Source organism: Alishewanella longhuensis (assembly GCF_014653435.1).
In the GTDB taxonomy this organism is placed as follows: Bacteria; Pseudomonadota; Gammaproteobacteria; order Enterobacterales; family Alteromonadaceae; genus Alishewanella; species Alishewanella longhuensis.
In genome coordinates this window covers 1-57152 of sequence record NZ_BNAO01000010.1, presented here as the reverse complement: position 1 = coordinate 57152, position 57152 = coordinate 1, and the positions used below count along the sequence as shown (strand labels likewise).

At 46.2% G+C, this 57152-nt stretch carries 57 protein-coding genes; 26 read left to right on the top strand and 31 right to left on the bottom strand.

Annotation, left to right across the window (positions count from 1 at the left end):
* Nucleotides 1-231: 231 nt before the first annotated feature.
* The 4 genes from IE163_RS17925 to IE163_RS15895 form a co-directional block, all read right to left on the bottom strand.
* Complete coding sequence (locus IE163_RS17925) at nt 232-363, bottom strand: hypothetical protein (RefSeq protein WP_268248635.1); 132 nt, start codon at nt 361-363, stop codon at nt 232-234.
* Nucleotides 364-413: 50 nt separating this feature from the next.
* Entirely contained in the window at nt 414-1664 is a 1251-nt protein-coding gene (locus IE163_RS15905) for an HlyD family secretion protein (RefSeq protein WP_189433984.1), read from the bottom strand.
* A 273-nt stretch (nt 1665-1937) separates the two neighbouring features.
* Nucleotides 1938-5435 carry a hybrid sensor histidine kinase/response regulator gene (locus IE163_RS15900; protein WP_229833608.1) on the bottom strand — a complete coding sequence of 1166 codons (3498 nt, stop codon included), beginning with the start codon at nt 5433-5435 and terminating at the stop codon, nt 1938-1940.
* 72 nt (nt 5436-5507) lie between these two features.
* Nucleotides 5508-6257, bottom strand: a complete 750-nt coding sequence (locus IE163_RS15895) for a 3-hydroxybutyrate dehydrogenase (RefSeq protein ID WP_189433983.1) — start codon at nt 6255-6257, stop codon at nt 5508-5510.
* Nucleotides 6258-6657: 400 nt separating this feature from the next.
* On the opposite strand from IE163_RS15895, the gene IE163_RS15890 reads away from it, so the two are divergent.
* The gene (locus IE163_RS15890) at nt 6658-8256 is read left to right on the top strand and encodes an AbgT family transporter (protein ID WP_189433982.1); all 1599 of its coding nucleotides are present in this window, start codon (nt 6658-6660) and stop codon (nt 8254-8256) included.
* A 158-nt stretch (nt 8257-8414) separates the two neighbouring features.
* Nucleotides 8415-9143: a SapC family protein gene (locus IE163_RS15885; RefSeq protein ID WP_189433981.1), complete on the top strand. Its 729-nt coding sequence runs from the start codon at nt 8415-8417 to the stop codon at nt 9141-9143.
* A gap of 65 nt (nt 9144-9208) precedes the next feature.
* Here IE163_RS15885 and coaD read toward each other — a convergent pair whose 3' ends face one another.
* Nucleotides 9209-9694 (bottom strand): pantetheine-phosphate adenylyltransferase, encoded by a 486-nt coding sequence (gene coaD, locus IE163_RS15880; RefSeq protein WP_189434087.1) that lies wholly within the window; start codon nt 9692-9694, stop codon nt 9209-9211.
* Between the two features lie 109 nt (nt 9695-9803).
* On the opposite strand from coaD, the gene IE163_RS15875 reads away from it, so the two are divergent.
* The 3 genes from IE163_RS15875 to tdh all read left to right on the top strand — a co-directional run bounded on the left by IE163_RS15875 (nt 9804) and on the right by tdh (nt 12849).
* Complete coding sequence (locus IE163_RS15875; protein ID WP_189433980.1) at nt 9804-10475, top strand: TetR/AcrR family transcriptional regulator; 672 nt, start codon at nt 9804-9806, stop codon at nt 10473-10475.
* Between the two features lie 136 nt (nt 10476-10611).
* Nucleotides 10612-11808, top strand: a complete 1197-nt coding sequence (locus IE163_RS15870; RefSeq protein ID WP_189433979.1) for a glycine C-acetyltransferase — start codon at nt 10612-10614, stop codon at nt 11806-11808.
* Between the two features lie 15 nt (nt 11809-11823).
* On the top strand, nt 11824-12849 hold the full coding sequence (gene tdh, locus IE163_RS15865) for an L-threonine 3-dehydrogenase (RefSeq protein ID WP_189433978.1): 1026 nt from the start codon (nt 11824-11826) through the stop codon (nt 12847-12849).
* Between the two features lie 39 nt (nt 12850-12888).
* Here tdh and IE163_RS17860 read toward each other — a convergent pair whose 3' ends face one another.
* The 10 genes from IE163_RS17860 to IE163_RS15815 form a co-directional block, all read right to left on the bottom strand.
* The gene (locus IE163_RS17860) at nt 12889-14541 is read right to left on the bottom strand and encodes a GGDEF domain-containing protein (RefSeq protein WP_229833607.1); all 1653 of its coding nucleotides are present in this window, start codon (nt 14539-14541) and stop codon (nt 12889-12891) included.
* A gap of 86 nt (nt 14542-14627) precedes the next feature.
* A complete protein-coding gene (locus IE163_RS15855; RefSeq protein WP_189433977.1) occupies nt 14628-14885 on the bottom strand; it encodes a hypothetical protein in 258 nt (85 codons plus the stop codon).
* Between the two features lie 155 nt (nt 14886-15040).
* A complete protein-coding gene (locus tag IE163_RS15850; protein WP_189433976.1) occupies nt 15041-15529 on the bottom strand; it encodes a GNAT family N-acetyltransferase in 489 nt (162 codons plus the stop codon).
* Entirely contained in the window at nt 15516-16313 is a 798-nt protein-coding gene (locus IE163_RS15845; RefSeq protein ID WP_189433975.1) for an SAM-dependent methyltransferase, read from the bottom strand. The genes IE163_RS15850 and IE163_RS15845 overlap by 14 nt, the downstream gene beginning before the upstream one ends.
* 27 nt (nt 16314-16340) lie before the next feature.
* Nucleotides 16341-17285 carry a tRNA-dihydrouridine synthase gene (locus tag IE163_RS15840; protein WP_189433974.1) on the bottom strand — a complete coding sequence of 315 codons (945 nt, stop codon included), beginning with the start codon at nt 17283-17285 and terminating at the stop codon, nt 16341-16343.
* Complete coding sequence (locus IE163_RS15835; protein ID WP_189433973.1) at nt 17286-17441, bottom strand: DUF2256 domain-containing protein; 156 nt, start codon at nt 17439-17441, stop codon at nt 17286-17288.
* Nucleotides 17442-17492: 51 nt separating this feature from the next.
* Complete coding sequence (locus IE163_RS15830) at nt 17493-18365, bottom strand: HDOD domain-containing protein (protein WP_189433972.1); 873 nt, start codon at nt 18363-18365, stop codon at nt 17493-17495.
* Between the two features lie 34 nt (nt 18366-18399).
* Nucleotides 18400-18864, bottom strand: coding sequence for a hypothetical protein (locus tag IE163_RS15825; RefSeq protein WP_189433971.1), 465 nt, complete (start codon nt 18862-18864; stop codon nt 18400-18402).
* Nucleotides 18865-19024: 160 nt separating this feature from the next.
* Nucleotides 19025-20857 (bottom strand): M48 family metallopeptidase, encoded by a 1833-nt coding sequence (locus tag IE163_RS15820; RefSeq protein WP_189433970.1) that lies wholly within the window; start codon nt 20855-20857, stop codon nt 19025-19027.
* Nucleotides 20858-20860: 3 nt separating this feature from the next.
* Nucleotides 20861-21451: a LemA family protein gene (locus tag IE163_RS15815; protein WP_189433969.1), complete on the bottom strand. Its 591-nt coding sequence runs from the start codon at nt 21449-21451 to the stop codon at nt 20861-20863.
* A gap of 211 nt (nt 21452-21662) precedes the next feature.
* On the opposite strand from IE163_RS15815, the gene glpE reads away from it, so the two are divergent.
* Entirely contained in the window at nt 21663-21998 is a 336-nt protein-coding gene (gene glpE, locus IE163_RS15810) for a thiosulfate sulfurtransferase GlpE (protein ID WP_189433968.1), read from the top strand.
* Nucleotides 21988-22794 (top strand): rhomboid family intramembrane serine protease GlpG, encoded by an 807-nt coding sequence (gene glpG, locus IE163_RS15805; protein WP_189433967.1) that lies wholly within the window; start codon nt 21988-21990, stop codon nt 22792-22794. Before glpE ends, glpG begins: the two co-directional genes overlap by 11 nt.
* A gap of 5 nt (nt 22795-22799) precedes the next feature.
* Here glpG and IE163_RS15800 read toward each other — a convergent pair whose 3' ends face one another.
* The gene (locus tag IE163_RS15800) at nt 22800-23210 is read right to left on the bottom strand and encodes a flagellar basal body-associated FliL family protein (RefSeq protein WP_229833606.1); all 411 of its coding nucleotides are present in this window, start codon (nt 23208-23210) and stop codon (nt 22800-22802) included.
* Nucleotides 23211-23361: 151 nt separating this feature from the next.
* Here IE163_RS15800 and IE163_RS15795 point away from each other — a divergent pair, with 151 nt between their 5' ends.
* From IE163_RS15795 to IE163_RS15785, 3 genes are read left to right on the top strand one after another with little or no spacing between them, the layout of a single operon-like run.
* Nucleotides 23362-23892 carry a chorismate--pyruvate lyase family protein gene (locus IE163_RS15795; RefSeq protein ID WP_189433966.1) on the top strand — a complete coding sequence of 177 codons (531 nt, stop codon included), beginning with the start codon at nt 23362-23364 and terminating at the stop codon, nt 23890-23892.
* On the top strand, nt 23877-24746 hold the full coding sequence (gene ubiA, locus IE163_RS15790) for a 4-hydroxybenzoate octaprenyltransferase (protein ID WP_189433965.1): 870 nt from the start codon (nt 23877-23879) through the stop codon (nt 24744-24746). Before IE163_RS15795 ends, ubiA begins: the two co-directional genes overlap by 16 nt.
* Entirely contained in the window at nt 24746-25165 is a 420-nt protein-coding gene (locus tag IE163_RS15785) for a DUF192 domain-containing protein (RefSeq protein WP_189433964.1), read from the top strand. Before ubiA ends, IE163_RS15785 begins: the two co-directional genes overlap by 1 nt.
* Nucleotides 25166-25186: 21 nt before the next feature.
* Here the strand turns inward: IE163_RS15785 and IE163_RS15780 are convergent, their stop codons facing one another.
* A complete protein-coding gene (locus IE163_RS15780; RefSeq protein ID WP_189433963.1) occupies nt 25187-25804 on the bottom strand; it encodes a 2OG-Fe(II) oxygenase in 618 nt (205 codons plus the stop codon).
* A 120-nt stretch (nt 25805-25924) separates the two neighbouring features.
* On the opposite strand from IE163_RS15780, the gene IE163_RS15775 reads away from it, so the two are divergent.
* Nucleotides 25925-26521 (top strand): DUF3833 domain-containing protein, encoded by a 597-nt coding sequence (locus IE163_RS15775; protein ID WP_189433962.1) that lies wholly within the window; start codon nt 25925-25927, stop codon nt 26519-26521.
* A 37-nt stretch (nt 26522-26558) separates the two neighbouring features.
* Here the strand turns inward: IE163_RS15775 and IE163_RS15770 are convergent, their stop codons facing one another.
* A complete protein-coding gene (locus IE163_RS15770; protein WP_189433961.1) occupies nt 26559-27149 on the bottom strand; it encodes a DUF4136 domain-containing protein in 591 nt (196 codons plus the stop codon).
* Nucleotides 27150-27421: 272 nt separating this feature from the next.
* Between IE163_RS15770 and IE163_RS15765 the strand changes: the two genes are divergently transcribed.
* On the top strand, nt 27422-28069 hold the full coding sequence (locus tag IE163_RS15765; protein ID WP_189433960.1) for a YjaG family protein: 648 nt from the start codon (nt 27422-27424) through the stop codon (nt 28067-28069).
* 37 nt (nt 28070-28106) lie between these two features.
* On the opposite strand, the gene rsmD is transcribed toward IE163_RS15765, so the two are convergent.
* Nucleotides 28107-28697 (bottom strand): 16S rRNA (guanine(966)-N(2))-methyltransferase RsmD, encoded by a 591-nt coding sequence (rsmD, locus tag IE163_RS15760; protein WP_189433959.1) that lies wholly within the window; start codon nt 28695-28697, stop codon nt 28107-28109.
* Nucleotides 28698-28778: 81 nt separating this feature from the next.
* Here rsmD and ftsY point away from each other — a divergent pair, with 81 nt between their 5' ends.
* The 5 genes from ftsY to IE163_RS15735 all read left to right on the top strand — a co-directional run bounded on the left by ftsY (nt 28779) and on the right by IE163_RS15735 (nt 34322).
* Nucleotides 28779-30188: a signal recognition particle-docking protein FtsY gene (gene ftsY / locus IE163_RS15755; RefSeq protein WP_189433958.1), complete on the top strand. Its 1410-nt coding sequence runs from the start codon at nt 28779-28781 to the stop codon at nt 30186-30188.
* Nucleotides 30189-30193: 5 nt separating this feature from the next.
* Entirely contained in the window at nt 30194-30877 is a 684-nt protein-coding gene (ftsE, locus tag IE163_RS15750; protein ID WP_189433957.1) for a cell division ATP-binding protein FtsE, read from the top strand.
* Nucleotides 30874-31854 (top strand): permease-like cell division protein FtsX, encoded by a 981-nt coding sequence (gene ftsX, locus IE163_RS15745; RefSeq protein WP_189433956.1) that lies wholly within the window; start codon nt 30874-30876, stop codon nt 31852-31854. Before ftsE ends, ftsX begins: the two co-directional genes overlap by 4 nt.
* Nucleotides 31855-31982: 128 nt before the next feature.
* A complete protein-coding gene (gene rpoH / locus IE163_RS15740) occupies nt 31983-32834 on the top strand; it encodes an RNA polymerase sigma factor RpoH (RefSeq protein WP_189433955.1) in 852 nt (283 codons plus the stop codon).
* Between the two features lie 261 nt (nt 32835-33095).
* The gene (locus IE163_RS15735) at nt 33096-34322 is read left to right on the top strand and encodes a threonine/serine exporter family protein (protein ID WP_189433954.1); all 1227 of its coding nucleotides are present in this window, start codon (nt 33096-33098) and stop codon (nt 34320-34322) included.
* Nucleotides 34323-34338: 16 nt separating this feature from the next.
* On the opposite strand, the gene IE163_RS15730 is transcribed toward IE163_RS15735, so the two are convergent.
* The 3 genes from IE163_RS15730 to gpmM form a co-directional block, all read right to left on the bottom strand.
* Nucleotides 34339-35112: a divergent polysaccharide deacetylase family protein gene (locus IE163_RS15730; protein ID WP_189433953.1), complete on the bottom strand. Its 774-nt coding sequence runs from the start codon at nt 35110-35112 to the stop codon at nt 34339-34341.
* A 72-nt stretch (nt 35113-35184) separates the two neighbouring features.
* A complete protein-coding gene (locus IE163_RS15725) occupies nt 35185-36342 on the bottom strand; it encodes a murein hydrolase activator EnvC family protein (protein ID WP_229833605.1) in 1158 nt (385 codons plus the stop codon).
* On the bottom strand, nt 36343-37887 hold the full coding sequence (gpmM, locus tag IE163_RS15720) for a 2,3-bisphosphoglycerate-independent phosphoglycerate mutase (protein WP_189433952.1): 1545 nt from the start codon (nt 37885-37887) through the stop codon (nt 36343-36345). It abuts the gene before it with no gap.
* A 204-nt stretch (nt 37888-38091) separates the two neighbouring features.
* Here gpmM and IE163_RS15715 point away from each other — a divergent pair, with 204 nt between their 5' ends.
* The 4 genes from IE163_RS15715 to gpsA are packed head-to-tail and all read left to right on the top strand — an operon-like array spanning nt 38092 to nt 40304.
* Nucleotides 38092-38526 (top strand): rhodanese-like domain-containing protein, encoded by a 435-nt coding sequence (locus tag IE163_RS15715; protein WP_189433951.1) that lies wholly within the window; start codon nt 38092-38094, stop codon nt 38524-38526.
* A gap of 2 nt (nt 38527-38528) precedes the next feature.
* A complete protein-coding gene (gene grxC, locus IE163_RS15710) occupies nt 38529-38786 on the top strand; it encodes a glutaredoxin 3 (protein WP_189433950.1) in 258 nt (85 codons plus the stop codon).
* A gap of 18 nt (nt 38787-38804) precedes the next feature.
* Nucleotides 38805-39293: a protein-export chaperone SecB gene (gene secB, locus IE163_RS15705; protein WP_189433949.1), complete on the top strand. Its 489-nt coding sequence runs from the start codon at nt 38805-38807 to the stop codon at nt 39291-39293.
* Nucleotides 39294-40304, top strand: a complete 1011-nt coding sequence (gene gpsA, locus IE163_RS15700; protein WP_189433948.1) for an NAD(P)H-dependent glycerol-3-phosphate dehydrogenase — start codon at nt 39294-39296, stop codon at nt 40302-40304.
* Between the two features lie 42 nt (nt 40305-40346).
* Here the strand turns inward: gpsA and IE163_RS15695 are convergent, their stop codons facing one another.
* Nucleotides 40347-42230: a putative bifunctional diguanylate cyclase/phosphodiesterase gene (locus tag IE163_RS15695; RefSeq protein ID WP_189433947.1), complete on the bottom strand. Its 1884-nt coding sequence runs from the start codon at nt 42228-42230 to the stop codon at nt 40347-40349.
* Nucleotides 42231-42396: 166 nt separating this feature from the next.
* Here IE163_RS15695 and IE163_RS15690 point away from each other — a divergent pair, with 166 nt between their 5' ends.
* The gene (locus IE163_RS15690; protein WP_189433946.1) at nt 42397-42861 is read left to right on the top strand and encodes a tRNA (cytidine(34)-2'-O)-methyltransferase; all 465 of its coding nucleotides are present in this window, start codon (nt 42397-42399) and stop codon (nt 42859-42861) included.
* Here IE163_RS15690 and IE163_RS15685 read toward each other — a convergent pair.
* The 3 genes from IE163_RS15685 to IE163_RS15675 are packed head-to-tail and all read right to left on the bottom strand — an operon-like array spanning nt 42858 to nt 45983.
* Nucleotides 42858-43874 (bottom strand): alpha/beta fold hydrolase, encoded by a 1017-nt coding sequence (locus tag IE163_RS15685; RefSeq protein ID WP_189433945.1) that lies wholly within the window; start codon nt 43872-43874, stop codon nt 42858-42860. The genes IE163_RS15690 and IE163_RS15685 overlap by 4 nt on opposite strands.
* Nucleotides 43875-43878: 4 nt before the next feature.
* Nucleotides 43879-45276, bottom strand: a complete 1398-nt coding sequence (locus tag IE163_RS15680) for an ATP-binding protein (protein ID WP_189433944.1) — start codon at nt 45274-45276, stop codon at nt 43879-43881.
* Nucleotides 45273-45983: a response regulator transcription factor gene (locus IE163_RS15675; RefSeq protein WP_189433943.1), complete on the bottom strand. Its 711-nt coding sequence runs from the start codon at nt 45981-45983 to the stop codon at nt 45273-45275. Before IE163_RS15675 ends, IE163_RS15680 begins: the two co-directional genes overlap by 4 nt.
* Before the next feature lie 144 nt (nt 45984-46127).
* On the opposite strand from IE163_RS15675, the gene IE163_RS15670 reads away from it, so the two are divergent.
* Nucleotides 46128-46610 carry a Spy/CpxP family protein refolding chaperone gene (locus IE163_RS15670; protein ID WP_189433942.1) on the top strand — a complete coding sequence of 161 codons (483 nt, stop codon included), beginning with the start codon at nt 46128-46130 and terminating at the stop codon, nt 46608-46610.
* 22 nt (nt 46611-46632) lie between these two features.
* On the opposite strand, the gene glnG is transcribed toward IE163_RS15670, so the two are convergent.
* The 4 genes from glnG to glnA form a co-directional block, all read right to left on the bottom strand.
* Entirely contained in the window at nt 46633-48045 is a 1413-nt protein-coding gene (glnG, locus tag IE163_RS15665; protein WP_189433941.1) for a nitrogen regulation protein NR(I), read from the bottom strand.
* On the bottom strand, nt 48042-49106 hold the full coding sequence (gene glnL, locus IE163_RS15660) for a nitrogen regulation protein NR(II) (protein WP_189433940.1): 1065 nt from the start codon (nt 49104-49106) through the stop codon (nt 48042-48044). The genes glnG and glnL overlap by 4 nt, the downstream gene beginning before the upstream one ends.
* Before the next feature lie 78 nt (nt 49107-49184).
* The gene (locus IE163_RS15655; RefSeq protein WP_189433939.1) at nt 49185-49709 is read right to left on the bottom strand and encodes a DUF4124 domain-containing protein; all 525 of its coding nucleotides are present in this window, start codon (nt 49707-49709) and stop codon (nt 49185-49187) included.
* Nucleotides 49710-49866: 157 nt separating this feature from the next.
* Complete coding sequence (glnA, locus tag IE163_RS15650) at nt 49867-51276, bottom strand: glutamate--ammonia ligase (RefSeq protein ID WP_189433938.1); 1410 nt, start codon at nt 51274-51276, stop codon at nt 49867-49869.
* A gap of 348 nt (nt 51277-51624) precedes the next feature.
* On the opposite strand from glnA, the gene typA reads away from it, so the two are divergent.
* Nucleotides 51625-53454: a translational GTPase TypA gene (gene typA / locus IE163_RS15645; protein WP_189433937.1), complete on the top strand. Its 1830-nt coding sequence runs from the start codon at nt 51625-51627 to the stop codon at nt 53452-53454.
* An 87-nt stretch (nt 53455-53541) separates the two neighbouring features.
* Here the strand turns inward: typA and IE163_RS15640 are convergent, their stop codons facing one another.
* Complete coding sequence (locus tag IE163_RS15640; protein ID WP_189433936.1) at nt 53542-54780, bottom strand: DUF819 family protein; 1239 nt, start codon at nt 54778-54780, stop codon at nt 53542-53544.
* A 302-nt stretch (nt 54781-55082) separates the two neighbouring features.
* Between IE163_RS15640 and IE163_RS15635 the strand changes: the two genes are divergently transcribed.
* Both IE163_RS15635 and IE163_RS17855 read left to right on the top strand, forming a co-directional pair.
* Nucleotides 55083-55373 carry a high-potential iron-sulfur protein gene (locus IE163_RS15635; RefSeq protein WP_189433935.1) on the top strand — a complete coding sequence of 97 codons (291 nt, stop codon included), beginning with the start codon at nt 55083-55085 and terminating at the stop codon, nt 55371-55373.
* 563 nt (nt 55374-55936) lie between these two features.
* A partial coding sequence (locus IE163_RS17855; protein WP_229833604.1) for an Ig-like domain-containing protein occupies nt 55937-57152 on the top strand: 1216 nt, incomplete at its 3' end.

Sequence of the window (57152 nt, the reverse complement as noted above, 5' to 3'; positions counted from 1 at the left end):
TTGTTCAAAGGTAAGTTCCTGAATAGTATTTTGTTTTTTCATATTATCTCTCCTTGAGACGTTTATTGCTTAAAGTTTTTGCTTGTTGAACGTTATAGTCGTATTCGGAAAATTAAAATCTGTTAAAAATTATAACTTTTAAAGCAGGATAAATCTTCCTGGCACGATATATGTTCTTAGCAGCTCTAACGATTGAAAAACGTGCTTTTTCCGCAAGTTTAAACTGCTCCATCAAGGCTTGTTTAGTATTTCCTTTAATTCATTTTCAATTGTCTTTCGGGGATCCTGAATTGTGGCACCTTTCGGAGCATTATTTACACCACCACTAACAACTTCAACTTGCTCAAATGTTAATTCTTGCATAATATCTCTCCTTGAGACGTTTTAAGTTAAAGGTTGGCTCTTACTGAGCCTTACAATCGCCCTTTTAGGCTTAAAATCGGCTCAAGCAACCAGCTGAGGAGGCTGCGTTGCTCCAGCACGATATCTGCGCTTAGCAGCATGCCCGATTGCAGCGGGAATGTTGTGCCGTAAGCGCGGATCTCTTGCGCATCCAGAGCTACTGCTACCCGATACACGGGTTCCTGAATGGCGATAGGCATGTCTACTTCATTTGGTAAGATAATGGCCTGACCGGTTTTTAATACTTCACCTTCATATAAACCAAAGCGTTGATAAGGAAAGGCGTCAAAACGCAGGCGGGTGCGCTGGCCTGGGCTAACAAAACCATAGGCACGGGTTGGCACCAATAAGATCGCTTGCAACTGAGCATTTGCTGGCAAGATGGTTAGCAATGGCTGGCTGCTATGAATATTCTGACCTGGCTCGGCGATTAAATTAGTGACACGGCCGCTAACTGGCGCGGTAATTAATAGCTGATTACGTGCTTGCAGTTCTAACTGTTGTTGCTCTAAGCGTGATGATTCGCTATCCAATAGCGCCAGCTGTTGCTGTTGCTCAGAAGGAAGGCGCTGCAATTGCCCGGCAAGCTGCGCCATCGCGGCTAATTGGTTCTGTTTATTGGCTTTTTGCTCCGCTACTTGCTGCTCTAGTTGCAGCAGGTTTTCTTGTTGTAGCTGCCAATCGACTTTACTAATCACCCCTTGCTCTTTTAGCTGGGTTAGCTTGGCAAAGCGCTGTTGTTGTAATTGCCAGCGCTGCTGTAACAGCGTGCTTTGTTGTTTAAGTTCACTTAATACACTTTGGTGATAGGCTAAACGCTCAGTTAACTCTTGTTGCTGTTGCTGGTACTGCATTAACAGCTGCTCGCGTCTTTGCGTAAGCAGCAGTTGCTGTTGTTGCAGGCTTAAGCGTAGGCTGTCAACTAAACTGCTGCCCTCTGCCAGGTACTCTGGTATGGTTAACCGAACTAATGGCTGGCCGGCATTTACACTGGCGCCATCTTCAATAAGAAGCTCACTAATAATGCCTGGCCGACTCGCATGTACTTTGGCTAAGCCAATATCGGGTTGTAAATAGCCGCTGACAGTAGCCTTGCGGTTAAAGTCTGACCCAGCCAGAAAGCTTAGCATGGCGATTACCATTAGCACTAAACTAACTGTTAGTACGCTGGTACTGAGCGGCTGCGCAATAATGACTTCACCCTCCAGGCGATTGGCTTGCTGTTTTACCGCGGCTAATCTGAAAAGAGGTTCACGGGTCATTTGTGATTTATATGTAAATTTAAAGTAATTTATATATAGAAAATGTTTGGTGGGCCGTAAAGTGGTTTTTTAGAATTTATGATTATAAAAACAGCATTTTTTAATTTGTAGAATAATAAAAATCAGCTAAGTTATTGAGTGCTATAGCTCACGGTGCTTTTCCTGTTGTGTGCAAAGTTTGCAGAAGGGCGCGCGGTAATGCACTTAGTTAGCTTTGTCAGCCGAGCAATCTTTGCCAGCTTGGCAGCTTAGGCCAGCCTAGCCAAGGCTAGGTTATTTCAACAAGCGTTGAAATAGTCGTTTTAATGCTACTGGCTTTAGCGGTTTCAGTAAAAAATAAAAACCGCTACTTAGTGCCAACTCGCGGATCTGCTGATCATGATCGGCTGAGTTAATCACTACGGGCACATTTAGTGCAAAATGTGCGCTAAGTTGGTTTGCCACCTCAATACCGGTGGCGCCATTATCCAGGTGATAATCAAATAAACAGATATCGGGCACAAAGCCTTGCTGCAAGGCGGCTAGTACTGCAGCGGGGTCCTGTACACTGGTGACTTGGCAGTGCCAGCTTTGTAACAGGGTGGTTACCGCATGCAGTAGCTGCGGTTCATTATCCAGTAACAGTACTTTTTTACCGGTAAAGCTGGCGCTAATATCTTTACTTATAGCTGGCTCGTTCGTTAACGGGGCAACCGTAATAGTGTCGTTGCTTACTCTGGGTAACAATAGACTAAAGCAGCTGCCGCGACCTTCTGTCGATTGCACGGTTAAAGGATGCTCAAGGATGGTGCTAATACGATGGGCTATGGCTAAACCCAGTCCTAAGCCTTTTTGGTCGGGCTGGCTACCTTGTTGAAATTCTTCAAAAATACGTTGTTGGTCGGCCTTGGCAATACCCACACCGGTGTCTAATACACAGAGTTGCAGCATAACACCACGGCGTTTTACTCCTAAAACAACTCGGCCCTTAGGGGTATAACGGATAGCATTGGCCAGTAAGTTTTGCAGGACTCTTTTCAGCAGCTTACGATCGGTATTCACCGTTAAATTACAGGGTACTATATGTAAGGCTAGGCCTTTTTTCTCTGCCAAAATAGCGGCATCTCGGCCAATATCGTCCAGTAGCTGCTGTACCGGTATGGCTTGATGGCGGGCTTTAACGACACCGGAATCAAGTTTGGTTAAATCTAAAATAGCGGTTAGCAGCTCTTCGGCAGAATTAAGCGACTGACTTAAATTTTCACTCAGTTGTTGCAGTTCTGGCTCCGTGGCTTTTTGCCGAAGCAGGCTGGCAAATAGCGCCGCAGCATTAAAAGGTTGCATCAGATCGTGGCCTGCAGCGGCAAAAAAGCGGGTTTTGGCGACGGTAGTGGCCTCTAGCTGTTGTTGGGTCAGTTGCAATTGGTTATTTAACTGCTGTAGTTCACTGGTACGCTCGGCCACACGCTGCTCTAATAATTGATTACTTTGTTCCAGCTGCTGCTGTACGGCAATAAAGGAGCTGATGTCGGTATAGGTGGTAACAAAGCCGCCTCCGGGCAGCGGATTGCCTTGGATCTCCAGTACCCTGCCATCTTGTTGCTGGCGTTGTACCCGGTATTGGCTACCCTGGCGCAAAAAGTCCAGGCGTTTTGCTACTTCCGTTTCAATATCCTGGCTGTCTATTAAGCCGCGCTGCATATTAAAGCGGATAAGATCGGCGACCGGTTTACCCACTTCTACCATGGCCGGTGGATAGGCAAACATGTCGATATAACGCTGATTCCAGGCAATAACCCGCTGATCGGCATCTACTACCGCTATGCCCTGACTAATATTATCGATGGTGGAAAGCAATAACCCCTGATTAAACCGAAACACCTGGCCGGCCTCATCAACAAAACGTTCTACTGTTTCCATGGGTAAGCCGGCATGGCGACCACAAGCATCCATCACCAAACGCATCGAGGCCCCCCCAAGTACAGCTGCTAGGCTGCGCTCGGTTGCCTGTAACAGATTGGCACTGGCTAAGCGTTGTAAATCAGGTGTTTGTTCTTTTAAATTACGTTGCAATAAACGCTGCGCTTCTCGCTCCCCAGCGAAACGGCGCACCAGCAAATAACATTCCTGGCTACTTAATTGTTGCAGCGGTTTTTGTAGTGGCTCTTTGCTGCTACGCAAAAAGCGGCCGCTTTGTAGCCATTCACTAATACCCGTATTGCTAAACTGGCTGACCAGTAAGGTGATTAAGCAATTGATACTTAAACTTAGTAACACACCGAGTGTAATACTGTCGCCTTGCCAACCGAATAAATGTTGTGGAGCTAACCAACTGATGGCAAAAGGTCCAACCTCGGGGATCACGCTGTAAATAATGCCTGCCCGCACTAACTCAGGGAACAGCAGCACGTAAGCCCAGATACAGGCACCACTACAAAGTCCTGCGATGGCACCCTGACGATTTATCCGCCGTGAAAATAACCCCATAATAAGCGCGGGTGCCAGCTGTGCCACTAACGCAAAAGCCATTAGCCCCAGTTGTGCTAAACCGGTGCCTGTGCCGATAAAGCGGTAGTAAATAAACCCCAGTGCCAGCACCACTAGCATGGCCAGGCGGCGCAAGGTTGCTACTTTGACACCTTGCGTTTGGCCATCGACCAGATTGGTGCGTCTGAACAAGAGTGGGACTAACAGTTCATTGGTAATTAAAATACCTAATACTACCGTGGCCACCACCACCATACTGGTCGCCGCAGAAAAACCGCCTAAATAAGCCAAAAGCGCCATATCGGTGCGGTTGGCGGCAAGCGGGAGTTGCAGTACTACCAGATCAATATTGGCATTTTCACCGAGTAACATAATGCCGGCCAGGCCAAGTGGCAGAGTAAAGGCACCCATTAGCAGTAAATACAGCGGGAAGATCCAGCGGGCACTGCGTAAATGGCTAAGGCGTTGATTTTCGACAAAGCTAACATGAAATAACCAGGGTAGGCAGAGGGTAGCAGCAAAGCCCAGTAACACATGGATCCAATAGCTATAAGTAGGAAGCGCCTGCTGCTGTACCTTTTGAACCGCGCTGCTGTCGGCCGCAAGTTGAAAGATATTGCCAAAGCCATCAAAGATGCCAAAGCCGACAAAGGCCGCAATGGCCAGCAGAGCGAGCAACTTAACCAGTGATTCAAACGCGATGGCCGTCATTAAACCCGGATTAGGCTGATGCGCTCGGGCACTTTTACCCACAAAGAGTAAGGCAAAGACCGCCATCCATAAGCATACATACAGCCCGGTATCGGTGTACCAATGCTCACCCGTTTCTGCGCCAACCAAGGTATTGATGCTGGTGGCTACCGCATGCAATTGCAGGGTGATGTAGGGGATCACCGTCATAATCAGAATTAAGGTGATAAGCACCGCTAAGCGGCGGGAATGGCCAAAGCGGGTAGCGATAAAGTCAGCAATAGAGGTAATACGATAGCGGCGACAGGCCACTGCCACCCGCGACATGAGTTTAAAACCGAACCAAAATAGAATAAAAGAACCAATATAGGTAGGCGGTAGCCACCAACCATTAACCACCGCCTGGGCGGTAACTCCATAAAAAGCCCAGGAGGTGCAATAGATAGACAGCGCTAAGCTAAATACCCAGGGCGCAAGCGGGTGCTGTGCGGTAATGCGCCGGCCAAAAATACCTACGCAGTACAGCACCAACAAATACAGCAGTGAAATGGCGGCAAGGGTGGCTAAGCCTATGCCGCTGCCATTTTGAATCATTTCAGTGGCAGCTATCGACAAGGAGGAATGACCTGATTGTGCCTGAGATTATAGCTTACTACCAGCCGCATAACCGCCGCTCCTGTTTCCTGCTTAACGTGCTGTCCAACCACCGTCTAAGACTAGTGTTTGGGCGGTAATATGCTTAGCCCCTTCTTGGCATAAAAATAGCGCTGTGGCTGCTATTTCACTGACATCAATAAAGGCTTTTTGTGGCATAGGCGCCAGCATAATTTGCTCTATGACTTGTTGCTCGGTGAGGTTGTGTTCTTTTGCCTGCGCAGCAATTTGCTTTTCAACCAGCGGTGTTTTTACATAAGCGGGGCAAATGGTATTAATGGTAAAGTTTTTATCGGCATTTTCTAAGGCGATCACTTTGCTAAAGCCGAGTAGACCATGCTTTGCTGCCACATAGGCTGATTTAAAAGGCGAGGCCACCAGCGCATGAATAGAGCCAATGTTAATGACCCGGCCAAAATTACGCTCGCGCATTGCTGGCAACATAGCACGGGTTAACATGGCTGGGCCGGTTAGCATGACCTCTAACAATAACCGCCATTGCTCAGGAGGGAAGTCTTCCAGCCTCGCAACATGCTGAATACCGGCATTGTTAATTAAAATATCGGCAGGAAAGCGCGCAGCACAGTCGCTAATCTGCTGCGCATTGGTTACATCCAGCACGCTATAATGTGCTTGCCAGCCGGCAGCTAAAAGCAGCGCTGTTTTTTCTTGCAAGGCGCTTTCGTTTAAATCTGCCAGGACCACTTCGTGGCCAGCTTTGGCAAAGGCCTCCGCTACGGCAAAACCAATACCTCCGGTAGCACCTGTTATCACAACCCGCATAATTGCTCTCCTGCTAGATGACGTCTATTCGCTTTTGCTCATAGTAAAAAAACGCTGTTAGCACGACAACGGTACTTTAGTGCTAGTTAAGTGGGAGCTAGTTAATGGTGTAAGTGACGAGTATCAGTTAAGCCGGTTAGTGTGCAAGGTCAAACGGTCGCTCAGGCCCAGCTTGTTTTATTGCTGTTAACTATCGAGCCTGTGCCGCAGCCTAACCCTTTGCCGCTTTGCGCTTAAGCGTTCCTGTGATAAATTTAGCCCCTTTACGTACCCGGCAGCGCTTCAGCCTTTTTAAATTGCGGTTTCGCCGCACTGTAAAGCTCTAAAATGATAATAATGAAGCCTGTTAAAACGCTGTGATGGCTATCACAGCACGCTGTATACCAAGAGGACACAATTAATGACAAACTCCAGCAAAGCGCAGAACAGCGTTGCTGAAAAGCGTGGTTGGTTTACACGTTTTCTCGATACCGTAGAGTTTTTGGGAAATTTATTACCGCATCCTGTTACCCTTTTTGCCTGTTTTGCGCTGGCCGTAGTGCTGGGTAGCGGTATTGCCGCCTATTTTGACGTAAGTGCAATAGACCCTAGGCCAGAAGGTGCCGCAGGCCGTGCTGCCGATGGTACTATCCGGGTAGTGAGTTTAATGACGGTAGATGGCTTGCATCGCATAGTCTCTAACCTAGTGACTAATTTCACTGGCTTTGCGCCACTTGGCGTGGTGTTGGTTGCGCTGCTGGGCGTGAGCGTGGCGGAGCACTCGGGTTTAATTTCCGCTGCTATGCGTGGCTTGGTAATGAATGCCTCTAAGCGCATGGTTACCGTGACTATCGTTTTTGCCGGTATTATTTCCAACACAGCCTCTGAGCTGGGCTATGTAGTATTAATTCCGATGGCGGCATTAATATTCTATTCCTTGGGTCGGCATCCACTTGCTGGCTTAGCGGCGGCCTTTGCCGGTGTGTCAGGTGGTTATAGTGCTAACTTATTTATCGGTACTGTTGACCCTTTGTTAGCGGGTTTTACCACCTCAGCTGCTAACCTGATTGATCCAAATTATGTAGTAGGACCCGAAGCAAACTGGTACTTTATGATTGTCAGTACCTTCCTTATCGCTATTTTGGGCGCCTTTGTTACCGAAAAAATTGTAGAGCCTAAACTCGGCAAATACAACCCGACAGACGCAACGGTTGACTTAGGCGAGCAAAAATTAGAACCGCTGACCGCAGCTGAAAAGCGTGGTTTAAAGGGGGCCGGTTTAGTCTTTTTTGGTCTGTGTTTATTGTTGGCATTAAGTGTGGTGCCAGAAAATGGCGTATTGCGTAACCCTATCACGGGTTCGGTGGAAGATTCTCCCTTTCTTAAAGGTATAGTGGTCTTTATCTTTATAACCTTTGGTATCCCTGGCTATGTGTATGGCCGTATCGTCGGTACCATGAAAACCGATCGCGATGTGATTAATGCCATGGCAAAAAGTATGAGCTCGATGGGGCTTTACATTGTGTTGGTATTTTTTGCCGCGCAGTTTGTAGCCTTTTTCAGTTGGTCTAATTTAGGCGCCATTATGGCGGTGAAAGGGGCAACGATGCTGCAAACTATTGGCCTGACAGGGCCCGAAGTGTTTTTCTTCTTTATTGCCATGTGCGCCATTGTTAACTTATCCCTTGGCTCTGCTTCAGCACAGTGGGCTATTTTTGCGCCTATCTTTGTGCCGATGTTAATGATTGTGGGTTACTCGCCAGAAGTGATTCAGGCGGCTTACCGGATTGGTGACTCTGTTACTAACCTTATTACACCTATGATGAGCTACTTTGGGCTGATTTTGGCAGTTGCTGCGCGCTATAAAAAAGATATGGGTATAGGTACCCTAATTGCTACCATGCTGCCTTATACCATGGTGTTTTTTGTTGGTTGGGTAGTATTGTTTTACGTTTGGGTATTCCTAATTGGTGCACCGATTGGGCCCAATGCGCCAACATTATATGAATTCACACGTTAATCGGCATTGCTATCTTACCGCTGCCATAAAGCTGTGATATAACAAACAACAGGCGATAGCGAAGCCAGATACGCTATCGGCATTCATTAGCAGTGTCAGCCGGGCAACAGAGATAAGATACGGCAGGCCATTTTTAAATCTAGAGAACAGAGTTGTATATGGAACAGAATAAAGTTGTTGGATTAAATAAAGAAACTCACGCTAAAACCAAAATTAGCACTGTGCGACCTTTTAGCCATATTGGTAATGAGCATATGCTACCGGTAGTGGTACATGAGTTTGTGGTAGCTGGCGCAGAATTTCCGGTAGTGTTCGTCAAAGACCCGTCAGGTGAGCGTTTTCAGCCTGTAGCTTTACTCGGTTTGGCGGCACAGCAAAATCTGCTGATTAAAGATGACAAATGGGATGCGCTTTACATTCCACGTGTGATCCGCAACTACCCACTGGTATTAGTACAAGACGCGCCTGGCAGTGACCGCTTAATTGTAGCCATTGATGAAACCTCTGAGCGGGTGAATGAAGCTGAAGGTTTTGCTTTATTTAACGACGATGGTAGCGAAAGCGAGTTTTTAACAACTCGCAAACAGCAAATGGCCGAGTTTGTTGAGTACAGCCAGATCACCCATACTTTTACTGAGAAGTTAAAAAGCCTGGATTTGATTAAAGAGCAGGTACTTACACTGACCATCAATGGCGAAAAGCGCAATATCAACGGCATTCATATGGTTGATGATCAAAAGCTAAATGAGCTGAGTGATGAGGCTTTTCTGGAGCTGCGTAAACAAGGTTATTTAACGGCTATCTATGCGCACCTGATGTCCTTGCAACATACCCAGCAGTTAGTACAAAAATTGGCTGCATTAGAAGAAGCCGCTAAGGCAAGCTAATTTCAAGTTAAGACGACTACTATAACGGCAGCAAAAGCTGCCGTTATTTTTTCTAAAAGGTAACCTTATTTTATTCCGAGTTTTTGCTGCAGGGCTTGCTGCACATGTTCTGGCACAAAACTCGCGACATCACCGCCATGGCGGCATACCTCTTTTACCAGCGTTGATGAAATAAAGGTGTTTTTTTCTGACGGCGTCATAAAAATACTGTCTAGTTCCGGATTGAGCGAGCGGTTCATGCTGGCTAACTGAAACTCGTATTCAAAATCGGCAACGGCTCGTACGCCGCGAATTAATACTTGCGCTTGTTGCTCTTGACCAAATTTGGCCAACAGACCAGAAAAACCGATAACACTGACATTAGGACAATCGGTAAAAGCCTGTTTGGCTAATGCTACCCGCTCATCCAGAGTAAATAGCGGTTGTTTACTGGGGTTGGCAGCTACGGCGACAATAACCACATCAAATAAGCGGGCGGCACGCAGCACTAGATCGGCATGGCCATTGGTTAGGGGATCGAAGGTGCCGGGATAAATAGCACGAATTTTCATCAAAGGTTATTCCTCGGCCAACGGCCTTTAACAGGTGGCTGGCATTTATATTCAGTTTGGCGTTACTATAGCAAAATAACCGCCTAATAAAAGAAGCCTGCTTACTGCAATGGAAAAGAAGCTCAGAACAAAAGATCGTATTTTACAGGCCAGCATTGCCTTATTTAACGAGGTGGGTGAACGTCAGGTCACCACCAATCATATTGCCGCCCATTTGGGCATTAGTCCGGGTAACCTGTATTACCACTTTCGTAATAAAGAAGACATAGTGCGGCAAATTTTCCGCGAATATGCCAAATTGCTGGATACCCGCATCAAACCTCCGGCCCATAGCTCGCAAGCTCTGGATGCCTTAACCGATTATCTCGATGCAGTCTTTGAGCTGATGTGGCGCTTTCAGTTTTTTTATGCCAATTTGCCCGATATTTTGGCGCGGGATCCGGCGCTGCAACAAGATTACCTGCAGGTACAACAAGGGGTGCTTGGCAGGGTGATGTCGGTGATTAAGGCGCTAAAAGAGGCCGGTGTGATTAAAATAGACGATAGTGACATTCGCGATGTGGCGCATAACATTAAGTTGTTAGTGACCTTTTGGATCAGCTACCTGAAAACGCAGGCACCTGATGCTGTGGTCAACAAAGCGAATCTGTATCGCGGAGTGTTAAAGGTGCTGCTGTTATTTAAACCTTATGCAACTGCAGAGGCCTTACCCGATATCAATAAATTACAACAACATTATATCGAACTGGCAGGTAGCGATCTGGCTGCGGCCGATTTGTAGTTGTTTCTTTACATTCAGGCCGGGCAAGTCCCGGCAATCTTCGGTATAATCACTGCAGCGGCGCCGCGTAAAAAGTACAATAGGGCGTCAAATCAACGCTAACCAAGGTTACCCCTACATTGCCAGAGGAGGCTTTATGCGCAATGGCGCTTTTCTGCACCACCTACAACAACAAATCGAAGAGGTGAAAGCAGAAGGTCTGTACAAAGCAGAACGTATTATCACTTCACAGCAGCAAGCTAACGTTACTGTTGGCGCAGAGCAGGTTTTAAATTTCTGTGCGAACAACTATTTAGGTTTAGCTAATCATCCGGATCTGATTGCCGCAGCTCAGTCTGGTTTAAACAGCCATGGCTTTGGTGTTGCCTCTGTGCGTTTTATCTGTGGCACTCAGGATATTCACAAAACCTTAGAGGCGAAAATTAGCGCCTTTTTAGGTACCGAAGATACCATTTTGTATTCTTCTTGCTTTGATGCCAACGGTGGTTTATTTGAAACCATTTTAGGTGCTGAAGATGCGGTAATTTCTGATGCCCTAAACCATGCTTCTATTATTGATGGTGTGCGCCTGTGTAAGGCCAAACGCTATCGTTATGCCAATAACAATATGGCTGAGCTGGAAGCCCAGTTAAAGCAAGCCGATGCCGATGGTGCGCGCTTTAAGCTAATTGCCACCGACGGTGTGTTTTCGATGGATGGCGTAATTGCCGATCTAAAAACCGTGTGTGATTTAGCAGATAAATACAATGCCATGGTAATGGTAGATGATAGCCATGCCGTAGGTTTTGTCGGTAAAAATGGCCGTGGCACCCATGAGTACTGTGATGTACTAGACCGCGTTGATATTATCACTGGTACCCTGGGTAAAGCCCTTGGTGGCGCTTCGGGTGGTTATACCTCAGGTAAAAAAGAAATTATTGAATGGCTACGCCAGCGCTCGCGGCCTTATTTATTCTCTAACTCACTGGCGCCTTCTATTGTTACCGCCTCGATTAAAGTACTCGAGATGTTGGAGCAGGGCGAAGCACTGCGGGCGAAATTGTGGCAAAACGCCAACTATTTCCGTGAACAGATGACCGCAGCAGGCTTTACCTTAGCCGGTAAAGATCATGCCATTATTCCGGTGATGCTGGGTGATGCTAAGGTTGCGGCAGAGATGGCTAAGCGGATGCTGGCAGCAGGCATTTATGTGGTGGGATTCTCCTTCCCGGTAGTACCAAAAGGGCAGGCGCGTATTCGCACCCAAATTTCTGCAGCACATACACAAGAGCAGCTGGATAAGGCCATTAATGCCTTTATTCGGATTGGTAAAGACATGGGCGTGATCGCATAAGGCGGGGCGTAAACAATGAAAGCATTAGCAAAATTAAAAGCAGAACCGGGTATTTGGCAAACCGAGGTAGAGAAACCGCAAGTAGGGCCGAACGATATCCTGATCAAAATTAAAAAAACCGCTATTTGTGGTACTGACGTGCATATTTACAAGTGGGATGAGTGGGCACAAAACACTATTCCGCATGGCATGGTGGTGGGCCATGAATACGTCGGCGTTATTGAGGGGATGGGTTCGGAGGTGCGTGGTTTTAGCATTGGCGATCGTGTTTCTGGCGAAGGCCATATTACCTGTGGTTATTGCCGTAACTGCCGCGCGGGTCGGGTGCATTTATGCCGCAACACTATTGGGGTGGGCGTAAACCGTACTGGCTCCTTCGCTGAGTATTTGGTGATCCCGGCTTATAATGCCTTTAAACTGGCGGATAATATCCCGGATAATATCGCGGCTATCTTTGATCCTTTCGGCAATGCAGTACACACAGCGCTGTCGTTTGACTTAGTCGGTGAAGATGTGCTGATTACTGGCGCTGGCCCTATTGGTATTATGGCGGCAGCGGTAGCCCGGCATGTCGGCGCCCGTCATGTGGTGGTCACTGACGTTAACCCATACCGTTTAGATTTAGCGCTGAAAATGGGCGCGACCCGGGCGGTAGATGTGAGCAAGCAGAACTTAAAAGACGTGATGCAAGAGCTGGGGATGACCGAAGGCTTTGACGTAGGTCTGGAAATGTCGGGCGTACCGGCAGCCTTTAATAGCATGCTGGATACCATGAACCATGGCGGCAAAATTGCCATGTTAGGTATTCCACCAGGCACTATGGCGATCGACTGGAATAAGGTGATTTTCAAAGGCCTGGTGATTAAAGGCATCTACGGCCGGGAAATGTTTGAAACCTGGTATAAAATGGCCAGTTTAATTCAATCCGGTTTAGATTTAACGCCTATTATCACTCATGAAATGCCGATGGAAAACTTTCAGGAAGGTTTTGAGATTATGTGCTCAGGACAGTCTGGTAAGGTTATCCTGAACTGGTCATAAGCGGCCACTTACTTTCTATCCATCACAGCATGATATAGCCTAATTGCTACACCAGACTTGATTACGGCCATTATCCTTCGCTTTGTAGAGCGCTTTATCGGCAGAGTCCAGTAAAGCGCTGATATCATAACCATCATGCGCCGCTTCGCTTACCCCAAAACTGGCGGTCAACGTAAAGGGGCTGCTAAAGTGGCTGGTATCAATAGCTGCTATCGCATCCCGACATATTTCAGCCAGCATTTCAGCTTTATCCGCAGTACAGTCGGGCAAGACTATCGCAAACTCCTCACCGCCAACCCGGCCAAAAATATCGCTGTTACGCATAAAGTTGCGGCAACAAGCAACCACTTGCTGTAACGCCCAGTCGCCCATAGCATGGCCGTAGGTGTCATTAATCTTTTTAAAGTAATCTAAATCGAACACCACAACCGACAATGGCCGCTGATTTTGTTCACAATATTTTGCGGCGATATTGGCTTGTTGGTAGAAATGATGGCGATTACTAATACCGGTTAACTGATCAAACTCAGCTAGCCGGCGAAAGCGCTGACTGCGGGTTAAACCTCGGTAGGATAGTACTGCTAACAGTAATGTAAAACCGCTTATGATTATTAAAAAGAGATAACGATTCTCAGCCTGCTGTTGGTATAGGTTTCGCTCTAGCGTCAGTAGTTCGTTATCTTTGTCTAATAATTGAATACGCTGTTCTTTCAGGCGAGACTCACCCGTGGCAAGTTGGTATGCCAACTGTTGTGATGCTTTCTCTTTGGCAATAGCCAGTTCCGTTTCCCGCCGTTTCTCACCGTAAAATAGCAGGTTGTTAAAATTGCCTTCAGCCTGCGCCAATAAGTAGAGCACCCGGTAAGAGGCCAACACGGCGGGATCATGCCGATCTGTGGGTAAGCTTTGTTCTGCGGCTCTTGCCAGCTTATCCGCTGCGACTAGATCACCTTGTTTTAACAGTGCCTCTGCTGCTGCTGCCTGAAAGCCTGCGTTTAAAATAGGGTAGTTAGTATTCAAAACTTGTGAAATATAGTCGGTATACAGCCGTAGTACCGGGGGATATTGCTGTTGTTCCAGTAGGTAGAACATATGATTGCGAATCACCAGCAAGTTAAAAATTGTTTCTTCAGCCTGCTCGCATAATGAGTTTACGTCTGTGAAGCTCGCATCATAGTGTTGGAAATCAGAAGTTTTGTATATTCCTTGTAAGCCGAGGGCTTGCAGACGGCAGCGGATATCGCTAGCCTGACTAATTTTTAACCCTTGTTCAATTAATTGCTGTGCTAAGTCATAACGCTCAATATTGTTAAAGAGCAAAATGACTTGCCCAATCACTTGGTAATAAGTTAGCTCATTTGTTAGCGAGGGGAGCGCTTTTAAAAGCTGCTCTATACCGATAAAAGCTTCAGTATAACGATAGCTTAGGATGTGGATATTAACTTTCAAACCTTGTATGCGAAGTAACAATTGTTTGTTATCTGGCCCAGCAGCTTCTTCAAGTATACTAAGTGCTTGATTAAAGTCTCCTGATAACACCTTATCCCATGCATATAATAGTGATAAGTGAGCCAATTGATCATTCGTGAGTGTTGTGGTGGAAACTGAGTTTTTTAGCAGACTAACCTGCTGGCTAAAACCATGGCGGTCTTTTAAGCGTATCTCATCAAGCTCATTCAGTCTTTCCGACATATTACTCGCTTCAAGCGAAGATAAATGTAATCCGAAGAGCACAACAATAATTCTCACCAGCAGAAGCAACTTCATTATGTTTATAGTTACCCCGCTAGTTTGACAGATTTAGGCGGCAGATCCTCTTTAGGATCTTGTTTCTCCGGTTCTTCTGGTTCTGGTTGTTCTGGCTGCTTCGGTTCTTCCGGTGCGGGACTAATAACAAAACAAATAATTTTCTCTTTTAGCAGCGCCTGCTCGTTTTCAGTTAACGCTTGTTGAATTTCAGCTGCCATTTTAGATACGGTATCATCCCAACGAGGTTGTAGTGCTAGCGAGACTAAATTTTCGGTGAGCTTTTGCATAGATATTACCTTTGAATAGTTACGTCTAATGTAGGCAGTTTTATCACAAGCAGCAAGCGCTATTGACGCTAATATCTCGCCCAGCTAAGAAAAAACAAAAAATTAGCATAAAGCATGGACAAGAGTGCAGCAGCACACAGCGCATAGTGGTGCCTTTAAGCTGTAGCGTACAGATCAAGTGTAAAACAGAGCAAGCCGTCAGCTAATGTTTGTTGCTGTACAAAGCCTAATTTTTGGGCAGAAACAATAGCTGCTGCATTAGCATGATGAATGCGCTTGGTTACGCGTTGTAAGCTGCTATCTTGCTTGGCTGTTTCTATCAACAACTGGCTGAGGTAAGTACCCAACCCCAACTTTTGCCAGTTGGGTAATAGCATGCGGCCAAGTTCTGCCTCGGCCTGGCCGGGAATTTTATACAGCATTGCCAGCCCAATGGCTTGTTGGCTGGGGCGGTGTTGTACCAGAAAATAAGCCGGGCCTTGAGTTTGCTGCAAGATCTGCTGCAAGCGTAAAGCCGCCTCCTTCCCACTTAGTGGTGGTTGAATATGCTGCATAACCTGTGGACAGCTAAACAGTGCGATAAAAATTGGCTCTGCAGCAACCGTAACGGGCGTGAGCGTTAAAACTGCGCTAGCTGGCTGCATCGGTTGCTGTATCTAGCGCAGCAAGCTTGGCCAGTAATTCGGTGTTGGGGATGGGCTTACTGGCTGGCGGGATCACTAAAGTCGTTTTGCCAGCCACTTTTGCACTAGCCAGTACGTTTAGTGGTAAAATGTCGATACGCGGTTGTTCGGTTGGCAGGCTGGCCGCTTCGTACAGCGTGATGTGATGGGTTTTAGGATAAAACTGCTGAAGGTAATCGACCAAAAGTTGGCGGTAGCTGGCCGGGGTGTTAAAACGGGCTAAACTACGATCGCCAGCGACACCCAATTGCCATAACATTAAGTAGGCGGCGGTATCGATAGTGCGCTGAAAAAACATAAACTGGCTGCTTTCATAGTGCTGGCAACCAAAACTGCCCGGATCGATGCCAAGGTCAGCATATAGGCAATCTTCGGCTGAAATACCTGGCAGCATTTTGCTAAAATAACCTAATTGACGCGCCTGACGCACCGCTTCATGCGGCACCCAGGCAAATACCCCCGGATGGCCATAAAATGCGCCAACCACTTTTTTGCCGGCGGTTACTTCTGCCAGCATAGCCGCCACCATTAGCTGATAACTCTGCTGTCGCGAGCTGCCTTGCTGATAATAGGGCTGTAACGATCGGGTATCCGTATGCATTTCTGCCAGCCATCGCTCTGTTAGCAGATCTGCCACCAGTACAAACACCACATCGGCTTGCAGAATATAGTTACGGCTTAACGGGTCAAGATGGGCGCCAAGCATAATACCGGTCCCGACACAAATCAGGCTACCTTTACGCATAAATGGCTCCCATTAAGGTTGAATTGTTTAAGGTTTGCTGGGCAATTGCTGTTGTAATAGTGTCAGTATATCTCGGCTCTTGGTGAGTAACCTGAGCTGGCTAAATAAACTTTGTGCTTCCGGGTATTGTAATTTTAGGTAGCTAAACCATTGCTTTACCCGGTTTGCATAATATTTGCCTTTATCGCCTGCTATTTCAAATTCAGAATAACGCATCAGCAGCTCTAACACAGCCAGCCAGGGCAAAGGCGGTTTACCCTGACGGATATGCTGTGCCAGATTAGGCATCGCCAGTGCGCCGCGACCTAGCATAATATCGGTACAATCACTTTGCTGCTGACAAAGCAACGCTTGCTCGGCATTCCAGATTTCGCCATTGGCAATAATGGGGATAGTTACCTGCTGTTTGATTTTTGCAATCCAGGGCCAATAGGCCGGCGGCCGATAACCATCGCTTTTTGTGCGGGCATGAATCGCTAAACTACTGGCACCAGCTTCAGCGATAGCTGCGGCGTTGGCAATGGCCAGGCTGGTATCTTCATAACCTAGGCGAATTTTTGCGCTAACCGGAAAATTGCTCGGTACGGCTTCGCGTACGGTTTTGACAATTTGATATAAGGTTTCAGTTTCTTTGAGCAATACTGCACCACCGCGGCTTTTATTTACGGCTTTGGCAGGGCAACCAAAGTTTAAGTCGACACCGGGTGAGCCTAATTCTACCGCCCGGGCGGCATTTTCAGCTAACCAATGCGGTTCCTGGCCAAGCAATTGCACACGTACTGGTGTACCCGCGCGAGTTTTGCCGCCTTGTAACAGTTCGGGGCAAAGCCGGGTAAAGACCCTGGCAGGCAGTTTTTGATCGACAACCCGGATAAACTCGGTGATACAAAGGTCATAACCGCCAATTTGCGTTAGCATCTCGCGCATTAAATGATCCACCACGCCCTCCATTGGGGCTAGCACAATTTGCATTTAATGTTGCTCTTTTACGTTGTTGCGGTTGCGGCGGCAACGCTCAGAGCAATAACGCACTTCATGCCAGTTTAGTTGCCATTTTTTGCGCCAACTAAAGTTAAGGCCGCATACCGGACAGGTTTTTTCCGGTAGCGTTACTTTCTTATGTGCCATAGTGAGTGACCAAAGTGAAGGCGCATTTTGTGTAGAGGTATCATCGGCGAGTTATACGCTGTAAATCGTTTGTAAGTCCTGCCGGTGCATCAGCTCGGCCAACTCTGGCAGTTGCAAGGGTTCTAACTCCAACACTTCCAAGATAGCCGTTTGCTGGTTTTGCCACTCTGGATCGACATTGATGCCGAATAATTGCCGACTTTCGCCACTTAAATACTCCGCTATTTTTAATACGGCAAAGCGTTGATGCTCGTCTATATTATCGGTCGCCAATAACAGGGTAGGGCTATGATGATAAGCAACCACATTACATAGAGTATCGGTAAGGCCCCAAGACTCTGCCACCAGATACCCTAAAACCTCATGGCTAGTTTGAAAAAACTGTTCTTCAATGGCACTGGAGCTAAAATTCTCCATCAAGCCGCGCTGCATAATAGCCGGGTACTGGTTGCTTTGCTGGCTAATCAGCGCCATACCGGCATTGCGGAATAGGCCTAATGAATAACAGTCATCCTGAAATTGCTGGTTAAAGTTAAGCTGCTTGGCCAGCGCCATTGCCAAATTGGCAGTATGCAAAGCGTTATTCCAGAGTCTTTGGCTAAAAGCGTCCTGACGGCCATCTTCCAAAGCAAAACGCAGCAATACGCTGCGGGCAAGCGACACGACCCGGTTTAACCCTAAATAACGACATGCTTGCTCTACCGAGGTAATTTTAGTGCGCAAGCCAAAAAAGGCGGAGTTAACCACTTTTAGCGTAAAACCGGCGGTACCGATATCAAGGGCGATCAACGCCGCGATACGATTTAAGTCAGGTTCAGCCGCACTTAATTGCTGTTGGATATGCCGCAAAACCTGGGGCTGTGGCGGAATAGTAAAGCCTTGTAAAGCATGCTCTATCAGGGCCATATTAATCGCTTTGACCATCTTGCCTACTCCGTGCTCAGGTTAGTTTGATTCGTTATGAATCTAGGTATGGCCGGCCTAACATCAATTGCTGGGCAAGTTGTTGCTCAGTTTGTTGTTCGGTAAGCTGTAAATCATTAAATTGCACATCAAACTGCAATAACTCATCATCGGGTAAGCTAACGGCAACCAGTTTATCCGGTACCTGACCTACTTGCCGATATGCATTAATGGCAACTTGTGCAGCTTGTTCCATTAATGTCAGAAACTGACCTAACGGGTATTGCTGAAAAATATCAGCATCCAGGTGGGCCCAACCTAAAAGATCACCGCTTATGCTGCCGTCTGCATGGTCAGTAAATAACATGGACACAGCAGCACAGTTAGGGTTCTCACCCGGTTCAAATTGCTCAGCGTCTTCTGCCGAGAAAAGCAGCACATAGCCAAATCCTGGGCAGCCTTCTGCATCCATTTCGTCGAACGACGTATCGTACAACAAGAATAATTGATTATCAGACATGGCTTAATTCCCAAGGTAAAAACAAAGCGCTATTCTACCTGAGGCTGCGCTGCGGCTAAAGCCCTGTCTGACATTCTCTGCAAACAACTCATCGTTTTTTTGCCTAGGGACTTTATAGCCGACAGCGCGCTGGTTAATGACAGTCTGCAATCATCCCACCTTAACCTTCGAACTCATCTGTATGGGGCACGGGCATTTCAAGTAGTAAAGCCAGTAAATTAATTAATCCTTGCTCGGCTGTACTAAATTGTTGATCCGCTTTTACCGCCGCCAGAATGGCTTGCCATATTTGCTCTTTGTTGGCCGGCGATGTGTGTAATAGTGGCAATATTGCTTGATTTAACTCGCTAAATTGTACTTCCGGTTTAGCGTGACTGGCTGGTAGCCCAAGCTTCTGTATAGCTGCCTGCCAAGCATTGTGTTTTGCACTAGCGTCTCCTGCACAATCCGCCACTGCGCTGAGCAGAGGTAACAACAGTGGTAACAGATCGGCTAGTTTTTGTTGATGAACATGGCGAATAAGCTGTTTTGTATCAAACTGACTGGCAACAACATGCTCGATAAAACTTAGACAAAGCCATTGCCGCAAATCCATTGGCGAGCTGGCTAACTGCTGCAGTAATTTATTAAATTGCTGAAAATCTTCGGCGGATAATTGCTTTAAAGCAGGTACCGACATCTGCAGTAATTGTACTTGTTGAGGCAATGGCAAACGCTGTACTGCATCCGTTAACTGATCAACTTCGTTCAGTAGTGAAGCGCCGCCGTAAGCTTTAATAAGCTGAAGTTGACTGGTGAAGCCCTGAGTATCATTTGCAGGAGTAAAGGCGTTTTTTAATAACATCGCACATACAATGGCTTTTGCTGGTATGGGTTGATGACTGCTTTGTGTTAGCAGCATGGGGATTGCCGCTAGCATGGCTTTTCGGCGTTTTTCTTCCGGCTGTTCTTGGCTTTGTGCCGGGCTAATTTTTTGTTCGGTATTGGGGCTGAGAAAGCGGCCGTTCCAACTGGGATCCACACGGCGAATGCGTTTCTCCAATGGTGGATGAGTAGCAAAGATGGCTGCCCAGCGGCTGATTGCTTCCCCAAAAAACAAATGACTGACCTCATCCGCATTAGCGTGACGGACGCGAGAGCCTGCTTTATAACCGCCAATACGCTTTAAGGCACCAGCAATACCGCGTGGGTTCCTGCTAAATTGCACGGCGGAAGCATCAGCTAGATACTCACGCTGGCGGCTAACGGCTGCCTTGATTAAATTACCGAAAAAAGAACCAAGATAACCTATTACCACTAAGCCCAAACCGAGTAACATGATACCCGCCGCACCATCATTGCGCTTGCGGCTTGATAGGGCAATTCGGGGGCCTCTGCCAGCACGTAGCAAGTAATAGCCAATATGACCGATAAATAAAATACCGTTTAAAATAGCAATTAGGCGAATATTCATCCGCATGTCGCCATTTAAAATATGACTAAACTCATGAGCCACGACACCTTGCAGTTCATCGCGACTCAACTGTTCGATACAACCCTGAGTTACACCTATAACCGCATCTGCCGGACTATAACCGGCCGCAAAAGCATTAATACCCTGCTCGGGTAACCAGTAAACTGGCGGCACCGGTAAATTAGCCGCTAACGCCATTTCCTCTACCACATTAAGCAAGCGTCGTTTGAGCGGGTCCTGGCTATCAGGAGCAATGCGTTCGCCGCCCAAAGCTTCTGCAATGCTGCGCCCTCCGAGTTTCAGCTGGTGCCATTTCGCCATAATAGCCAGACCGACAACCGTAATGACCACTAAGCTGATGATAGTAATGACTTCCCACGGCAGCTGCAGCCCTTGCTGCTCCTGAAAAAAGCCAAAACTTAGCATCACTAACAAGTTAGTGAGCACAATCAATGCAAGCACGGCTAGCATAAATAACAGGATCAAAATTTTGGTATTACGTCTGGCCAGGTCTTGTTGCTGAAAAAAATTAGTGGCCATTGTTTAAAAGCTAACCTTGGGTACCTGTTGAATTTGTGCGCTGTCGGCGAATTCCAGTAATTTGGCATCTTGAGCATGACCAAAACTTGCTGCAAAAAACATCGGAGGGAAGCTTTGCTTATAGCTATTATAGTCGGTTACTGCATCGTTAAATGCCTGACGAGCGAAGGCAATTCGGTTTTCAGTGCTGGTTAGCTCTTCGGTTAACTGCATCATATTCTGATTAGCTTTTAAATCAGGGTAGGCTTCCATCACCATACTAAAACGGCTCATAGCGCCCTGCAGTGCTCCTTCAGCCGAAGCTAACTGACCAATAGCGCTAGCATCGCCCGGGTTATTGGCGGCGACTTTTAAGCCAGCAATAGCGGCATTACGTGCACTAATGACGGCTTCTAAGGTTTCCCGCTCATGCTGCATGTAGGCTTTCGCTGTTTCAACTAAATTGGGAATTAAGTCATAGCGCCGCTTTAGTTGTACTTCTATTTGCGCAAAGGCATTTTGAAAACGATTCTTCAGTTTCACTAACTGGTTAAAGATGCTGATGATATAGAACACAGCCACGGCGATTAGCGTTAAAATAATAAGTAGGGTCATAATAGGCTCCAACATAATGTTGCGTATATTGTTAACGATATTTTAATCTTGTGTCTAGCGCTTTGTTTTAAAGGGCTGCTGATATTTGCTCTGTGCTGGGGTATTATATACCTGAGTAACTTCAAAATAAGAATTTGAGCCTCGCACCACGGCATTGAAACGCGTATCTTGAAGTCACTTGTTTTAAACCTTATTTGATTCGGGAGAGCATATGAGCGACTTTCAGCGTATTTCAATAGCCCAGGCAAAACAACTTATTCAGGATAACGCTGTTATCGCCGATATCCGTGATGAGCAGAGCTTTGTGCAAGGGCATATGGCTGGGGCTTTCCATTTAACTAATACCAGCATCGGCCAGTTTATGCGCGAGCATGATTTTGGCCAGCCCGTGGTGGTGGTTTGCTATCACGGCAATTCGAGTCAGGGGGCTGCTCAATATTTGGCAGAACAAGGATATGAGCGAGTATTCAGTATGGATGGTGGTTTTGAGAGTTGGCGTGGTCAAGAGCCTTATTTAAGTGCCAACAATAGCGATCATGATGCATAAATTTGTCGAGTTTCAATCGGCAAAAGCCGCATTATTATTTGCCGACTACTGTAAAACTCAGGGGCTGCAAGTTCTTGTTGAGCAGCATGGGCAGGCGAGTGCTTTGCTCGCCCCGGCCGAGCAGATACCACAGTTGCAAACTTTACTGGAGCAGTTTTTACAAGATCCTGCGCATCCGCGCTATCAGGCTGCAGCTTGGCAGCAGAGTAATATAGTTACTACGTCGGTAGCTAGCGGCAGTGTGCCATTTGCTGTTTTGTGGCGGGCGCCATTAACTAGCATACTCTTACTGCTCACCATAGCGGTTTATCTGTGGCAACAACTCGACTTTGCTGGGGCCAACGCCGCGTTGCAATTAACGCAACCGGCGCAGTTTTGGCGCTGGCTTACGCCAATAGTACTTCATTTTTCACTAACACATTTAGTCTTTAATCTATGCTGGTGGGTATTATTAGGGCATAAAATAGAACAGCAGACTAACAGTGCTAACTTGCTGCAGCTGGCACTGAGTAGTGCGGTAATCTCTAATGGTTTACAGCTCGCACTGGCCGGGCCGAATTTTGGCGGTTTATCTGGGGTCGTCTATGCGCTTTTTGGTTACTGCTGGTTATATGACAAACTTAAAGGCACACAATTTTATCCGGTGACTAATGGTTTAGCTGCTTTTATGGTCTTGTGGTTGGCGCTGGGTTTTATGGATGTGCTTTGGGTGAATATGGCAAACTGGGCCCACTTGGGTGGTTTGCTATGTGGTTTGGGATGGGCCTGGCTTAGCAAAGGTGTCAGACCCACATGAGAGTGTTACTGGTATAAATACTTAGTGAAAAGCACATCCTGAATCATTGTTTGGCCGGTTTCACGTTTTAAAATAAGCTGTAATTGTTCCAGAATTTGTTGCCGTACTTCTTCTCGCCCGGTCAGCGATTTAATTTTTTGCTCGGGCTGTTTACTTAAGATACCGATAATAGTATCGAGAATAATAGGTTCATGATACTCAATGGTTCTGAGTAAATCTCTACTTGGCAGCATAAGCTCTACTGACACTCTAACATAGCCCAGTGTTCGTCGGTTATCTGCCACATAATTGGTCACAATATCCGGATCAAAACCATAATAAACGACTTCGGTAGGCGCTTGCTTTTGTGCTTTAACAGGTATGACGGCGCAGCCTAACAGCAAAATGGTAGCTAGCATCAGCTTGAGAAGTTTCACGATGTTGAATCCTATTGCCAAAGATTATCGTTGATATGCTAATAGTATCAGTAGTTACTATAATTACCTAGCATGCCCTAATTACAGCTGAAAATTATCTGTGCTCTTGCTATGATGCGGTAACTTTTTTACCGGTAATTTAGTAAAAATAATGACCGCTGTTTTATCTTTAGACGCACGCTGGCAACTCGCCAGCTTAAGCAATTTACCTGTGGCGTTAAGTCCCTGGTTACTTGAATCAGCTTCTTTAACTGCGCGCTTGAAAGCACACAGTAGTACTTTTCGCTTACAGTTGCTGGGTGAGAGCAAAATGGCGTTACCTGCATTTTTGCAGCCTTGTTTTCCTGAGCCGACGGGTGACTGTATCCGGCGTGAAGTGTTGATGTGGTGTAATCATCAGCCGGCAGTTTATGCACAGAGCTGGTTACCGGCCCAAAGTCTACAACACTTACAGCAATTTGCCTTGCTGGGCGAGCAACCTTTGGGGGAATTATTGTTTCAGTTTGCCGACGTAGTGCGCAGCCCGATAGAGGTAGCCCAATTGTCACTGCTTACCACCGACTATCCGATTGCCGCCGCTGACTATTGGGCCCGCCGCTCGGTATTTACGGTTGCTGGGCAACCTCTGCTCGTTGCAGAGGTATTTTTGCCAGGAGTACAGCAATTATGCATTGGCAGTTAAGTTGGCAGCGTAAAGCTAGCTATTGGCAACTTATGCGAATGGATAAACCCATTGGTATTTACTTGTTGCTGTGGCCTACCTGGTGGGCGTTATGGCTCGCTGCCGAAGGGATCCCTGAGGCCAGTGTTTGGCTTATTTTTAGTTTAGGTGTCGTCTTAATGCGTGCCGCAGGCTGTGTAATTAACGACTTTGCCGATCGCAAAGTAGATGGTAAGGTGGAGCGTACAAAAAATCGCCCTCTGGCAACGGGGGCGGTCTCAGCACAGGAGGCGCTGCAGCTTTTTAGCCTACTACTAGCCTGTGCCGCTATCTTACTAGTCTTCCTCAATAATCAAACGCGCCTGCTGGCGCTAGTGGCAGTGCTGCTGGCAAGTAGTTATCCCTTTATGAAGCGCTATACGCATTTACCCCAGGTCGTGTTGGGCGCAGCTTATAGTTGGGGGATCCCTATGGCTTTTATGGCAATTCAGGGCGAAGTGCCTTTTTATGCCTGGTTGCTTTATTTGGCTAATTTATGTTGGACCGTCGCATATGATACCTTTTATGCTTTAGTAGACCGGCCAGATGATCTGCAGGTAGGTATTAAATCTACTGCAATTTTATTCGGCGCTTATGCGCAACCTATTATCGCTCTGTTGCAGTTGTTGTTCTTAGGTTTGCTAGTTTGGATTGGCACAATGGCGTTAATGGCCTGGCCATTTTATTTGGGGCTTGGATTAGCCGTGCCTGCTTTTGTTTATCAACATTATTTGGCAAAGCAAAGCCGACAAGGTGCCTTTCAAGCGTTCTTGCATAACCATTATGTTGGTTTGATTATTTTTTTAGGGCTTTTTGTAAGCCTGGGATGGTCTTGATGAAAGTATGGTTATTGGCAGTAATATTGCTATTGACAAGCTGCGCAGCAGTAACGGAAACACAATCTTTTCCTCTGGCTAAATTGCAGCTTAATCATCTAACAGTGCTGGTACAATTAGCTGCGACACCGGAGCTGCGGGCTAAAGGGTTGATGTTTCAGCAGCAAGCAGACCCTGGGATGTTGTTAATGTACCAACAGCCGCAACATATCAGTTTGTGGATGCGTAATACCAGCATGCCTCTTGATGTGGCTTTTATTGATAGTTATTGGCGTATTCATCATATTCGTCAGCTTGAACCCTTTGATGAAACTGCAGTTTCCTCTGAAATCGCAGTTATTGCTGCGCTGGAAATGCCCAGAGGTTGGTTTGCTGCCAACAACTTGGCAGCAGGAGCACAGTTAACGCTTTTAGATTAGGAGGTGTTGCTGTTTACTGTGCTAAGTCCCTGGGTCTACCATACCATTTAAGCTGTTGTTGCGGCGGAACCAGCCAGCAATACTATAACGCTCGTCAATCGCAGGTAACACCTGATGCGGAAAACGTTCGCTTTCAAATAACAATAAGCCAGTAGCAGTAGGTGTTATGGTGCTTAGTAATCTATCCTCTGCATCAAAAAGCTGCAGTTCACCGCCTTGCTCCACATTATTTAAGTAGCTTACTGTTGTGAGCACCCGGTTAGAGCGGCCTTTAAACGCATCCAGATGTTTTTGATAAAAATCCCCCTCGGCATAACGGGCATAGTGACACTCAAAGTCGAATAACCCCATAAAAAATCGTTGGTTAAAGACTTGCTGTAGTTGAGTCATTATTGCCAGATAATCTTGCTGAGGCTGACTAGTACCGTCTAACCAGGCTGTTTTATCGCGCCTTATTTGCGCATTTAACAGATGCGCTTGCTGTCTACCCACCCCCGCTTGCTGTAAGGTTTGTCGCTTAAGATCAGCTAATAATGCCTGATTCAATGCTATAGGTAGAAAATTAGGCACCCAAACCCAGCCATGGAGGTAAAACTGTGCTATCAATTCGTTGAATGGCTCATTTGCTTTGTGTTGCATACTCTGTTCTCAGCCATGACAAAATAAATGCCGTTAGTTTGCCATATCATTTGCATTACGGCGATAGTGAGCCAGATGTAGATTCACGGCGTAAGTATGGCGAAATACAGGAGAGAAACTATGCGGATTTTAGGTTTAGCCATTTTAGGCTTGGTGGCAGGATGTAGCCAGTCGGTGCAAGACTATAAAGCTGAGACACCGGTGTTATCGTTAAAAGAGTTTTTTGCTGGTTCAGGTAAAGCCTATGGCGTGCTGCAAGACTGGCGTGGCCGGCAGACTTTACGCTTTACTGCAGATCTCTGCGGTGAATGGTCGGGAGATAAAGGTAATCTTTACGAGGTGTTTTACTTTAGCGATGGCAGAATAGAACAGCGTCATTGGCGTTTACAGCAGTTTGCAGATGGTAAGATAACAGGTACTGCCGACGATGTAGTGGGAAATGCTCAAGGTCAATTAGCGGGTAATGCACTTTACTGGCAGTATGTGCTGCGCATTCCGTATGATGGTTCGACGTTAGATGTTACCGTGAAAGACTGGTTATACTTGGTAGACAAACAAAACCTGATTAATCGCACCAGTATGCATAAATTTGGTATTAAGGTGGCTGATCTAACCCTTTCCATTCAGCAGCTTGAACCGCAAGCTAACTGCGAGGCATTAAAAATGCAGGTAGCAGAACTTGCGGCAGAGGCAAAAATAAAGGTCAATCCGCTCTAGCCGCATCAGCTAAGTGATTGTTGGAAAATGGTGCCGACTAGAGTCGGCGCGCAACCGGATATTGCACAAAAATCTGATTAACCACCCGAGCCATCGCTTCGCGAGGTTGTTCTATATCCTGTTTATTTAATACTCCCTCAGCGATACCTTCCCAAACCAATTGTTTCCGAGCGGCGTCTATCACATCAATATTGACGGTACCTACTTTGTAGCGAACCGTTTCAATCTCCTGTTGATAGTAGGGGAAAGGGCTATAAAAACCGCGGCGATAATGGTAATACCCGTAATAAGGTGTTGCCGCCGTGGTGGTGGTCCGAATATCTGCCCGTTGTTCAACGTTAGAATTAAAATTTACCAGTAGTTGAGGATCTTGATCGCTGTAACGATAGCCACGCGCAGTCATTTCAGCAGTCACTGCTGCTTTTAAATGCTGAGTTACCAGTGAAGTATAACCACTGCGATCGGTGGCGAGTTGCTGCATAAAACCGAAGGTTTGGTAATTAGCCAGATTAGCGTCGGGGGCTAGGTCGGAGCGTACTTTGGGACCGCTGGCACAGGCGGCTAACCAAAAGGCACAGCTCAAAATGAGTAGATTTCGGCAAACACGAAACAATAATGGCTCTTTCATAAACACCTGCCTTGATAACACACGGTTTGTGGTTTTTACTGCTGCACTATTGTAAAGGATCAGCCAGTAAAGCATTTAAATTAACGAGTTAGACTTATAAATTGCTTTGAAAGTTCCCTGCACCTATTTGGACTGCAGCAGCTTTATTAAAACACTATGAGTATAATACACCTGCTTTACTGGAAAGTGATGTGTGCTTTTACTTAACTGTGGTTAAATATATCAAACATGCCAGCATTACACCCACTGAGCTAAAAATTAGCAGGATCTTTATGAAGCAAAAAGCCAACAACTTTCAATTGATGCGTGAATTAAGTTTACATCAACAAGCTGCGATAGCCGCAACGCTCATGGAACGTATGTTACCCAATTACCAATTGTTTGCCGAAGTCAGCCAATTTGGTGATAGTAAGCTGCTGCGCAATATCCTGGATTTGTGTTGGGAATGGCTTACTGTTAAGAAAGTAAAAATTAACTTTGAACGTTTGGCAGAAGAATTGGAACTGGTAACACCTGAAGTTAGCCAATTTGATATGTTTGGTGTCTATCCGGCTGTCGACTGCGCTACTGCTTTAGATATGATGTTAAACGGCATTTGCCAGCAAGATCCGGCTGAATTTGTTAATGTTGCCAAGATCTCGCAAGCTACAGTCGCGCGCTTAATCGAATATGAAGCCGAAGATATCGATGTCACCACAGAAGCTGAACTTAAAAAGATTGTGCGGGATCATCCGCTAATGCATTACGAAATGGAATGTTTGGCTGAGTTAATCGAACTGGTACGGCCAATGCATCCGGTGGGGCGTGAGCAAATGCAGCAATTAAAAGCCTGGGTAAAAGAGCAAGGCTTAACCAATCTGGCGATGGAGTTACCGCTTCATGTCGCGGCAACCCCTGCTACCCTGGCACAGCCAGAATAGCGAACACCGATAATGCCAAGTACGTTAAAGTGCTTGGCTACTGCCGTAACCACAAACGATAAGCCAATTGACCGGCAATATTTTCTTTCAGTAACTGCCAGTTAGCGGGCATACTGGTTAGGGCGAGTTCCTTTTCAGTTTCCAGATAAATTAGGGCATTGTCGGTTAGCCAACCATTTTGCTCTAATGCCTGACAGCAGGGCAGAGCCAGCGCCTGTCGAAATGGTGGATCTATTAGCACCAAACTATATTGTCGCTTGGCTGGTTGTTGCAAAAAACTTAAACAATCCTTATTAAGTACCTCAGCGTTGTCCGCTTTTAATTGTTGTAAGTGCTGCTGTAGCTGCTTTGCCAAAGCTGGCGCTTTTTCTACCATCGTAACAAATGCAGCATAACGCGACAGCGCTTCGATACCTAAGCTGCCACTACCGGCAAAACAATCTAGTACCGTGCTTTGGGCTGTGTCGTGCATTAACCAGTTAAATAAGGTTTCTTTTACCCGATCTGTGGTAGGTCTAAGCCCGAGTGCGTCGGCAACGGGCAGGCGTTTGCCTCGCCATTTACCACTAATAATTCTAACAAAGCCTGGTTGGGCGTGGCTGGACGAGCGGCTTTTCGGTTGTTTCATCTATTGCTTTTTGCCTGCATCATAAAGGTGTTAGTATAAGGCTAATTTTATCCTAGTTTTCCGACTCTGACACAAAAGCATATGACAAAACAAAATAAACTCTTCTCCTGGCTTGGCTTTGGCAAAAAAAACACTGAACAACCAGCTCCTGAAACAGACACTGATGTTAAAAGTGCTGAGTCCGGTTCAACAGACCAGCAGGTCATAGAAAAGGTTGCAGACAGTAACCCAGCGACACTAAGCACCGATGCGCCATTGCCTACTGTAAGCGTGGTTGCTGATGCTGAGGTAGCAAAACCAGCAACTCCTGTGTTAAGTAACCCGGTGTTAGAGGAAACGAATCTCGACAATCAGGCTAGCTTAGAGCAACAAAACACCAATACCTCTGACAGCACAGCTACTGCCGCAGCAGCTATCCCCGTTAGCCAGGTCACAACGGCAGTGGATCAGCAAGCCGGAATAGCCGAGATTGCTGCTGAACCAGTGACAGCTAATGAACCCACTTCAGCAGTTGCTCCTTTAACAGCCGCTGAACCTAGGTTAGTCGCTGCGTCACCAGAACCAGTCAAAAAGCCGGGTTTTTTTGCCCGTTTAAAGCAAGGGTTAGCTAAAACCAGCCAAAATCTGGGTTCGGGACTGGCATCGCTATTTGTTGGGAAGAAGATTGATGATGAATTGTATGAAGAACTGGAAACCCAGTTATTGCTGGCTGATGTTGGCATGGATACCACTCAGAAGCTGATTAAACAACTCACCACTCATGCCGATCGTAAGGCGCTAAAAGACGCTGATTTGCTGTTTGATAAGCTACAGCAAGATATGGCCACCTTATTGCACGATGTAGAACAGCCTTTGTTACCCGTTGCCCAGGACGGTCCTTTTGTCATTTTAATGGTTGGGGTAAATGGGGTAGGCAAAACCACCACTATTGGCAAAATGGCACAACAATTTAAGCAGCAGGGTAAAAGTGTGATGTTGGCCGCAGGCGATACGTTTCGGGCTGCAGCGGTAGAGCAACTGCAGGTATGGGGTGATCGCAATAAAATACCGGTCATTGCTCAGCATACCGGTGCAGATAGTGCTTCAGTGATATTTGATGCCTACCAGGCAGCGAAAGCTCGCAAAGTAGATATTTTAATTGCTGATACCGCCGGTCGCTTACAAAATAAAGCCCATTTAATGGAAGAACTGAAGAAAATTGTGCGGGTGCTACAAAAAATAGACGTAAAAGCGCCACATGAAGTGATGTTAACCCTCGATGCCGGCACCGGTCAGAATGCGCTGAGTCAGGCCAGGCTGTTTAATGAAGCGGTGCCCTTGACGGGGATCAGTTTAACCAAGCTAGATGGCACGGCTAAAGGTGGGGTGATTTTTGCTATTGCCGATCAATTTAAAGTGCCTATTCGTTTTATTGGGGTGGGAGAGGCGATTGACGATTTACGCCAATTTGCAGCTAAAGACTTTATCCGGGCGCTGTTTAATAAGGACTAACCCCTATGTTGCAGTTTGATCAGGTCAGTAAAACCTATCCAGGCGGCTTTGTTGCGCTAGAACGTATCAATTTTCGTATCGCCAAAGGCGAAATGGTGTTTCTTACGGGGCATTCTGGGGCGGGTAAAAGCACAATTTTGAAACTGATTAGTATGATCGAACGGCCCAGTACCGGCCGGGTGATGATTAATAATATTGATTTGAGCCGGTTAAAGCGTAGCCAGGTGCCCTATGTGCGGCGTGATGTTGGCATTATTTTTCAGAATCACCGCTTGTTAATGAACCATACCGTCTTTGATAATGTGGCATTACCCTTAGTCATTGAGGGTTTTACCGGCAAAGAAATGGTAAAACGGGTACATGCAGCTTTAGATAAAGTAGGGTTGCTGGATAAACAGCGGTGCTTGCCAGAAACGTTATCCGGCGGTGAGCAGCAACGCGTGGGAATTGCCAGAGCCGTGGTTAATAAACCACCGTTGTTATTAGCTGATGAACCTACAGGTAACCTTGATCCCGAATTATCACGCGATATTATGCAGGTGTTTGAAGCTTTTAATCAGGTTGGGGTGTCGGTATTAGTTGCCACTCACGATTTAGGTTTAATCGCGCGTATGCGCTATCGCACTCTGACCCTAAAGCAAGGCAAAATGATTAATGATGGTTTAATGCCATTACAGGAGCCGGTATGAGTGTCCTGTTTAGCGGTCGCGCTAGTGGCGCAAAAGCTAACCGTATTAGTGCACTAAGACGTTTTTTGATGTTTTTCGTGCACCATTTTCGACAGGCATTGGCCAGCCTTGGAGAGTTGTGGCGCACCCCAACTGCCTCAGTTTTAACGATAGTGGTATTGGGTTTGAGTTTAACCTTACCAGCCACCTTGCATTTGTTGGTAAAAAACGCCCAGCAAATAAGTGGGAGTTTTGCCAAGGCTGCTGAGATAAACTTATTTATCCGTGATACTGCATCTGCCCAGCAAATACAGAGTTTAATCACCATTCTCAATGCTGATAAGCAAATTAGCAGCGTGCGGCATATAAGCAAAGAACAAGCCATGCTAGAGTTTCAGGAAGCATCGGGTTTTGGTGCCGCGTTAAGCTATTTAACTGATAATCCTTTGCCTGATGTATTAGTAGTGCAACCGGTTAATACCGATCCGAGCGCAGCCAGGGCGTTAATGCAGCAACTGAGCAACGAGCGTATAGTTGAATTTGCTAAGCTGGATTTAGAATGGCTTACCCGATTGGAAGCCATAGTAGGCTTGTTGCAACAAGCTGTTTTTGCTATTGCTTTGTTACTATTAAGCGCAGTACTGTTTATTGTCAGTAATACTATTCGTCTATCTATCATCAGCAAACGCGAAGAAATTGAAGTAATGAAGCTGGTAGGTGCTACCGATGCCTTTATTCAGCGGCCTTTCTTATATACCGGCTTTTGGTTCGGTGTGCTGGGCGGATTGTTGGCCTTTTTGGTGTCCGAGGCCTTACTTTGGTGGCTACGCGGTGCTATCAGTAAGATTACTGACTTATATCAAAGTGATTTTCAAATTCAGGCCATGAATTTAACAGAATTTTTAAGCATTATTTTGCTTGCAGTGCTGCTGGGCGTAGTCGGATCTTACTTGTCAGTACGCCGTCATATCCGGGCGATTGAGCCAGCAGGTCCATAGATCCCACAATTATTAAAATATTATTTCTTATAACAAGCCGTTCTTAAAGATCATGAAACTACTATTAGCACTCTCAGTCAAAGAGTGCTAATATCGGCGCATTGAGTTTAAAAAGGATGAGCAACACCATGACAAAATCAGCTTATATGCCACTTACAGTAGCAGCCAGCGGTAGTCTGGAAGCTTATACCCATGCCGTTAGTACCATTCCTATGTTAACTGCAGAGGAAGAGCGTAATCTGGCAGAACGTTTACAACAAGATGGTGACTTAGAAGCTGCCCGTCAGTTAATTATGTCGCACTTGCGCTTCGTTGTGCATATTGCCCGTAGCTACTCTGGCTACGGTTTGCCGGTTAGCGACCTGATTCAGGAAGGCAACATTGGCCTGATGAAGGCGGTAAAGCGCTTTGACCCAGCGGTTGGCGTGCGCTTAGTGTCGTTCGCGGTACATTGGATCAAAGCCGAAATTCATGAATATGTACTGAAAAACTGGCGTATTGTAAAAATCGCTACGACCAAAGCACAACGCAAATTATTCTTTAACCTACGTAAAGCCAAAAAACATTTGGGCTGGTTTAACCAGGAAGAAGTGAAAAACGTGGCGGAATCGCTTGGCGTAGCCGAACACGAAGTACGTGAAATGGAATCGCGGATGAGCAACTATGATATGCCATTCGACGCGCCCGATGATGATGAAGAAAGTGCTTACACTGCGCCAGTTTATTTTCTGGAAGATAAAGCCTCTGATTTAGCTGAACAGGTTGCTGATGATCAGTGGGATACAGCAGCGGTAGATCGTCTGCAAGCCGCCATGCGTACCTTGGATGATCGTAGCCAGGATATTGTTCGTGCTCGTTGGTTAGATAACCAAAAGCTAACATTGCAAGAGCTGGCAGAGCGGTATCAAGTCTCTGCGGAGCGAGTTCGTCAGTTAGAGAAAAATGCTATGAAGAAACTGCAACAAGCGCTAAGCAGCTAGCCACTCTGGATTGTCCCCCTTTAAATGAAGCTCTGGTAGTAAATCACCGGAGCTTCGTTTTTTCTGTCAAACGCCGAGCATTTATCTAGCCAAATGTGATTTACTGTAGCCTTGATTCAATTCGCAATCAGGTATTAGGTAGCTAAAAGTTCGTCTCGTGATGAAAACACCCTCTGATATAAAATAGCTAACAAGAAAAAGTTAACACTGCCGAATTTTACATTACAATAAAAGAAGTTAGCTAATTAACGGATACCTCTTGTGTACAGTACCGATTTTAATCAGAAGCGTAAGTTTATTGTGAAACTGGGCAAAATGCTGCACAAATACGGTACTCCAGCCTACCGCTTGGAAGCGCATTTAACTGAACTGACAACGCATCTGGGCTTAAAAGCCTCTTATATTATCTCCCCAACCTCTATGACCTTCGTAATTTGGACTGATGGTCATGAACAAGAATATACCCATGCGGCCAGGGTTAATCCTGGTGATTTAGACCTAGGTGCTTTATCTCGAACTGACGAGCTGGTAGACCAAGTACTGCGAGGTGAAGTGAGTCTGGATGAAGCTGATGCTCTGCTGGATGCTATAGATGTTCGCCCGAGTTCTTATGGTAAATTTGCGACGGCTTTAGCCATGATGGCTTCAGGGGGCGCTTTTGCCATGCTAATGGCGACCAGCTGGAATGATGTGCTCTGGTCTGCGTTATTATCTTTATTAGTCTATCTGTTTATGTTGTGGGCCCAGTATTCGCCACGTATTGCTAATATGTTGGAACCTTTGGTTGCTCTGGCCGCAGCGATAGCCGCTTGTGCTATAAGTCGTTATATCGATCCGGGGATAAATATACGCCTTGCTGTACTCTCGGCCATTATCTCATTTATTCCTGGTTTGGCGCTGACCATTGGTTTTGCCGAATTGGCCGCACGGCATTTGGTATCAGGTAACGCTCGCATTATGGATGCGTTAATGATGCTGTTTAAGCTTTACTTCGGCGCTTTTCTGGGGATTGCTATAGGTTTCTCCTTGTTTGGGGTGGTGGATTTTATCAAACCTGAAGCAATTTCGCGGCATTTCGCCTGGCTAGCGGTAGGTATTCTGGTGAGCTCGTTGATTGTGTTATTTAAAAGCCGGGGTAAATATACTTTGTGGTCATTGGCTGCAGGCTTTATCGCCTATGGTGTGAGTACCAGCGGTGCCAGTTTATTTGATTACACCATAGGGGCTTTTTTAGGCGCTTTTGCAGTTGGTATTTATAGTAATTTATTTACCCGATTGGCGAAGGCGCCAGCCGTTATTGTCGCTATGCATGGTTTAATTGTTCTGGTACCAGGTAGTAAAACTTATATAGGGCTGAATTCGCTGATTTCAGGTCAGGAGTTTGTCGTATCTGATGGTGTAGGGCAACAAACTTTTTTAATCCTGATGTCGCTGGTGGCGGGGCTTATTTTTGCTAACGTGGCTTTACCTCCAAAGAAAAGTTTGTAACTGCCTTGTTTGGTGTCTAGTCTTGGGTTAATTGGATGGCGGGTTCAGTGAAACCGGCGGCTATAACTTGATGGCTTGCCGGTAGTAGTGAAGAGATGGCTACCAGCTCAATACCTTCCGCGGCTAACTGGGGTAAACGTTGCTGCAGAAAACGATAGGTTTCAGGATAGGGATGACCAATAGCTATAGCAGTTTGGTGGCGTCTGGCGATATTGAGTAACTGTTGAAACTGTTTTTCAATTGCTCGTTGATTTTGCTCGTTATCTAAAAAAATATGGCGTGCTAGTATTGCCACGTTATGCTGCGCTGCATAGTGTTTAGCGGTACTTTTAGGTGTAGTCAGGCTATCAATAAAAAACAGCTGCCGCTGCCGTAAGTATTCCATGGTCCACGCCATTGGTTCGTCTTGTGCAGTGAAAAGACTCCCCATATGATTATTCATTCCTATCGCGTAAGGAATGTCGGCTAAGGCTAACTCCAGGGTTCGGTGAATTTGTTGACGCGACATGTCATGGGTCAATGCGCCCGGGCCCAAAGCATTTTGATTTGTGGCTTCCATAGGCATATGCAAAATAACATCTTTTTGTTGGTTAAAAGCTAGCTCAGCAGCATGTTTACCGTAAGGAGTATGAGGTAAGACGGCAAAGGTTAAGTCATAAGGTAAAGCTACCATTTTCAAATCAGATTTTTGGTAGCCGATATCGTCGATAATAATAGCAATACGAGGAGTCGCGATTGCCCACTCACTCAGTAGTAATATGCTTAGAGCCAACAAAAAGCGAACATGCACTACAACTCTTTCCTTAATGATTTTTTGTTAACACACCTTGGCTGTTTAGCAGTAATTTACCGCAAGTTAACCTCAGGGGCGAGCTAACCAAAGCAAAGGGTTGACCGCTTCGCCTTTTTCTCTTATTTCAAAATAGAGGCCAGCATCGGCCTGACCACCACTGGCGCCTACCAAAGCAATGGCTTCACCGGCTGTAACTCGGTCGCCTGGTTGTTTTAATAAGGTTTGATTATGACCGTACAACGACATAAAACCTGCGCCATGGTCCAACACTATCACCCAGCCATAACCTTTGAGCCAATCGGCATAAATTACTCGTCCTTCGGTGATGGCTTGCACATTGCTGCCATTAACTCCTTTAATTAGGATCCCTCTGGCAGGCATACCGCCTTGACGATTTTGCCCAAAGCGTTGTAATAGTTGTCCTTTTACGGGCCAGGGATATTTGCCTTTACCTGCTCCTAAGCCTGCCATGTCTTTACTTAATTCAGCCAGGCGTCGTAATTCATTAATGGTGTTTTGTAAGCTACCTTCATTCTGGCGTAAATAACTTAGTTGGTTACCTTGCTCAGTTAAAAGTGCCTGCAATTGCTTAATGGAGTCTTGTTGACTTGCCCGAGCTACAGTTAACTGTTGCTGCTGTTGTTCTAGGGCTTGCAGTTCTCGCTGCAGCAAGCGTTGTTGCTCAGCGAGCTTTGCCACAACCAGCTCTAAATCCTGCACCGTTTGATTAATTTTTGCCAGCTGCCGCATACGGGCCTGATTAAAATATTGATAGTACGTAAGAATGCGTTCTAATTGACCGGTGTCTTGTTGGTTTAGCAGTAGGCGGGAGTAGTCATGCTGGCCCATGCTATAGGCACTTTTTAACTGCGCCGCCAACAGCTGTTGTTGTTCAGCAAGTTGTTGCTGTAATTGTTGCTGCTGCAAGGTTAGCTTGGCGCTTTCTTGTTCTAACTGTTGCTTACGAGTCGAAGTTTGCCGCACTTTTAATGACGCATCTGCTAAAGCTTGATCAGCTTGTTGTAGCTTTTGCTCTGCTTGTTGTAACTGGCGTCGCTGTTGGCGCAGTTGTTGTTCGGTTTTTTTAATTTGGCTTTGTACTTGCTGCAGTTCTTGTTCGGCAGGGGGCTTCTGCTGAGCATATGCCTGATTTAACAATAAGTAACCTGACATCAATGCAATTAAGCACCAATGTACAGGTTGGTAATAATTTAACAGAGATCGCATTTATTGCAATTGCATCAAAACTTTGCCGCTCATTTCTGCAGGTTTGGCTAGACCTAATAAATGCAGCATAGTGGGTGCAATATCACTTAAGATGCCGCCTTCAATCACGGTTGCAGGACGGCCAACATAGATCAATGGCACTGGGCCGCTGGTATGTGCTGTGTGTGCTTGGCCTGATTCGGCGTCTTGCATCATTTCTGCATTACCATGGTCTGCGGTGATTAAACACTCACCACCCACTGCTTTTAATGCTTCAACAACTCTGCCAATACAGTGATCAACGGCTTCAACAGCCTTAATCGCTGCGCTCATAATGCCCGTGTGACCCACCATATCACCATTCGGGTAGTTACAAATAATCACATCAAATTTACCACTATGAATAGCGGCAACCAACTTGTCAGTGAGTTCGGCAGAGTTCATTTCAGGTTGCAAATCATAGGTAGCGACTTGTGGTGATGGAATTAAAATACGCTCTTCACCTGCAAACACCTCTTCACGTCCACCGGAGAAAAAGAAGGTAACATGGGCATATTTTTCAGTTTCTGAAATACGTAACTGGGTTTTTTGATGTTTGGCCAGCCATTCACCCAACACATTGTTCAGGCTCTCTGGTGGGTAAGCACAAGGTACCTTAATATCAGCGGCATACTCTGTCAGCATAATAAAACTGCTTAACTTAGGCTGAGCACTTCGTTCGAATCCGTTAAACTCAGGTTCAACAAAGGCGCGGGTAAACTGCCTGGCCCGGTCTGCTCTAAAGTTCATAAAAATCAGCGTATCGCCGTCAGCCATGGCGATAGGCTGCCCTTCAGGGGATAAGATCGTTGACGCTTTGACAAATTCATCATTTTCATCACGCGCATAGGCAGCCGCTAAAGCGGCACTGGCGCTGCTATATTGATAGAAACCTTTACCTTGGGTTAATAAGTCATAAGCTTGTTGTACCCGATCCCAGCGTTTATCCCGGTCCATCGCATAATAGCGGCCAATAATAGAGGCAATTTGCCCTTTGCCACTTTGCGCAAAATGCTGTTCAAAGAGGCTTAATGAGTTTGCGGCACTGCGTGGCGGTGTATCGCGACCGTCTAAAAAGGCGTGCAGATAAATACGGGTAGCACCTTGCTGTTCAGCCAGTTGCACCATCGCCAGTAAATGTTCTTCATGGCTATGTACACCACCAGGTGACAATAATCCCATAATATGAACTGCTTTATCCGCCTCCACTGCTTTTTTAACCGCATCAACCAACACGGGGTTATGAAAGAAGTCACCGTCATTAATCGCTTTAGTGATGCGGGTAAAATCTTGATAAACGACCCGGCCCGACCCCAGATTAACATGGCCTACTTCTGAGTTACCCATTTGACCTTCTGGCAGCCCCACATCTAAACCAGAGCCAGAGATTAGGCTGTGCGGATAGGCTTGCCATAGTGCGTCCATCACCGGGGTATTTGCCTGGGCAATGGCATTATTTTCGATTTGCTCGCGATAACCCCAACCGTCGAGAATAAGTAATACCAGGGGTTTTTTCGGTTGGTTCATAACATCTCCGTAAACAAGTCTGTAAGCAAGAAACAGCTGAAAAGGTTGAGGTTAGTATCTTACCGTTTTTTTGTTATTTCTCCAGCAATGATTCGTGCTTCGTAAGCGGCTTATAGTAGATAGGCTTACTTTTTTAGATGTCGATCTGGTTCAAAATCGGTATACTCAGCGCTGTTTTAATTTTAAATCTGAGAATAGGCAGTTATGAGTCAATTTATCGAATTTCTCGGCAACCATCCTTTGTTAAGTGGGATCTGGGTTGTATTATTTCTATTGATTGTGGGTAGTTGGTTAAAGTCGATGTTTTCTTCGATTAAAGCTATTTCGCCAACGCAATTAACCTTATTGGTGAACCGTGAAAATGCGGTAGTTGTGGATATTCGTAGCGAAGATGATTTCCGCAAAGGTCATATCACAGATGCGAAAAATATTAAGCAGGCAGAAATTGATAGCCAAAAATTGGCAGGCCTTGAAAAGCAAAAAGATGCTCCCATTATTGTAGTATGTCAGGCGGGTATGAGTGCCAGCAAAGCGGCAGCGTCTTTGGCTAAACAAGGCTTTACAAAAGTCTCAATTTTACAAGGTGGTATGGGGGCATGGACCGGTGCCAGCCTGCCAGTAGTGAAAACAAAGAGGTAATAATGGCTGAAGTCACTATTTACACTAAGGCATATTGTCCTTATTGTGTGCGTGCTATTGGTTTGCTGCGCGAAAAGCAGGTAGCTTATCAGGAAGTACGTATTGATTTGCAACCCGAGCGGCGCGATGAAATGATTAAACGCGCTGGCGGCCGTACTACGGTGCCACAGGTTTTTGTGAATGAGCAACACTTGGGTGGCTGCGATGATATTCTCGCACTCGATGCCGCTGGCAAACTTGACCCTTTATTACAAGCATAATTCAAAATAGGATTTATCATGGCAGAACAACAAGCAAATGGCGTAGCAGCGGAGCAGGCTGAGCAAGGTTTACAATTTGCAATTCAGCGTATTTTTGTGAAGGATATTTCTTTCGAAGCGCCTAATGCCCCTGCTATTTTTCGGAAAGAGTGGAAGCCAGAAGTTAAGTTAGATTTAGACACCCGTAGTGAAAAAATCGATGAGAATATTTATCAGGTCATCTTGTCATTAACGGTAACAACCACTGTAGGCGAAGAGACAGCGTTTTTATGTGAAGTGCAACAGGCAGGTATTTTCTCTATCGGTCAGTTAGAAGAAACACAGATGGCGCATATGCTAGCTGCATTTTGCCCGAATATTTTGTTCCCGTATGCTCGCGAAGCGGTGTCCAGTCTGGTTAATCGTGGTACTTTCCCACAGTTAAACCTGGCGCCAGTAAATTTTGACGCGCTGTTTGCTCAGTACTTACAGCAACGTCAGGGCGAAACTCAGCAGCTGAACGCATAAATGTTGCAGCCATCTGCAATAACCGTTTTAGGCGCAGGGTCTTATGGCACTGCGCTGGCTATTTGTTTAGCAAGAAACGGTAATGTCATAACACTTTGGGGGCGAAATGAGGCTGAGATAGCCTTAATGCAACAACAAGGTGTTAACCAGAAATATTTACCTGATACTAAATTACCTCCCACTTTGCAATTAACGGCAGACCTGGCTGCAGCAGTGCAAGCCAGTCGTGACATTTTGGTCGTGGTGCCTAGCCATGCTTTTGCGGAAACGCTACACCAACTTAAACCGTTATTAGCAACAAATGCCAGAATAGCGTGGGCAACTAAAGGTTTAGAGCCTGAAACTGGCCGTTTATTGCAGGATGTGGCAACGGACATCTTAGGAAACCAGGTGTCTTTGGCTGTATTATCCGGGCCTACTTTTGCTAAAGAGATGGCGGCAGGGTTACCAACAGCCATTTCGTTATCGTCAACGGATCCAGAGTTTATTCAGCAGCTTTCTGATTTACTCCATTGCGCAAAGAGCTTTCGGGTTTATACCAATCCTGACTTTATTGGCGTGCAGCTTGGTGGTGCAGTGAAAAACGTGATCGCCATAGGTGCCGGCATGGCCGATGGTATTGGTTTTGGTGCTAATGCCCGTACCGCACTTATTACTCGCGGTTTAGCCGAGATGTGCCGTTTGGGGTGCGCGCTGGGAGCTCAAAAGGATACCTTTATGGGGATGGCTGGATTGGGCGATCTGGTGTTAACTTGTACCGATAATCAATCAAGGAATCGTCGCTTTGGTTTGCTGTTGGGACAAGGTAAAGCAGTCGACGAGGCAATGCAAACCATAGGTCAGGTGGTTGAGGGGTATCGAAACGCCAAAGAAGTGTTTAACTTAGCACAGCGAGTTGGTGTAGAGATGCCCATTAGCGAGCAAATCTTTCAGGTGCTCTACCAGGGTAAAAATGTCCGCTTAGCGGCTCAGGACCTGCTTGGTCGAGAGCGCAAGGATGAAGCAACCTAAGGTTGCGTTATGTTTTAACGAATAATGGCGCTATAGGCGCCATTATTCGTTTACAGCTTTGATCTTGAGTAAACTGGCCTCTCGTAATAATAGTCTACCAATCTCTGACGCTGGCACCGCTTTACTGAAATGATAGCCTTGTTGGCTGTCGCACCCCATGATGTGTAGTAAGTAAGCCTGCTTTTCAGTTTCAATATTAGTTGCGGCCACATTAAGCTCAAGGTACCCCGTTAATCTGATTAAGGTTGCACAAATGTTCCGCTGCTGTTCCTGTTGATCTATCGCCTTTGTCAACGATGATGACAGTTTTACCCCATGTAAAGGATACTGCCTAAGCTGTGTCAGTGATGCGATGCCCTCGCCAAAATTGTCCAGTATCAGCTTAAAACCCATCCTAACCAAACTATGTAATCGCTCACGTAACCAAATCGTTGGGTGGTTAAAAATGCTTTCAGGTAGTTCCAGTTCAAATAAGTGCGCATTAACCTCATGCTCCTCCAGCACGGTAGCCATAAAGCTTAGAAAGTCAGCTTGTTCAAACTGCTGATTAGAAATATTCAGCGCGAGCCTGCCGCGCATCAGCCCTTCTTTTTGCCATAATTTTACCTGCTCACAAGCTTTACGGAAGACAAGCCGGTCTAGACGAATAATCAATCCTGTTTCTTCAACCAGAGGCATAAAGGTTGGAGGTGGTAACATGCCTCGAAACGGGCTTGGCCAGCGCAGCAGGGCTTCAAACCCAATGATACGGTTACTGCTAATACTCATTTGAGGTTGATAGTAAACTTCAAATTCTCCTTGTTTAGCACTGCGCTCCAATTCAGCTTCCAGTGCCAGATAATCGGGTGCTTGGAATTGACTGGCGCTATCGGCAAAGCAAAGGCTATTTTTGCCTTGTACTGCGGCTTTTTCTGCGGCTTTTTCTGCGCTTTTTATTATAGATTCAGCATCCAGACCATCATTTGGGCTGATACTAATGCCAATAAACACGTTCAGTGCGCGGCTTAGATTGTCGGCCTCTTGTTGGTCGAAGCAAGCAAGAACTTTGTGCGCAAGCTGATTAACATAAATAGTGCTGTTTTCATTACATAGGTGTGGGGGAACCAATACCGTGAACGCATCATGCTGATAACGCGCAAGTAATACTTTAAAAGGCAATGCTTGCTGTAAGCGAATAGCAACCTGCATCGCTAACTGGTTAAAGTCTGGTGGCGCTGCTACGGGGTATTCAGGAAATATCGGTGTGAGCTGAATGTACATCACCGCGGTAGCAGGGTAATGATCATCGCAGCTTTGTATCGTCATGCTGAGATGTTCTTCAAACAGCTTTTTATTAGGTAATAACGTATCGCTATCACGCAGCTGCTGTTGCAATTGTTGCTCATTTTCTCTGCGTAATTGGCTAATGTTTTGCCCGTAAAGTAAGTAGACCGGTGCGCGCAGTTTGTCCGGTTGAATAGCCTGGATACTCAGTTGAAAAGCTTCACTGCTCTGGCCGTTATAAAGCCAGGCTGTACCGTTCCAACTGCCATCAGTACGAAGATGATGCTTAATTCTGTAGTTTATGGATTCATTGGCCGTTGCGTCAGCAAACAGATTAAGGGGGGCAGATACAGTGGTGCTTTCCTCATGTTTTAGAAAGCGTTTTAGCGAGCTGCTGCCATTTTGCAGGCTCAAATTACGGTCAAGGACGGCGATAACTCCCTGAGTTTCAGACAATAGCTCGTTAAAGCTAGCTCGCAACCGTTGCAGCTTTTGTTGTCTCCTGCCTAAGCTATATAAGGCTAACGATAGCGCTAATATGACCAGGCAAAGTATGATCGAGGTAAATAAGAAAGCGCCCTCAACAAAGGTTTTACTGTTGGCAAAAGCTGGAGGCGCAGACAATAGCGCCACGGTAAAGAGCAATCCAAAATGTTGGGCCATTACGAAACTACTCCTGACTAATTTCTGACCAACTTTGACTATAGATGCTTTTAAGCTGCGGGTACAGCTGCTTTAGCAAAAATATCGGCGTGATTTACTACAAAGCGCTTTGCAAGTCGCGTTGCCAATAGTACATTTGCGCGGGTATTTTCTAAAGGTTTTTATTATGTTTCATGTTGCGTTGTTCGAACCGCGTATCGCACCCAATACCGGTAACATTATACGGTTGGTGGCAAATAATGGTTGCCAGCTGCATATCATTGAGCCTATGGGCTTTGACTTCGAAGAGAAGAAGTTACGTCGGGCCGGTCTGGATTACCATGATTTGGCTCGGGTGACTCGCTATGCCAATTATCAGCAATTTGCTATAGCGATGCAGGGGCGGCGTATTTTTGCAGTCACTACCAAGGGGCAGCAGTTTTACCATCAGGTGCAGTATCAGGCTGGTGATGTTTTGTTATTTGGTTCAGAGACCTCTGGTTTGCCTGACAGCGTCAGAGACGCTTTGCCAGCAGCGCAAAAAATCCGTATTCCGATGCAGCCCGATGCGCGTAGTTTAAATTTAGCCAATAGTGTGGCGATTGTAAGCTACGAGGCCTGGCGGCAGTTAGGTTGCCCCGGTGGCGTTTAGCAACGGCTAAGGAATTGGTTAATCGCTGAAAAGGCAGCGATACGCAGGAAATCCTGCTCCATCAGAATTTCATGCCTGGCACCAGGCAGCGCAACTAGCTGCTTTGGTAAATCAGCGGCCAATTGCGCAAACCAGCGCTGCTGTGCTTTATTGGCGACTACTTTATCCTCGGTGCTTTGCAGCATCAGTATTGGTGTTTGGCAGTGTCTGGCATGACGCTGCAATTCACGCATAGCAAGAATTGCTTGTTGCAACCATTGGCACGTTACACCACCAAGCTGCAGTTGCGGTTCCGTTTGATAACAATTTCTAAGTGCTTGATAACGTGCAGCACTGCCCGTCAGCTCATTTTCCAGAAACGGCTTATCGCGGTAGGCTAGTTGGCTGGGAAAGTAACGCTGTTGCTGTGGCGCTAAAGTGCGGATAACGCGGCAATACAAAAGGGCAGTGGGCTCTGCCAGCCACGCGGGGATAACTCCGGTATAGATACCAAACATTGGGGAGCATAGCACAGCGGCATGGAAAAACTGGTGCCACTCTTGCCATCTAGGCTGCGTTAATAAAGCGGCGCCGATGGCTGCCCCCATGGAATGAGCTAATAATATATGTTGTTGATACCCTGCCGGTTTAACGACATCACGTAAAAAGGTGACCAGGTCATGCTGATAGTCTTGAAAATCGGCGACATAGCCTAACTGGGTATCGTGTAGCATGCGGCCGGACCGACCTTGGCCACGATGATCTAAAATAAAAACACTATATCCAGCCTGACTCAGCTCGTAGATAAGCTCTGTGTATTTTATTGCTGTCTCTATACGGCCGCTACTAATCACCCAAACCCGATTTGCTCCAGGAGTGTGGCAATAGGTGTAGTGAATGGGCACCCCGGCGACACCGCTAAATTGTTCATGCTGCAGTTGTCGCCAAAAGGGGAGCAGTACTTCAGACCAATGTTCGGTTAACTGTGACTCAGCGCAAAGTTGCTGAATGGTGGGAAAGATGGGTTCAGACATGAGTTCAGTGTAGTGGCTCTGGTTGTGTGTAAAATGACAGTGATGGCAGTGGAAGTGTAACATTGACTTGAAGTCCACCGCCAGTAGGTAAAATGGCAACTACCTCTCCCTGATGCTGTCGAATTATTTGCGCTACTATAGCCAGACCTAAACCGGTACCTCCGGTGCTACCAGTGCGACTGTCACTTACCCGATAAAACGGCAGAAAAACATTATCCAGTAGCGTAGTGGGAATGCCCGGACCATAGTCGCGAATACTAAGGCAGAGCGCCTGTTGGTGCACCATAATGATGCATTCGATTTTGCTATTAGCTGGGCTGTATTTTAAGGCATTGCGTAAAATATTTTCGATAGCTCTGCCCAGTAAGCGGCTATCAGCTTCCAGCCATACTTGTCTTGGTGCCTGTAAAGTAATGCGCTGGCCTCTGGTGTCTGCGTCTAATTGATTGATGCTGATCACCTCTTCAGTTAGAGCGACAAGATCACAAGCATGTAGCTCTAACTGGTATTGACCAGCATCAAGACGGCTATAAGTTAATAGTTCGTCTAACATTAAATCGAGTCGTTCTAACTCGTTTTTGAGTCTGGGCAATTGCTGCAGGTCTTGCTGGCGCTCTGTTAAGCCAAGAGCCAGTTGTGCTCGAGCTAGTGGCGACCTTAGCTCGTGTGAAATATCACGCATCAAGCGCTGCTGGTTTTGTAGCAGGGCACTAATGCGTTCGGCCATAGTATTAAAGCTACGGCCCAGTTGCCCCAACTCGTCTTTACGCCGCGCTAAGTTAGGCACTCTGCTATCCAATTTACCTGCGGCAAACAGCAGGTTTTGTTGCACCAGTTCACGTAATGGTCTGGAAATCGAAATAGCCAGGATAAAACTCGCTGTGGCAGAGGTAAGTAGTAGCAATAGTATTAAGATGGGCTCTGACAAGCTACTTAAGCGCCACCAGGGTTGGGCTGGACGTTGTCGTTGCTGATAGAGTGCGAGTTGCTCGCCAGCAATAGCCAGCATAAAAGGTCCTGCCAGATGGCTATTATTATGACGCAGTAACCGGGGCCTGTTGAGCTGGTTTAGCTCAATTAGCCAGTTTTTATTAAAATTTCTGGGTAGCACATCGGGGGTTAGCAGAGTGTTTTGTTGCACATCAATCACTACCCAGCGGGAGTTTTCTGGGTGCTTTAGCCGCACTAGTAGCTGTGATACGGAAGTACTTTGGCTCAGTTGATTCACCTCTTGCTGAATTTGTGCCACTAGAGGCGGCGGCAAGCGGCGAATTTCGGTATCTTCAATTAATTGTCGACTTAGCAATAGTGTTAAGGTAACGGTAAGTAATAATACCAGCCAAAACCCAATGAAGATGCGACCGGCCAGTGAGTTAACTGGGTTTAGCCAATGTAACTTCATGCCTCTGTCCCGGTTAAAAACAAATACCCACTACCACGCAGTGTCTGGATTTTTTCTATTGGACTAAATACCCCTAACTTTTTACGGATATTACTAATGTGCATATCTAAACTACGGTCATACATTTGTAAACGGCGGCCAAGCACGCTTTTACTAAGTTCTTCTTTACTAAGTACTTCACCGGCGCGTCGCATTAATAACTCCAGTAACTGAAATTCAGTTGCGGTAAGAGTCACTAAATTGCCGCAACAGTTTACCTGGCGATTTTGTGTATTGAGTTCGACTTCGTTAACTTTCAATAAAGTCACCGTCTGTTGTGGTTCTTGCTGTGCCAGTTCAACCCGCCGTAGGATCGCTTTAATGCGCGCCACTAACTCTCGGGGATTAAAGGGTTTCGCCAGATAATCATCTGCACCTAGCTCCAAGCCAAGAATACGGTCAATGTCATCACCACGAGCCGTCAACATTAACACTGGGCAGTAGGCACCAGAACGCAGAGCTTTTAATACTGAAAGACCGTCCAGTCTTGGTAGCATAACATCTAATAAGATCAGATCTGCTCCTGCACTTGCCACCCGCTCTAAACCGGTCTGGCCATCGTGTACCGCTTCAAAAGTAAAGCCATCGAGCGCCAGATATTCTGAAACTAGCTGACAAAGTTCAGTATCGTCATCAATCATAAGAATTTTTGGCGGGGTATCTGGCATGCTACTTTCCTCATTATTACCTAATTTAAGTGTACGCTGTCCGTTTTTAGCTGTCAGGCTCTTTACAGAATCTTTACCTGCTCTTTGCGTTGCTTTGCATTGGCGGCGTTAAGCTGTAAGTGTCAAAACAGCGGAGAGCAGACGATGAAAGCGAAAACCTTACTAATTACTTTAAGTACCCTGATTGCATTGAGCGGTGTTGCTGTAGCAGATGAAATGAAACATGAACGCAAATTCAAAGCGCACGAGCAGCATAACCCAGCTTATATGCATAAAAAAATCTTTAGTCGATTAGATCTAACCTCTGAGCAGCGTACCGCAATCAAAGAGCTAATGGTCGCGCAACGGCAAAATCGGCCGGAGCGCGCCGCAGAGTCGAGAGATCGACAGGCATGGCAAGCACTGATGGATGCGCCACAGTTTGATATGACGAGTGCTCGTGAACTGTTGGAGAAAAAACAAGCCAGACAACTAGAGCGGCAATTGCAAGCTATGCAATTGCAGCATCAGATCCGGCAGCTGCTGACAGATGAGCAGCGGCAGCAACTCGACAGTCAACGCGGTAAGGCGCGGTTTGAGCGCACCAAGGAAGAGCGGCGAGTCAAACCGCAAAATGCGGATAGCTGATGCACTTTGCCAAGATCTGGGGCTAATCGACCCCGAGCTCTTTTAGTTTACGCGTTAATGTATTGCGGCCCCAACCGAGTTTGCGGGCCGCTTCTTGTTTATGACCATGGGTATAGCGTAACGCTTGCTCTAACACCACCTTCTCAAACGCAGGTGCCGCTTCAGCTAGAATATTATCTTCACCCGCTGCTAGCCGTTCATCCACCCATATGGCTAATAAAGATTGCCAATTACCATTAAAGGCGTCGGCAGGAATGTTGCTGATCACTTTAGTAGGTTGGGATAACTCAGGCGGCATATCCGCCACCACAATGTGTTTGCCACTAGCCATGACGGTGAGCCAGCGGCAGGTATTCTCCAATTGCCGGACGTTACCGGGCCAATCTAGTTGGGTGAGAAATTGCTCCGCTTCTTTACTTAGCGTTTTAGCCTCCACATTTAACTCAGTAGCCGCTTGGATTAAGAAATGCCTCGCTAATTTCGCAATGTCCTGACGGCGATCTTTTAACGTTGGTAAATGCACCCGAATAACATTAAGGCGATGAAATAAATCCTCGCGAAACTTGCCCTCTTGCGATAGCTGCTCAAGGTTCTGATGGGTTGCGGCAATAATTCGCACATCTACACTTACGGCCTGGTGGCCACCGACACGATAAAACTGGCCGTCGGCCAAAACTCTGAGTAGGCGGGTTTGCACATCAAGCGGCATATCGCCAATTTCATCTAAAAATAGTGTGCCGCCATCCGCTTGTTCAAAACGACCTTTGCGCAGTGTATTAGCACCGGTAAAGGCGCCCTTTTCATGACCAAAGAGTTCAGACTCAATCAAATCCTTAGGAATTGCCGCCATGTTTAACGCTATAAAGGGTTGCTCAGAGCGAGGACTATGTTTATGTAAAGCGCGTGCAACTAACTCTTTACCGGTACCAGACTGACCATTAATTAGCACACTGATGCTTGAGCGGGCTAAACGACCTATAGCCCTAAATACCTCCTGCATCGCGGGTGCTTCACCAATAATCTCCGGGTTAAGCGCTTGAGGTGCGGGTTGATGTTTTGCCAGCTGATTCTTACTGTGCTCTAACGCACGGCTGATCAGCGACACTGCGTCGTTAACGTCGAAGGGCTTTGGGAGGTATTCAAAGGCTCCCCGTTTAAAGGCATTGACGGCACTATCTAAATCCGAATGTGCGGTCATAATAATGACGGGTAAGTCAGGGCTAAGTTGCTGTAGTTTGGTTAACAATGCCATACCATCCGTACCTGGCATCCTAATATCCGATACGACTACAGCGGGTTGCTCATACTCTAATCGTTGTAACATCAGATCGGCTGAGGCAAAGCTCTCACATTGGATATCGGTTCGGCTAAGGGCTTTTTCCAGCACCCAGCGGATCGAATTGTCATCATCAATTATCCAGACAAATTGGTTCATAGATCTTCCTCACAGTCGGAAATTGGCAGATAAATCATAAAGGCAGTGTGACCTGGCCAGCTTTCACAATCAATCCAACCGCGTTGTTGGTGAATTAAAGTCTGTGCAATAGACAATCCCAAACCTGTGCCACCGGCTTTGCCGCTGACCATCGGATAAAATAAGGTATCTCGAATTGCGGTGGGGATCCCAGGGCCGTTATCAATCACCTTGATGCAAGCAACAAGTTTGTATCTTTTACCATGCAAGGTATGTTGATGCAGAATGCGACTTTGCAAACAAATCTGGCCACCATTGATCAGCGCTTGCTGCGCGTTGCGTACTATATTTAACAGTGCTTGTTCTAGTAATTCGGGATCAAACAGAAAAACTGGGATGCTCGGATCGTAATCACGCTGAAAATAGATTTGTGCCGGGTTGTCCATTTGCGCCAATTGTAAAACTTGCTCTGCCACTTGATGTAGATTACTGAGAAGTAATTGTGGTGGGCGGTAGGGCCCAAGGAGCCGGTCAACCAAATTTCGCAAGCGGTCAGCTTGAGCAATAATGAGCTGCGTATATTCTTTTTGCTCGTCATCTAAAGACTCTTCTAACAACTGCGCTGCGCCACGTAGTCCACCCAAAGGGTTTTTAATTTCGTGTGCTAAGCCGCGGATCAGCTCACGGGCAGCTAGATGCTGGTGTTGCTGAAGGCTTTCCATACTGATTTTGCGCTGCTGATCGACCTGGCGTAGTTCCAGTAGTAATTGTGCAGGCTGTTGTTCTACTACTACGGTAACAGCAATATCCATCAATAAATGCCTGCCATCGACCAGAACCGCTTGGACGTCACTAACACTGAAGGCCTGGCGACTCTCTAAGGCATTGTGTAAATGGCTGGCTTTTAAATCCAGATGTTGAAATAGACCAGGGAAATATTGTTGGCTAAGACGTTTCTCTCCCAATCCCAACACGGCACAACTGGCAGTATTAAAATAGCAAACCTTTAACTGTTGATTTAATAACAGCACTGCCGTGGTCAACTGATCAACTAAGGTATTGCTAAATGAGTCCTGTGGCATAACCTTTCCTCTTGCACCAAATTGGTGCAAAAAAAAGAAAGTGTATCGTGGCGCTCGCCAGAATTCACTTGCTATGCACTAATTTGGTCTAATTAAGCTGGCTCTATGTAAATAGAAGGTAGTTATTGGACTTGTTGCAATTAGCTTGCCGTTTTGATCAAGTAGTTCAAGTTGAATGTTATGCTCGCCCCGATCAATATCACGCAACACGAAGGTCGCACTGTTTTGTGGTTCGCCTTGAGGAAGACCATTCAGTAAAAGCCGCACTCTAAAGCCACGTTGAAAGCGAGGGGTTATCCGGCCTGAAATATAAACTGACCCTGTGTTATCACGGACTGTACCTTGATTTTCTGGTTGCATAATCTCAACTTGATAGGCTTCAGGTGGAGCGGCTTTTTTTTCGGGGAAGCGAACCTCAGTGGCTTCCATTAGGTTTGGACGCACAGTAAAACTGACTTCTTCAGCACCAGGTGCCGGAGTATCTGAAAAAATGAGAACACCGTTGGCGTCTCGACTAACGTAAATCTTTTTTTCCTGCGCCGTGGCTGGTGCTGGCATTAAAAATAACACTAGTAATATTAATAACAGCCAGAACGATCTCATCAGCTAGTCAATCCTCAATTAGGTCATCCTGACATTTTCTTAACTTTAGCTGGTAATTATCAAACTTTCTACAAAAAAAGCTCACCGAAGTGAGCTTTTGTTTTTAGTATAAAAGTATTATTTGTCTAGGTATTGTGATTCACAAAACGCACTCGAGTTAGACGCTATAGTATAGCTCAAACTCTAATGGATGAACGGCCATTGACACTTTACGCGCCTCTGCACGTTTAATGGCAATATAGGCATCAATCATACCATCTGACATTACGCCGCCCTTGGTGAAAATAGCGCGGTTTTTCTCAAGCTCATTTAACGCTTCATCAAGAGACGTGGCTACCTGAGGGATACCGGCAGCTTCTTCTGCTGGCAGATCGTACAAGTCTTTGTCCATGGCATCGCCAGGGTGGATCTTGTTCTGAATACCATCAATACCCGCCATTAACTGGGCAGTGAAAGCCAAGTACGGGTTCGCTGCTGGATCCGGGAAGCGGCACTCGATACGACGCGCTTTAGCGCTTGGCACCAATGGGATACGGATAGAGGCAGAGCGGTTACGGGCAGAGTAAGCCAGCATTACCGGTGCTTCAAAGTGCGGTACTAAACGCTTGTATGAGTTAGTTGATGGGTTAGTAAAGGCGTTTAAGGCTTTCGCATGCTTAATAATACCGCCGATATAGTACAGAGCCAGTTCTGATAAACCCGCATACTTATCACCAGCAAACAGGTTTACACCATCTTTGGCCAGTGACTGGTGGCAGTGCATACCTGAGCCGTTATCGCCAACCAAAGGTTTTGGCATAAAGGTTACGGTTTTGCCATACATATGGGCTACGTTATGAATAACGTATTTCATTTGCTGAATTTCATCGGCTTTTTTGGTTAGGGTATTAAAGCGGGTCGCAATTTCGTTTTGACCGGCAGTAGCAACCTCATGGTGGTGCGCTTCCACTACCTGGCCCATTTCTTCCAGTACCATACACATGGCGCTACGGATATCGTGGCCTGAATCTACTGGTGGTAATGGGAAGTAACCGCCTTTCACGCCAGGACGGTGACCTTTGTTACCTTCTTCATACGAGGTGCCAGAGTTCCAAGCGGCTTCAGTTGAATTTAACTTGAAGAATGAGCCTGACATGTCGGTATGGAACCGCACATCGTCAAACATAAAGAATTCTGGCTCTGGGCCAAACAATACCGTGTCGGCAATGCCGGTTGATTTTAAGTATTCTTCTGCGCGTTTAGCGATAGAACGTGGATCGCGATCGTAACCTTGCATAGTGCTCGGCTCGATAACATCACAGGTAATATTTAACGTTGTTTCTTCGAAGAATGGATCTAGTACTGCGCTTGATGCGTCTGGTAGTAAGATCATGTCGGAATCGTTGATGCCTTTCCAGCCAGTAATAGAAGAACCGTCGAACATTTTACCGTCTTCGAAGGTATCTTCAGAGATTTGGCTAACAGGTACACTCACGTGCTGCTCTTTACCTTTTGTATCAGTAAAGCGTAAATCAACAAACTTCACATCGTTTTCTTTGATAAGTTTAAGAACGTTTTCTACAGACATGCATTCCTCCAAGTGACCCAATTTGAGCATTTATCCGGTTGGTTGCCCTATTAAATGCGAGTTATATGCCAACATGTTAAGTTGTTGTAATTTATGGTTTTGTGTTTTTTCTTTCCTTGTTAATATGTGGCTGTGCATCATTTTGGTGCATCGCTGCATCTAAATGGTGCTTGGTGCGATGGTACTGAGTGTAGCGCAAAAGGTTGCTGTTGAAAAAAAAACTGCAAAAGGTTGCACGGAATTTTTCTTTCGCTGAAAAAAAAGAGTAGAATATGCGCCCTTTAGTTTTAAAATCGCGTTAGCCTGGTGGTCATTATGGTCATCTAGTGCCACAGAGGAAACATTTACATGAGCGTCACTGCTTCATCTTTAGACAAACTGCGTAATATCGCAATCATTGCCCACGTTGACCACGGCAAAACAACCATGGTTGATAGACTATTACAACAATCTGGTACTTTTGACTCGCGTGCCAAGCTGCAAGAGCGGGTAATGGACTCGAATGCCCAAGAGTCTGAGCGGGGTATTACTATCCTGGCGAAGAATACGTCAGTGCGTTGGAATGGCTATCAGATCAACATTCTGGACACCCCTGGTCACGCCGACTTTGGTGGTGAAGTAGAGCGGGTATTGTCTATGGCTGACTCGGTGCTGCTATTAGTTGATGCCGTGGAAGGCCCTATGCCGCAAACGCGTTTTGTAACTCAAAAAGCGTTTTCTCACGGTTTAAAGCCTATTGTTGTTATCAATAAAGTAGACAAGCCAGGTGCGCGGGTTAACTGGGTTATCGATCAGGTGTTCGATTTATTCGACAACTTAGGTGCTACTGACGAGCAATTAGACTTCCCTATCGTTTATGCGTCAGGCTTAAATGGTTGGGCTTCGTTAGAAGCTGATGTGAAAAAAGACGATATCAGCGACTTATTTAAAGCGATTGTTGACTATGTAGCGCCTCCTACAGTTGAAGTGGATGGCGAAACTCAGTTACAGGTATCGCAACTGGATTACTCAAGCTATTTAGGCATTATCGGTATTGGTCGTATTAAGCGCGGCTCACTAAAAGCTAACCAGCAAGTAACCATTATTGGTGCTGACGGCAGCAAGCGGAATGGTAAAGTAGGTCAGGTATTTGGTTACCTGGGCTTAGAGCGTATTGAAACACCAGAAGCCTCCGCCGGTGATATCGTCGCTTTCACTGGCTTAGGTGAGCTGAAGATCTCTGATACTATCTGTTCAACGACGAAAGTAGAAGCCTTACCGGCACTGCAAGTAGATGAGCCAACAGTTACCATGACCTTCCAAGTTAATACCTCACCGTTCGCCGGTAAAGAAGGTAAGTTTGTTACTTCACGTCAGATTTTAGAGCGTTTAACTAACGAGCTGAAACACAACGTAGCGCTACGCGTGCAAGAAACCGAAGATGGTGACAAGTTCAAAGTATCTGGCCGTGGTGAATTACACTTAGGCGTATTAATTGAAAATATGCGTCGTGAAGGTTTTGAATTAGCCGTTTCTCGTCCAGAAGTGATCATGAAAGTGGTCGATGGCGTGAAAATGGAGCCGCTGGAAAACGTCACTATTGACGTTGAAGAGCAGCATCAAGGTGCCATCATGGAAAAGATGGGCGAGCGTAAAGCCGAAATGACCGATATGCAGCCAGATGGTAAAGGTCGTATCCGTATGGACTTCTTAATGCCAAGCCGTGGTTTAATTGGTTTCCGTACTGAGTTTATGACCTTAACTTCAGGTACAGGCTTGATGTACAACAGCTTCTCACATTATGGTGATCATAAAGGTGGTACTATCGGCCAACGTACTAATGGCGTATTAATTTCCAATGCCATGGGTAAAGCTGCCGGTTACGCGATCTTCTCTTTGCAAGAGCGCGGCCGCATGTTTATCGGTCATGCCGAAGAAGTGTATGAAGGCCAGGTTATCGGTATTCACAGCCGTAGTAACGACTTAACCGTTAACTGCTTAAAAGGTAAACAACTGACTAACGTTCGTGCCTCTGGTACTGATGAAGCGATTAACCTGGTGCCGCCAATTCGTTATACTCTTGAGCAAGCCTTAGAGTTTATTGATGATGACGAGCTGGTAGAAGTAACACCTAAGTCTATTCGTATTCGTAAGCGTCATTTAACAGAAAACGATCGTAAGCGCGCCAGTCGCGGTTAAGATCAGTCACTGTTAAAAGCGAGTCATCAAAACCCCCGGTCATGGTACCGGGGTTTTTGTTTGTGAATGACTAGGATAATCTCTTACTCAGGGAGCAACTTGCTGTAAGAAAATGCCGCAGAGCCAGGCACCATAGGTACCAACGCCGTAACCTAGTACCGCCAGCAAAACACCAACAGGCGCCAATGCCGGGTTAAAAGCGGCTGCGACCACAGGCGCAGAAGCGGCACCGCCAACATTTGCCTGGCTGGCTACCGCCATATAAAACAACGGTGCTTTAATCAGCTTAGCCACAAACAACATCAAGCCAGCATGAAAGGCCATCCAAACAATACCTACCACAAACATTAGCGGATAATCCAGAATAGCAGCCACATCCATTTGTAAGCCGATAGTGGCCACCAGGATATATAGAAACAGCGTGCCTACTTTAGAGGCGCCCACTGCTTCCAGCTTATGGGCGCGGGTAGTGGATAAGATTAAACCTAGCGTGGTTGCCACTACCACTAGCCAAAAGAATTTGCTGGTAAGGCTATACAAGGCTAACTGAGGTGCTTCACGTTCAATCCAGGGGGAAATCAGATCCGCAAGCAGATGCGAAAAGCCAGTAACTCCGAAGGCAACAGCAATAATCAGCATCAAGTCTGTAAGTTGCGGAATGCGGGCATGCTCGGCCTGATACTGAGCAACTTTTTCTTGTAAATGGCGAATTGCCCGGGTATCCGCCCCGGTTTTCTTATCAAAATAATCGGCTCGGCTGGCCATTAATAGTAGTACCGCCATCCAAATATTGGCGACTATCACATCGACTGTAATCATTACCGAGAAGATACTGCCATCTACCTCAAAGACTTCTTTCATCGCTGCCTGATTAGCACCTCCGCCAATCCAACTGCCGGCAATGGTAGTCATACCGCGCCAGATATCACCACCTAAGGCGTCAGGGTAAAGTGTACCCAACATCAATAGCGCTAAAGGTCCGCCAATCACAATACCTAAAGTACCGGTAAAAAACATAATTAACGCTTTAGGGCCTAAACCTAAGATCGCCTTAAAATCAACACTGAGTGTTAACAATACCAGGCTTGCCGGTAGTAAGTAGCGTGATGCCATTTTATAAAGTGCAGAGTTCTCGCCATCAATAATGCCAAAGCTGTTAAAGAGTGACGGGATAAAGTAGCAAAGTAGCAGAGCAGGGACATAGCGGTAAAAGGCTTTACAGTAACGGTGTTGGCTTTGGCTGGTATAAAACACCAGGCCAAGTATCACAGCCAATATGCCCAGTACTACGGCATCGTTGGTAATGAGTGCGGCATTATTCTGCATAATAATTACAAGCTTTAATTAAAATATAAGAATAAAGATACCGCAGTATTCACCTGGCTGACTAGTGACTTTGGTTAAAGCAACGAAAAAAAAGCATCAGCAACCAGCAGTAAACAGACTAGTGCGACATTTTGTCGCACCAGCTCTGCAGCAATACGGAGCTATTTAGCGTACACTGGAGACGCCTGAGTGTAGTTTAGTCAGTCGCGATAGTCGCACAGATAAAACTAAACTTGATGCTTATCAAATCCGCAACGACTGATCTTAAGTATTATAAATGGCAACAATGCAGGAGATACACAATGAATAATATAAATAGACGTAGTTTTTTTAAGATTTCTGCCGGTGCAGTAATAGGGTTAACCGCTGGTGGTATCAGCTTACGCGCTTTTGCCGCCGAGCAAATTAAGCTGGACGATCCTTTGGCTGCCGCCATGAAATACACCCATAAATCAGAGAAAGAAGGCCAAAATTGCGCTAACTGTAATCTGATCCAAGGTGAAGATGGTCAGGAATGGCGTCCATGCGCAATCTTCCCAGGTAAGTTAGTTGCCTCTGAAGGATGGTGTGCGGCCTGGGTGAAGAAAGTTTAAGGCTGTTGTTATTTCTGCTTAGAGCATCAGTATCCTATGCTGCTGCTCTATTTTACTGTCTATCACTAGCATTTTTAGCGGGCAAGCTTTGGACACTATCAATGTGCATTAGCCACATCGCCCAGAAATCATTGCGCATCAATATCGCTGTACAATCAAAAAAGTAAAATCACTCATCAAGGCTATAGGCTGGGCGAAACTAACTTAGCAGCATTTACAATACCAAGTGTATCAAGGTAATTGGGTTTGTTGTATGAATAGTGCGCAAAGGCTGTACCGGCTTTTGTTCCTGTATTTGTATATTTAGCCTTGACAGCGGCAAAACTATAGTCATTCTTAAGTTTAATGAAAATATTGATTAAATGAATGATGTCGTTGTGCTGTCGGGTTGTGAATTACCAGCGTAGAGAGCTGACCGACATCCTGTGATATCTAACCATTTCTGTTTTTCTGCTCAGGCAGATGGAATAATTAATAGCTGTTGCTCAAACAAGGATTGCATCATGAGTGCCCGCCCTAAAAACTCAATATTTAACACTTCGCTCAAACTCCTGTATCCTGCTATGTTGTTGGTTTTGTCGCTGGCCAGTGCGGCGGCAAAGGCTGAATCGGCTGGTTGTGCTGCTGTGAATGCGCATTGGGATAACAGAGCTGTGTCAACTAGCTGGGTGGCTGAGTTTACTTCCTATTCTGCAGCTGATTTTTTAGCGAGCGATACAATTGTATTTTCTATTTTTGGTACCGCTGCGGCTAGTGGCGACTTTGAGTTCGGAATAGGGTGGGACTTAGCCGCTGAGCAAGAGTATGCATATCATTGGAGTTTCAATCAAAGTTGGGTGACTGGTGGTCCAGCGACACAGATCACTGGGGCTCAGATTCTTGCTAATGGTCCACTGCAGATATCTGCTCAACTGACACTGGTACCCAATACACTTTTTGTTGACATAACCTGTACCAGCGCAGCTCCTGCGAATAACGCTCCCACCGATATCTCTCTGTCTGCCAATACTCTGAACCAAAGTGCTGCTGCGAATACTGTAGTCGGCACTTTAAGTTCTACCGATGCTGATGGTGGTGATAGCCATACCTATACTCTGGTTGCTGGAGCAGGCAGCACGGACAATGCCTTATTCAATATCAGCGGTAATCAGCTCAGAGCCACAAACCCCGCTGCTATTGCCGCAGGTAACCGCTCTGTCAGGGTCCGCACCACAGACAGTGGTAGTGGTAACCTCACTTTCGAGAAAGTATTTACCATCGTTGTGACAGATAATGTAGCGCCTACTGTGACTATAGTGGTGGCTGACACTGCATTACGTATAGGTGAAACATCTTTGGTTACCTTCACTTTTAGTGAAGCGGTGACAGGGTTTACCAATGCAGACCTGACGATTGCTAACGGTACTTTAAGCCCTGTTAGCAGTAGCGACGGCGGTATTACCTGGACCGCGACGTTGACGCCGGGTAGCAACATTACTGACGCTACTAATGTGATCACGCTGAACAACGCTGGCGTCAGTGACTTGGCAGGCAATGCCGGCACAGGCACAACCAATTCCAACAATTATGCCATTGATACACAGCGTCCGACCGCCAGTATCGTAGTTGCTGATACCGCTCTGGCCATTGGTGAAACTTCGCTGGTGACGATTACCTTTAACGAAGCGGTAACCGGTTTTACCCTGGCTGACTTGACTGTTGCAAATGGTGCTTTAAGTGGTTTGAGCAGTAGCGACGGCGGCATCACCTGGACTGCAACATTGACGCCGGGTAGCAATA

Excerpts from the sequence above, each read along its gene's own strand:
- IE163_RS17925 (WP_268248635.1), bottom strand. The coding sequence starts at position 363 with ATGCAAGAATTAACATTTGAGCAAGTTGAAGTTGTTAGTGGTGGTGTA.
- IE163_RS15905 (WP_189433984.1), bottom strand. The coding sequence starts at position 1,664 with ATGACCCGTGAACCTCTTTTCAGATTAGCCGCGGTAAAACAGCAAGCC.
- IE163_RS15895 (WP_189433983.1), bottom strand. The coding sequence starts at position 6,257 with ATGCGGGTTGTGATAACAGGTGCTACCGGAGGTATTGGTTTTGCCGTA.
- IE163_RS15890 (WP_189433982.1), top strand. The coding sequence starts at position 6,658 with ATGACAAACTCCAGCAAAGCGCAGAACAGCGTTGCTGAAAAGCGTGGT.
- IE163_RS15885 (WP_189433981.1), top strand. The coding sequence starts at position 8,415 with ATGGAACAGAATAAAGTTGTTGGATTAAATAAAGAAACTCACGCTAAA.
- coaD (WP_189434087.1), bottom strand. The coding sequence starts at position 9,694 with ATGAAAATTCGTGCTATTTATCCCGGCACCTTCGATCCCCTAACCAAT.
- IE163_RS15875 (WP_189433980.1), top strand. The coding sequence starts at position 9,804 with ATGGAAAAGAAGCTCAGAACAAAAGATCGTATTTTACAGGCCAGCATT.
- IE163_RS15870 (WP_189433979.1), top strand. The coding sequence starts at position 10,612 with ATGCGCAATGGCGCTTTTCTGCACCACCTACAACAACAAATCGAAGAG.
- tdh (WP_189433978.1), top strand. The coding sequence starts at position 11,824 with ATGAAAGCATTAGCAAAATTAAAAGCAGAACCGGGTATTTGGCAAACC.
- IE163_RS17860 (WP_229833607.1), bottom strand. The coding sequence starts at position 14,541 with ATGTCGGAAAGACTGAATGAGCTTGATGAGATACGCTTAAAAGACCGC.
- IE163_RS15855 (WP_189433977.1), bottom strand. The coding sequence starts at position 14,885 with ATGCAAAAGCTCACCGAAAATTTAGTCTCGCTAGCACTACAACCTCGT.
- IE163_RS15850 (WP_189433976.1), bottom strand. The coding sequence starts at position 15,529 with ATGCAGCCAGCTAGCGCAGTTTTAACGCTCACGCCCGTTACGGTTGCT.
- IE163_RS15845 (WP_189433975.1), bottom strand. The coding sequence starts at position 16,313 with ATGCGTAAAGGTAGCCTGATTTGTGTCGGGACCGGTATTATGCTTGGC.
- IE163_RS15840 (WP_189433974.1), bottom strand. The coding sequence starts at position 17,285 with ATGCAAATTGTGCTAGCCCCAATGGAGGGCGTGGTGGATCATTTAATG.
- IE163_RS15835 (WP_189433973.1), bottom strand. The coding sequence starts at position 17,441 with ATGGCACATAAGAAAGTAACGCTACCGGAAAAAACCTGTCCGGTATGC.
- IE163_RS15830 (WP_189433972.1), bottom strand. The coding sequence starts at position 18,365 with ATGGTCAAAGCGATTAATATGGCCCTGATAGAGCATGCTTTACAAGGC.
- IE163_RS15825 (WP_189433971.1), bottom strand. The coding sequence starts at position 18,864 with ATGTCTGATAATCAATTATTCTTGTTGTACGATACGTCGTTCGACGAA.
- IE163_RS15820 (WP_189433970.1), bottom strand. The coding sequence starts at position 20,857 with ATGGCCACTAATTTTTTTCAGCAACAAGACCTGGCCAGACGTAATACC.
- IE163_RS15815 (WP_189433969.1), bottom strand. The coding sequence starts at position 21,451 with ATGACCCTACTTATTATTTTAACGCTAATCGCCGTGGCTGTGTTCTAT.
- glpE (WP_189433968.1), top strand. The coding sequence starts at position 21,663 with ATGAGCGACTTTCAGCGTATTTCAATAGCCCAGGCAAAACAACTTATT.
- glpG (WP_189433967.1), top strand. The coding sequence starts at position 21,988 with ATGATGCATAAATTTGTCGAGTTTCAATCGGCAAAAGCCGCATTATTA.
- IE163_RS15795 (WP_189433966.1), top strand. The coding sequence starts at position 23,362 with ATGACCGCTGTTTTATCTTTAGACGCACGCTGGCAACTCGCCAGCTTA.
- ubiA (WP_189433965.1), top strand. The coding sequence starts at position 23,877 with ATGCATTGGCAGTTAAGTTGGCAGCGTAAAGCTAGCTATTGGCAACTT.
- IE163_RS15785 (WP_189433964.1), top strand. The coding sequence starts at position 24,746 with ATGAAAGTATGGTTATTGGCAGTAATATTGCTATTGACAAGCTGCGCA.
- IE163_RS15780 (WP_189433963.1), bottom strand. The coding sequence starts at position 25,804 with ATGCAACACAAAGCAAATGAGCCATTCAACGAATTGATAGCACAGTTT.
- IE163_RS15775 (WP_189433962.1), top strand. The coding sequence starts at position 25,925 with ATGCGGATTTTAGGTTTAGCCATTTTAGGCTTGGTGGCAGGATGTAGC.
- IE163_RS15770 (WP_189433961.1), bottom strand. The coding sequence starts at position 27,149 with ATGAAAGAGCCATTATTGTTTCGTGTTTGCCGAAATCTACTCATTTTG.
- IE163_RS15765 (WP_189433960.1), top strand. The coding sequence starts at position 27,422 with ATGAAGCAAAAAGCCAACAACTTTCAATTGATGCGTGAATTAAGTTTA.
- rsmD (WP_189433959.1), bottom strand. The coding sequence starts at position 28,697 with ATGAAACAACCGAAAAGCCGCTCGTCCAGCCACGCCCAACCAGGCTTT.
- ftsY (WP_189433958.1), top strand. The coding sequence starts at position 28,779 with ATGACAAAACAAAATAAACTCTTCTCCTGGCTTGGCTTTGGCAAAAAA.
- ftsE (WP_189433957.1), top strand. The coding sequence starts at position 30,194 with ATGTTGCAGTTTGATCAGGTCAGTAAAACCTATCCAGGCGGCTTTGTT.
- ftsX (WP_189433956.1), top strand. The coding sequence starts at position 30,874 with ATGAGTGTCCTGTTTAGCGGTCGCGCTAGTGGCGCAAAAGCTAACCGT.
- rpoH (WP_189433955.1), top strand. The coding sequence starts at position 31,983 with ATGACAAAATCAGCTTATATGCCACTTACAGTAGCAGCCAGCGGTAGT.
- IE163_RS15725 (WP_229833605.1), bottom strand. The coding sequence starts at position 36,342 with ATGCGATCTCTGTTAAATTATTACCAACCTGTACATTGGTGCTTAATT.
- gpmM (WP_189433952.1), bottom strand. The coding sequence starts at position 37,887 with ATGAACCAACCGAAAAAACCCCTGGTATTACTTATTCTCGACGGTTGG.
- IE163_RS15715 (WP_189433951.1), top strand. The coding sequence starts at position 38,092 with ATGAGTCAATTTATCGAATTTCTCGGCAACCATCCTTTGTTAAGTGGG.
- grxC (WP_189433950.1), top strand. The coding sequence starts at position 38,529 with ATGGCTGAAGTCACTATTTACACTAAGGCATATTGTCCTTATTGTGTG.
- secB (WP_189433949.1), top strand. The coding sequence starts at position 38,805 with ATGGCAGAACAACAAGCAAATGGCGTAGCAGCGGAGCAGGCTGAGCAA.
- gpsA (WP_189433948.1), top strand. The coding sequence starts at position 39,294 with ATGTTGCAGCCATCTGCAATAACCGTTTTAGGCGCAGGGTCTTATGGC.
- IE163_RS15695 (WP_189433947.1), bottom strand. The coding sequence starts at position 42,230 with ATGGCCCAACATTTTGGATTGCTCTTTACCGTGGCGCTATTGTCTGCG.
- IE163_RS15690 (WP_189433946.1), top strand. The coding sequence starts at position 42,397 with ATGTTTCATGTTGCGTTGTTCGAACCGCGTATCGCACCCAATACCGGT.
- IE163_RS15685 (WP_189433945.1), bottom strand. The coding sequence starts at position 43,874 with ATGTCTGAACCCATCTTTCCCACCATTCAGCAACTTTGCGCTGAGTCA.
- IE163_RS15680 (WP_189433944.1), bottom strand. The coding sequence starts at position 45,276 with ATGAAGTTACATTGGCTAAACCCAGTTAACTCACTGGCCGGTCGCATC.
- IE163_RS15675 (WP_189433943.1), bottom strand. The coding sequence starts at position 45,983 with ATGCCAGATACCCCGCCAAAAATTCTTATGATTGATGACGATACTGAA.
- IE163_RS15670 (WP_189433942.1), top strand. The coding sequence starts at position 46,128 with ATGAAAGCGAAAACCTTACTAATTACTTTAAGTACCCTGATTGCATTG.
- glnG (WP_189433941.1), bottom strand. The coding sequence starts at position 48,045 with ATGAACCAATTTGTCTGGATAATTGATGATGACAATTCGATCCGCTGG.
- glnL (WP_189433940.1), bottom strand. The coding sequence starts at position 49,106 with ATGCCACAGGACTCATTTAGCAATACCTTAGTTGATCAGTTGACCACG.
- IE163_RS15655 (WP_189433939.1), bottom strand. The coding sequence starts at position 49,709 with ATGAGATCGTTCTGGCTGTTATTAATATTACTAGTGTTATTTTTAATG.
- glnA (WP_189433938.1), bottom strand. The coding sequence starts at position 51,276 with ATGTCTGTAGAAAACGTTCTTAAACTTATCAAAGAAAACGATGTGAAG.
- typA (WP_189433937.1), top strand. The coding sequence starts at position 51,625 with ATGAGCGTCACTGCTTCATCTTTAGACAAACTGCGTAATATCGCAATC.
- IE163_RS15640 (WP_189433936.1), bottom strand. The coding sequence starts at position 54,780 with ATGCAGAATAATGCCGCACTCATTACCAACGATGCCGTAGTACTGGGC.
- IE163_RS15635 (WP_189433935.1), top strand. The coding sequence starts at position 55,083 with ATGAATAATATAAATAGACGTAGTTTTTTTAAGATTTCTGCCGGTGCA.